General features: G+C 57.5%; 63 protein-coding genes and 1 pseudogene (1 of these 64 only partly in view). 21 read left to right on the top strand and 43 right to left on the bottom strand.

The window, feature by feature from the left end; translation table 11 throughout:
* The 5 genes from LIX91_RS14035 to LIX91_RS14015 form a co-directional block, all read left to right on the top strand.
* Window positions 1–180: the end of a DUF2796 domain-containing protein gene (locus LIX91_RS14035; protein WP_003419556.1), read on the top strand. It extends 408 nt beyond the left edge of the window; only the last 180 of its 588 coding nucleotides appear in the window; its start codon lies off the left edge, out of view; its stop codon occupies window positions 178–180.
* A gap of 69 nt (window positions 181–249) precedes the next feature.
* Window positions 250–960 (top strand): ABC transporter ATP-binding protein, encoded by a 711-nt coding sequence (locus LIX91_RS14030; RefSeq protein ID WP_103696514.1) that lies wholly within the window; start codon window positions 250–252, stop codon window positions 958–960.
* Window position 961: 1 nt separating this feature from the next.
* On the top strand, window positions 962–2,227 hold the full coding sequence (locus tag LIX91_RS14025) for an ABC transporter permease (RefSeq protein ID WP_003317058.1): 1,266 nt from the start codon (window positions 962–964) through the stop codon (window positions 2,225–2,227).
* Window positions 2,228–2,235: 8 nt separating this feature from the next.
* Entirely contained in the window at window positions 2,236–2,760 is a 525-nt protein-coding gene (locus tag LIX91_RS14020) for a DUF3299 domain-containing protein (RefSeq protein WP_004412093.1), read from the top strand.
* A 103-nt stretch (window positions 2,761–2,863) separates the two neighbouring features.
* Window positions 2,864–3,550, top strand: a complete 687-nt coding sequence (locus LIX91_RS14015; protein ID WP_226488646.1) for an OmpW/AlkL family protein — start codon at window positions 2,864–2,866, stop codon at window positions 3,548–3,550.
* A 910-nt stretch (window positions 3,551–4,460) separates the two neighbouring features.
* Here the strand turns inward: LIX91_RS14015 and LIX91_RS14010 are convergent.
* From LIX91_RS14010 to LIX91_RS14000, 3 genes are all read right to left on the bottom strand, one after another.
* Window positions 4,461–5,390 carry an NAD-dependent epimerase/dehydratase family protein gene (locus LIX91_RS14010; RefSeq protein WP_226488645.1) on the bottom strand — a complete coding sequence of 310 codons (930 nt, stop codon included), beginning with the start codon at window positions 5,388–5,390 and terminating at the stop codon, window positions 4,461–4,463.
* Entirely contained in the window at window positions 5,383–6,267 is an 885-nt protein-coding gene (locus tag LIX91_RS14005; protein ID WP_003426665.1) for a sugar nucleotide-binding protein, read from the bottom strand. The genes LIX91_RS14010 and LIX91_RS14005 overlap by 8 nt, the downstream gene beginning before the upstream one ends.
* A gap of 153 nt (window positions 6,268–6,420) precedes the next feature.
* On the bottom strand, window positions 6,421–8,739 hold the full coding sequence (locus tag LIX91_RS14000) for a mechanosensitive ion channel family protein (protein ID WP_226488644.1): 2,319 nt from the start codon (window positions 8,737–8,739) through the stop codon (window positions 6,421–6,423).
* A 291-nt stretch (window positions 8,740–9,030) separates the two neighbouring features.
* Between LIX91_RS14000 and LIX91_RS13995 the strand changes: the two genes are divergently transcribed.
* Entirely contained in the window at window positions 9,031–9,849 is an 819-nt protein-coding gene (locus LIX91_RS13995; protein WP_103364752.1) for an alpha/beta fold hydrolase, read from the top strand.
* A gap of 48 nt (window positions 9,850–9,897) precedes the next feature.
* On the opposite strand, the gene LIX91_RS13990 is transcribed toward LIX91_RS13995, so the two are convergent.
* Window positions 9,898–10,746: an ureidoglycolate lyase gene (locus tag LIX91_RS13990; protein WP_100073340.1), complete on the bottom strand. Its 849-nt coding sequence runs from the start codon at window positions 10,744–10,746 to the stop codon at window positions 9,898–9,900.
* 320 nt (window positions 10,747–11,066) lie between these two features.
* On the opposite strand from LIX91_RS13990, the gene LIX91_RS13985 reads away from it, so the two are divergent.
* The 6 genes from LIX91_RS13985 to LIX91_RS13960 all read left to right on the top strand — a co-directional run bounded on the left by LIX91_RS13985 (window position 11,067) and on the right by LIX91_RS13960 (window position 16,619).
* Window positions 11,067–11,879 carry an energy transducer TonB gene (locus tag LIX91_RS13985; protein ID WP_100073341.1) on the top strand — a complete coding sequence of 271 codons (813 nt, stop codon included), beginning with the start codon at window positions 11,067–11,069 and terminating at the stop codon, window positions 11,877–11,879.
* A gap of 10 nt (window positions 11,880–11,889) precedes the next feature.
* Window positions 11,890–12,582: a MotA/TolQ/ExbB proton channel family protein gene (locus LIX91_RS13980; RefSeq protein WP_003419567.1), complete on the top strand. Its 693-nt coding sequence runs from the start codon at window positions 11,890–11,892 to the stop codon at window positions 12,580–12,582.
* Between the two features lies 1 nt (window position 12,583).
* Window positions 12,584–12,988 (top strand): ExbD/TolR family protein, encoded by a 405-nt coding sequence (locus LIX91_RS13975; RefSeq protein WP_226488643.1) that lies wholly within the window; start codon window positions 12,584–12,586, stop codon window positions 12,986–12,988.
* Between the two features lie 72 nt (window positions 12,989–13,060).
* Window positions 13,061–15,367: a TonB-dependent receptor gene (locus tag LIX91_RS13970; RefSeq protein WP_226488642.1), complete on the top strand. Its 2,307-nt coding sequence runs from the start codon at window positions 13,061–13,063 to the stop codon at window positions 15,365–15,367.
* A gap of 264 nt (window positions 15,368–15,631) precedes the next feature.
* Window positions 15,632–15,871, top strand: a complete 240-nt coding sequence (locus LIX91_RS13965) for a hypothetical protein (protein WP_003317071.1) — start codon at window positions 15,632–15,634, stop codon at window positions 15,869–15,871.
* A gap of 97 nt (window positions 15,872–15,968) precedes the next feature.
* Entirely contained in the window at window positions 15,969–16,619 is a 651-nt protein-coding gene (locus tag LIX91_RS13960; protein WP_103690077.1) for an FMN-dependent NADH-azoreductase, read from the top strand.
* Here LIX91_RS13960 and LIX91_RS13955 read toward each other — a convergent pair.
* The 3 genes from LIX91_RS13955 to LIX91_RS13945 form a co-directional block, all read right to left on the bottom strand.
* Window positions 16,612–18,123 carry a Fic family protein gene (locus tag LIX91_RS13955; protein WP_226488641.1) on the bottom strand — a complete coding sequence of 504 codons (1,512 nt, stop codon included), beginning with the start codon at window positions 18,121–18,123 and terminating at the stop codon, window positions 16,612–16,614. The genes LIX91_RS13960 and LIX91_RS13955 overlap by 8 nt on opposite strands.
* A 271-nt stretch (window positions 18,124–18,394) precedes the next feature.
* On the bottom strand, window positions 18,395–21,313 hold the full coding sequence (locus LIX91_RS13950) for a putative bifunctional diguanylate cyclase/phosphodiesterase (RefSeq protein ID WP_226488640.1): 2,919 nt from the start codon (window positions 21,311–21,313) through the stop codon (window positions 18,395–18,397).
* Between the two features lie 31 nt (window positions 21,314–21,344).
* A complete protein-coding gene (locus LIX91_RS13945; RefSeq protein WP_003419586.1) occupies window positions 21,345–22,166 on the bottom strand; it encodes a phosphate/phosphite/phosphonate ABC transporter substrate-binding protein in 822 nt (273 codons plus the stop codon).
* Between the two features lie 312 nt (window positions 22,167–22,478).
* Between LIX91_RS13945 and LIX91_RS13940 the strand changes: the two genes are divergently transcribed.
* Window positions 22,479–23,366 carry a serine hydrolase domain-containing protein gene (locus LIX91_RS13940; RefSeq protein WP_226488639.1) on the top strand — a complete coding sequence of 296 codons (888 nt, stop codon included), beginning with the start codon at window positions 22,479–22,481 and terminating at the stop codon, window positions 23,364–23,366.
* A gap of 73 nt (window positions 23,367–23,439) precedes the next feature.
* On the opposite strand, the gene LIX91_RS13935 is transcribed toward LIX91_RS13940, so the two are convergent.
* Window positions 23,440–24,570, bottom strand: coding sequence for an ROK family transcriptional regulator (locus LIX91_RS13935; RefSeq protein ID WP_226488638.1), 1,131 nt, complete (start codon window positions 24,568–24,570; stop codon window positions 23,440–23,442).
* Between the two features lie 165 nt (window positions 24,571–24,735).
* Here LIX91_RS13935 and LIX91_RS13930 point away from each other — a divergent pair, with 165 nt between their 5' ends.
* The 7 genes from LIX91_RS13930 to LIX91_RS13900 are packed head-to-tail and all read left to right on the top strand — an operon-like array spanning window position 24,736 to window position 31,555.
* Window positions 24,736–26,052 carry an extracellular solute-binding protein gene (locus tag LIX91_RS13930; RefSeq protein ID WP_226488637.1) on the top strand — a complete coding sequence of 439 codons (1,317 nt, stop codon included), beginning with the start codon at window positions 24,736–24,738 and terminating at the stop codon, window positions 26,050–26,052.
* On the top strand, window positions 26,049–26,942 hold the full coding sequence (locus LIX91_RS13925) for a carbohydrate ABC transporter permease (RefSeq protein ID WP_003419592.1): 894 nt from the start codon (window positions 26,049–26,051) through the stop codon (window positions 26,940–26,942). Before LIX91_RS13930 ends, LIX91_RS13925 begins: the two co-directional genes overlap by 4 nt.
* Window positions 26,939–27,832, top strand: a complete 894-nt coding sequence (locus tag LIX91_RS13920) for an ABC transporter permease subunit (protein WP_057406092.1) — start codon at window positions 26,939–26,941, stop codon at window positions 27,830–27,832. The genes LIX91_RS13925 and LIX91_RS13920 overlap by 4 nt, the downstream gene beginning before the upstream one ends.
* Complete coding sequence (locus tag LIX91_RS13915; protein ID WP_226488636.1) at window positions 27,829–28,935, top strand: ABC transporter ATP-binding protein; 1,107 nt, start codon at window positions 27,829–27,831, stop codon at window positions 28,933–28,935. The genes LIX91_RS13920 and LIX91_RS13915 overlap by 4 nt, the downstream gene beginning before the upstream one ends.
* Before the next feature lie 6 nt (window positions 28,936–28,941).
* Window positions 28,942–29,703, top strand: coding sequence for a glycerophosphoryl diester phosphodiesterase (locus LIX91_RS13910; RefSeq protein WP_046235107.1), 762 nt, complete (start codon window positions 28,942–28,944; stop codon window positions 29,701–29,703).
* Window positions 29,700–30,443, top strand: coding sequence for an inositol monophosphatase family protein (locus LIX91_RS13905; protein WP_003317091.1), 744 nt, complete (start codon window positions 29,700–29,702; stop codon window positions 30,441–30,443). Before LIX91_RS13910 ends, LIX91_RS13905 begins: the two co-directional genes overlap by 4 nt.
* Window positions 30,443–31,555, top strand: coding sequence for an endo-1,4-beta-xylanase (locus LIX91_RS13900; RefSeq protein ID WP_226488635.1), 1,113 nt, complete (start codon window positions 30,443–30,445; stop codon window positions 31,553–31,555). The genes LIX91_RS13905 and LIX91_RS13900 overlap by 1 nt, the downstream gene beginning before the upstream one ends.
* A gap of 128 nt (window positions 31,556–31,683) precedes the next feature.
* Here LIX91_RS13900 and LIX91_RS13895 read toward each other — a convergent pair whose 3' ends face one another.
* Window positions 31,684–32,253: a single-stranded DNA-binding protein gene (locus LIX91_RS13895; protein WP_003426596.1), complete on the bottom strand. Its 570-nt coding sequence runs from the start codon at window positions 32,251–32,253 to the stop codon at window positions 31,684–31,686.
* A gap of 9 nt (window positions 32,254–32,262) precedes the next feature.
* Window positions 32,263–33,657 (bottom strand): MFS transporter, encoded by a 1,395-nt coding sequence (locus LIX91_RS13890; RefSeq protein WP_103690068.1) that lies wholly within the window; start codon window positions 33,655–33,657, stop codon window positions 32,263–32,265.
* A 129-nt stretch (window positions 33,658–33,786) separates the two neighbouring features.
* Here LIX91_RS13890 and uvrA point away from each other — a divergent pair, with 129 nt between their 5' ends.
* Complete coding sequence (gene uvrA, locus LIX91_RS13885; protein ID WP_003317094.1) at window positions 33,787–36,621, top strand: excinuclease ABC subunit UvrA; 2,835 nt, start codon at window positions 33,787–33,789, stop codon at window positions 36,619–36,621.
* A 94-nt stretch (window positions 36,622–36,715) separates the two neighbouring features.
* Here the strand turns inward: uvrA and bfr are convergent, their stop codons facing one another.
* From bfr to rpsL, 33 genes and pseudogenes are all read right to left on the bottom strand, one after another.
* Window positions 36,716–37,180: a bacterioferritin gene (gene bfr / locus LIX91_RS13880; protein ID WP_003317095.1), complete on the bottom strand. Its 465-nt coding sequence runs from the start codon at window positions 37,178–37,180 to the stop codon at window positions 36,716–36,718.
* 263 nt (window positions 37,181–37,443) lie between these two features.
* Window positions 37,444–37,830: a 50S ribosomal protein L17 gene (gene rplQ / locus LIX91_RS13875; protein ID WP_003317096.1), complete on the bottom strand. Its 387-nt coding sequence runs from the start codon at window positions 37,828–37,830 to the stop codon at window positions 37,444–37,446.
* A gap of 41 nt (window positions 37,831–37,871) precedes the next feature.
* Window positions 37,872–38,873: a DNA-directed RNA polymerase subunit alpha gene (locus tag LIX91_RS13870; protein ID WP_002555464.1), complete on the bottom strand. Its 1,002-nt coding sequence runs from the start codon at window positions 38,871–38,873 to the stop codon at window positions 37,872–37,874.
* Window positions 38,874–38,895: 22 nt separating this feature from the next.
* On the bottom strand, window positions 38,896–39,516 hold the full coding sequence (gene rpsD / locus LIX91_RS13865; RefSeq protein ID WP_002555465.1) for a 30S ribosomal protein S4: 621 nt from the start codon (window positions 39,514–39,516) through the stop codon (window positions 38,896–38,898).
* An 18-nt stretch (window positions 39,517–39,534) separates the two neighbouring features.
* Window positions 39,535–39,924 carry a 30S ribosomal protein S11 gene (rpsK, locus tag LIX91_RS13860; protein ID WP_002555466.1) on the bottom strand — a complete coding sequence of 130 codons (390 nt, stop codon included), beginning with the start codon at window positions 39,922–39,924 and terminating at the stop codon, window positions 39,535–39,537.
* 30 nt (window positions 39,925–39,954) lie between these two features.
* On the bottom strand, window positions 39,955–40,311 hold the full coding sequence (gene rpsM / locus LIX91_RS13855; RefSeq protein ID WP_002555467.1) for a 30S ribosomal protein S13: 357 nt from the start codon (window positions 40,309–40,311) through the stop codon (window positions 39,955–39,957).
* Window positions 40,312–40,441: 130 nt separating this feature from the next.
* Window positions 40,442–40,558 (bottom strand): 50S ribosomal protein L36, encoded by a 117-nt coding sequence (gene rpmJ / locus LIX91_RS13850; protein WP_002555468.1) that lies wholly within the window; start codon window positions 40,556–40,558, stop codon window positions 40,442–40,444.
* Window positions 40,559–40,586: 28 nt separating this feature from the next.
* Window positions 40,587–41,921: a preprotein translocase subunit SecY gene (gene secY / locus LIX91_RS13845; RefSeq protein ID WP_002555469.1), complete on the bottom strand. Its 1,335-nt coding sequence runs from the start codon at window positions 41,919–41,921 to the stop codon at window positions 40,587–40,589.
* The gene (gene rplO, locus LIX91_RS13840; protein WP_002555470.1) at window positions 41,922–42,356 is read right to left on the bottom strand and encodes a 50S ribosomal protein L15; all 435 of its coding nucleotides are present in this window, start codon (window positions 42,354–42,356) and stop codon (window positions 41,922–41,924) included.
* 3 nt (window positions 42,357–42,359) lie between these two features.
* A complete protein-coding gene (gene rpmD / locus LIX91_RS13835; protein WP_002555471.1) occupies window positions 42,360–42,536 on the bottom strand; it encodes a 50S ribosomal protein L30 in 177 nt (58 codons plus the stop codon).
* 2 nt (window positions 42,537–42,538) lie between these two features.
* Complete coding sequence (gene rpsE / locus LIX91_RS13830) at window positions 42,539–43,039, bottom strand: 30S ribosomal protein S5 (protein ID WP_003317099.1); 501 nt, start codon at window positions 43,037–43,039, stop codon at window positions 42,539–42,541.
* A 3-nt stretch (window positions 43,040–43,042) separates the two neighbouring features.
* A complete protein-coding gene (gene rplR, locus LIX91_RS13825) occupies window positions 43,043–43,393 on the bottom strand; it encodes a 50S ribosomal protein L18 (protein WP_002555473.1) in 351 nt (116 codons plus the stop codon).
* 10 nt (window positions 43,394–43,403) lie between these two features.
* Window positions 43,404–43,937 carry a 50S ribosomal protein L6 gene (gene rplF / locus LIX91_RS13820; RefSeq protein WP_002555474.1) on the bottom strand — a complete coding sequence of 178 codons (534 nt, stop codon included), beginning with the start codon at window positions 43,935–43,937 and terminating at the stop codon, window positions 43,404–43,406.
* Window positions 43,938–43,949: 12 nt separating this feature from the next.
* Window positions 43,950–44,342 (bottom strand): 30S ribosomal protein S8, encoded by a 393-nt coding sequence (gene rpsH, locus LIX91_RS13815; RefSeq protein ID WP_002555475.1) that lies wholly within the window; start codon window positions 44,340–44,342, stop codon window positions 43,950–43,952.
* A gap of 214 nt (window positions 44,343–44,556) precedes the next feature.
* A complete protein-coding gene (gene rpsN / locus LIX91_RS13810; RefSeq protein WP_002555476.1) occupies window positions 44,557–44,862 on the bottom strand; it encodes a 30S ribosomal protein S14 in 306 nt (101 codons plus the stop codon).
* A 13-nt stretch (window positions 44,863–44,875) separates the two neighbouring features.
* The gene (gene rplE / locus LIX91_RS13805; RefSeq protein WP_002555477.1) at window positions 44,876–45,415 is read right to left on the bottom strand and encodes a 50S ribosomal protein L5; all 540 of its coding nucleotides are present in this window, start codon (window positions 45,413–45,415) and stop codon (window positions 44,876–44,878) included.
* Window positions 45,416–45,435: 20 nt separating this feature from the next.
* Complete coding sequence (gene rplX, locus LIX91_RS13800) at window positions 45,436–45,750, bottom strand: 50S ribosomal protein L24 (RefSeq protein ID WP_003317102.1); 315 nt, start codon at window positions 45,748–45,750, stop codon at window positions 45,436–45,438.
* Window positions 45,751–45,761: 11 nt separating this feature from the next.
* Window positions 45,762–46,130 (bottom strand): 50S ribosomal protein L14, encoded by a 369-nt coding sequence (gene rplN / locus LIX91_RS13795; RefSeq protein ID WP_002555479.1) that lies wholly within the window; start codon window positions 46,128–46,130, stop codon window positions 45,762–45,764.
* A 23-nt stretch (window positions 46,131–46,153) separates the two neighbouring features.
* A complete protein-coding gene (rpsQ, locus tag LIX91_RS13790) occupies window positions 46,154–46,420 on the bottom strand; it encodes a 30S ribosomal protein S17 (RefSeq protein ID WP_002555480.1) in 267 nt (88 codons plus the stop codon).
* A 2-nt stretch (window positions 46,421–46,422) separates the two neighbouring features.
* A complete protein-coding gene (rpmC, locus tag LIX91_RS13785; RefSeq protein WP_002555481.1) occupies window positions 46,423–46,614 on the bottom strand; it encodes a 50S ribosomal protein L29 in 192 nt (63 codons plus the stop codon).
* Window positions 46,614–47,027, bottom strand: a complete 414-nt coding sequence (gene rplP, locus LIX91_RS13780) for a 50S ribosomal protein L16 (RefSeq protein ID WP_002555482.1) — start codon at window positions 47,025–47,027, stop codon at window positions 46,614–46,616. The genes rpmC and rplP overlap by 1 nt, the downstream gene beginning before the upstream one ends.
* 12 nt (window positions 47,028–47,039) lie before the next feature.
* Window positions 47,040–47,726, bottom strand: coding sequence for a 30S ribosomal protein S3 (rpsC, locus tag LIX91_RS13775; protein WP_003176422.1), 687 nt, complete (start codon window positions 47,724–47,726; stop codon window positions 47,040–47,042).
* 13 nt (window positions 47,727–47,739) lie between these two features.
* Window positions 47,740–48,072 (bottom strand): 50S ribosomal protein L22, encoded by a 333-nt coding sequence (gene rplV, locus LIX91_RS13770; RefSeq protein ID WP_002555485.1) that lies wholly within the window; start codon window positions 48,070–48,072, stop codon window positions 47,740–47,742.
* Window positions 48,073–48,085: 13 nt separating this feature from the next.
* Window positions 48,086–48,361 carry a 30S ribosomal protein S19 gene (gene rpsS / locus LIX91_RS13765; RefSeq protein ID WP_002555486.1) on the bottom strand — a complete coding sequence of 92 codons (276 nt, stop codon included), beginning with the start codon at window positions 48,359–48,361 and terminating at the stop codon, window positions 48,086–48,088.
* A gap of 16 nt (window positions 48,362–48,377) precedes the next feature.
* Window positions 48,378–49,202, bottom strand: coding sequence for a 50S ribosomal protein L2 (rplB, locus tag LIX91_RS13760; RefSeq protein ID WP_003317104.1), 825 nt, complete (start codon window positions 49,200–49,202; stop codon window positions 48,378–48,380).
* 14 nt (window positions 49,203–49,216) lie between these two features.
* Entirely contained in the window at window positions 49,217–49,516 is a 300-nt protein-coding gene (gene rplW, locus LIX91_RS13755; RefSeq protein WP_002555488.1) for a 50S ribosomal protein L23, read from the bottom strand.
* Window positions 49,513–50,115 (bottom strand): 50S ribosomal protein L4, encoded by a 603-nt coding sequence (gene rplD, locus LIX91_RS13750; RefSeq protein WP_002555489.1) that lies wholly within the window; start codon window positions 50,113–50,115, stop codon window positions 49,513–49,515. Before rplD ends, rplW begins: the two co-directional genes overlap by 4 nt.
* Before the next feature lie 12 nt (window positions 50,116–50,127).
* A complete protein-coding gene (rplC, locus tag LIX91_RS13745; RefSeq protein WP_002555490.1) occupies window positions 50,128–50,763 on the bottom strand; it encodes a 50S ribosomal protein L3 in 636 nt (211 codons plus the stop codon).
* Window positions 50,764–50,844: 81 nt separating this feature from the next.
* Entirely contained in the window at window positions 50,845–51,156 is a 312-nt protein-coding gene (gene rpsJ / locus LIX91_RS13740; protein ID WP_002555491.1) for a 30S ribosomal protein S10, read from the bottom strand.
* A 141-nt stretch (window positions 51,157–51,297) separates the two neighbouring features.
* Window positions 51,298–52,491 (bottom strand): elongation factor Tu, encoded by a 1,194-nt coding sequence (gene tuf, locus LIX91_RS13735; RefSeq protein ID WP_003344210.1) that lies wholly within the window; start codon window positions 52,489–52,491, stop codon window positions 51,298–51,300.
* Between the two features lie 31 nt (window positions 52,492–52,522).
* Window positions 52,523–54,628 carry an elongation factor G gene (gene fusA, locus LIX91_RS13730; RefSeq protein ID WP_003317109.1) on the bottom strand — a complete coding sequence of 702 codons (2,106 nt, stop codon included), beginning with the start codon at window positions 54,626–54,628 and terminating at the stop codon, window positions 52,523–52,525.
* Between the two features lie 30 nt (window positions 54,629–54,658).
* Complete coding sequence (gene rpsG, locus LIX91_RS13725; RefSeq protein WP_002555493.1) at window positions 54,659–55,129, bottom strand: 30S ribosomal protein S7; 471 nt, start codon at window positions 55,127–55,129, stop codon at window positions 54,659–54,661.
* A gap of 122 nt (window positions 55,130–55,251) precedes the next feature.
* A pseudogene (gene rpsL, locus LIX91_RS13720) lies at window positions 55,252–55,323 on the bottom strand (30S ribosomal protein S12); the annotation flags it as partial.

Here is a 55,323-nt window from a genome sequence, read left to right as displayed (position 1 = left end):
AGCGAAATTCACGGTCATTACAAGTTCGTCTGTGACGCACCGGCCATTCTGAAGAAGCTCGACCTGTCGCAAATCTTCACAACCTTTCCCGACACCAAGAAGCTTCAGGTACAACTGATTTCGCCAGGCGGCCAGTCAGGCGCAGAAGTGATCGCAGCCAACCCGACGCTGAAATTCTGATCGCACCCTGCAGTACAACGACCGGGCCTGGCCCGGTCTTTTAATTTCCAACCGAGCGTGAGTCAGCCCATGACCCAAGCACTGATCGAACTGTCGGACCTGCGCTTCAACTGGCCCGGCCATCCGCAACTGCTGGACATCCCCGAGTTCCGCCTGCAAAGCGGCGAAACCCTGTTCCTCAAAGGCCCGAGTGGCAGCGGTAAAACCACGCTGCTGGGCCTGCTGGGCGGTGTACAAAAACCGGGCAGCGGCAGCATTCGCCTGTTGAACCAGGACCTGTCGGCCCTCTCTTCGGCCGCGCGTGATCGCTTTCGCGTCGATCACACTGGCTACATCTTCCAGCAGTTCAACCTGCTGCCGTTTTTGTCGGTGCGGGAAAACATCGAACTGCCCTGTCACTTTTCAAAGGTCCGCGCCGAGCGTGCCAGGCAACGCCATGGCAGCGTCGAGAAAGCCACCACCACCCTGCTCGCCCACCTGGGTTTGAAAGACCCGGCGATGCTGACACGCCGCGCCGACTCGCTGTCCATCGGCCAGCAACAGCGAGTCGCTGCCGCCCGGGCGCTGATCGGTCAACCGGAGCTGGTGATTGCCGACGAGCCAACGTCTGCGCTGGACGCGGACTCGCGCGAGGCGTTCATTCGTCTGTTGTTCGCCGAGTGCCGCGAGGCCGGGGCCAGCCTGCTGTTTGTCAGTCATGACCAGAGCCTGGCACCGCTGTTTGATCGCAATCTGTCGCTGAGCGACCTGAATCGCGCCGCCGTTGCCGTGGAGATTTGAGATGTATCTGTTTCGTCTGGCCATGGCCAGCCTGGCCAACCGCCGTTTCACCGCGTTTCTCACTGCCTTCGCCATTGCGCTGTCGGTTTGCCTGTTGCTGGCCGTCGAGCGGGTGCGCACCGAAGCGCGCTCCAGCTTCGCCAGCACCATCAGCGGCACCGACCTGATCGTCGGTGCGCGCTCCGGCTCGATCAACCTGTTGCTGTACTCGGTGTTCCGCATCGGCAATGCCACCAACAACATTCGCTGGGACAGCTTCGAGCACTTCGCCAACAGCAAGCAGGTCAAGTGGGCGATCCCGGTTTCGCTGGGCGACTCCCATCGCGGCTACCGGGTGATGGGCACCAATGAAGCGTATTTCGAGCATTATCAGTTCGGTCGCCAACAGCACCTGGAAATGGCCGAAGGACGCGAGTTCAAGACCGATCCCTTTGAAGTGGTGCTGGGTTCGGAGGTCGCCAAGGCGCTGCATTACAAGCTGGGCGACAAGCTGGTACTGGCGCACGGTGTCGCCGCGATCAGCCTGGTCAAGCATGACGACAAACCGTTCACAGTGGTCGGCATCCTCAAGCCGACCGGCACGCCGGTGGACCGCACGCTGCATATCAGCCTGGGCGGCATGGAAGCCATTCATATCGACTGGCACAACGGCGCTCCGGCACGCGGCAACGAGCGCATCTCAGCCGATCAGGCGCGCAATATGGACCTGACGCCGACGGCGATCACTGCCTTCATGCTGGGCTTGAACAGCAAGATTTCCACCTTCAGCCTGCAACGCGAGATCAACGAATACCGTGGCGAGCCCATGCTGGCGATTCTGCCCGGCGTGGCACTGCAGGAGCTGTGGAGCCTGATGGGCACGGCGGAAAAAGCGCTGTTCGTTATTTCGCTGTTCGTGGTGCTGACCGGACTGATCGGCATGCTGACTGCAATTCTCACCAGCCTCAATGAACGGCGCAGGGAAATGGCCATCCTGCGCTCGGTCGGCGCGCGCCCCTGGCATATCGCAAGTCTGCTTATACTCGAAGCCTTCGCCCTGGCGCTGGCGGGTGTCATCAGCGGCCTTGCGCTGCTCTATATCGGCATCTTCGTGGCCCGCGACTACGTGCTCGACAATTACGGTCTGTACCTGTCGTCTATGCCACCTGGCCAATATGAATGGACATTACTCGGTGCCATTCTCGGCTGCGCGCTGTTGATGGGAACCGTGCCAGCCTGGCGAGCCTACAGGCAGTCACTGGCCGATGGACTGTCGATTCGTTTATGAGGACCTTCATGATGCGGCGCATGCTACTCACTCTGCTGTTCTCGGTTACCACTCAAGTGTGGGCCGCCGAGCCGCGTGAGCTGACCTGGAATGACATGATTCCACCCGATGCACCTGTGGTGAAGCCGGTAACAGCTCCGCTGCACGATATGTCCAAGCTGTCCGATGCACTGGCCATGGAGGCAGCGCCTGCGGCCCACCAACTGGCGCCGCATGCGCCGGTGGTCAAGGCACTGGATGGCAAACTGGTGCGTTTACCGGGCTACATCGTGCCGCTTGAGGTCAGTGAGGAAGGCCGGGTGACGGAGTTTCTGCTGGTGCCGTATTTCGGCGCCTGCATCCATGTGCCGCCGCCACCGGCGAACCAGATCGTGCATGTCACGAGCGAGCTGGGTGTGAAGGTCGATGAGCTGTATCAGCCGTACTGGATCGAAGGACCGATGCAGGCCAAGTCGTCTTCCAGCGAACTGGCAGAAGCGGGTTATCAGATGCAGGCAGACAAGATTCTTGTCTACGAGTTGCCGGATTCATAAGGATCACGAGGTTCCCAGCGATTTCATTGAGCTGAGTCAAAGTCGCCGCTCGACAGCGCTTTAACATTACGCCCATAAATTTTGACTGATCTCTGGAGCCTCCATGCACAAGCATCTGCTACGCGCGTCCCTTGTCGCGCTTGCCCTCACCGCCCCGGTCGCGGCACACGCCTACCAGCCTGGCGACTTCATCGTTCGCGCCGGTGTCGCACACGTCCAGCCCAATGAAGACAGCGGCGAAGTGCGCCTCGACGGTGCCAAGGTTTCCGGCACCAAAGCGACTGTCGACGGCGAAAACCAGCTGGGCCTGACCTTCGCCTACATGCTGAGCCAGCACGTCGGCATCGAGCTGCTGGCCGCTACGCCGTTCAGCCACACCGTGTCGGTCAAAGGCCTCGGGCCTGGCCTGGATGGCAAGCTGGCCGATATCAAACAACTGCCGCCGACGCTGTCGTTGCAGTACTACCCGATGGAACCGTCGTCGAGATTCCAGCCGTACGCTGGCGTGGGCATCAACTACACCACGTTCTTCGATACCGACCTGACCGGCAACCGCAAGGATCAGGGTTTCAGCAACCTCAAGCTCAAGGACTCGGTCGGCCTGGCCGGACAGTTGGGCATGGATTACATGATCACCGACAACGTACTGCTCAACGCCTCGGTCTGGTACGTCGACATCGACACCAAAGCAACCGTGGACGGCCCGTCAGCCCTGGCCGTCGGCAAGACCAAGGTCGACGTGGACATCGACCCGTGGGTGTACATGGTGGGCGTGGGTTACAAGTTCTGACCTGAACGTCTCAAGCGCCACAAACACAAAGGCACCCTCAGCGGGTGCCTTTGTGTTTTGTAGACCTGATGATCTCGTACCAACTCCATGACGAAGTAATGCCGCGTTTTTTGCAGGAGCGGGCTGGTCCGAAGGCAGTTACATTCGATGCACTTTCTGCGCCTGCAATATCGGCTTCGCGAACAAGTTCGCTCCTACAGGTGCTCACAGGCTTTTGTAGGAGCGAACTTGTTCGCGAATAGGCAGTTACATTCGATGCACTTTCTGCGTCTGCAATATCGGTTTCGCGAACAAGTTCGCTCCTACAGGTGCTCACAGGCTTTTGTAGGAGCAACTTGTTCGCGAATAGGCAGTTACATTCGGTGTAATTTCTGCGTCTGCAATATCGGTTTCGCGAACAAGTTCGCTCCTACAGGTGCTCACAGGCTTTTGTAGGAGCGAACTTGTTCGCGAATAGGCAGTTACATTCGATGCACTTTCTGCGCCTGCAATATCGGCTTCGCGAACAAGTTCGTTCCTACAGGTGCTCATAGGCTTTTGTAGGAGCGAACTTGTTCGCGAATAGGCAGTTACATTCGATGCACTTTCTGCGCCTGTAATATCGGCTTCGCGAACAAGTTCGCTCCTACAGGTGCTCACAGGCTTTTGTAGGAGCAACTTGTTCGCGAATAGGCAGTTACACTCGATGCACTTTCTGCGCCTGTAATATCGGCTTCGCGAACAAGTTCGCTCCTACAGGTGCTCACAGGCTTTTGTAGGAGCGAACTTGTTCGCGAATAGGCAGTTACATTCGATGCACTTTCTGCGCCTGTAATATCGGCTTCGCGAACAAGTTCGCTCCTACAGGTGCTCACAGGCCTTTGTAGGAGCGAACTTGTTCGCGAATAGGCAGTTACATTCGATGTAGGGCTCACTGCCCCATCAACAACTCAAGCCCGCGCACCAGTGGCGTTGGCTCATCGAGGGTGAAGTGTTCCAGCAGGCGCTGGTTGCTGGCGCGGGAGTGTTTGATGTCGCCCGAGCGCGGCGCCTGGTAGCTGACTTCCGGCTGCTTGCCGACGACCTGCGAAAGCGCAGCCAGCAGTTCGTTGAGCGACGTGGTCTTGTTCAGGCCGACGTTGATCGCGCCTTCGATAGCGCTTTCCCGTGACAAGGCCTGCAGCAGCAGCTTGAGCAGATCCCCGACGTAGTAGAAATCCCGCGTCTGCTCGCCATCGCCAAACACGCTGATCGGCAGGCCTTTGCGGATGCGCTCGGCAAAGATGCTGATCACGCCCGAGTAAGGCGACGATGGGTCCTGGCGTGGCCCGAAAATGTTGAAGAAGCGGAAGATCACCGGTTCCAGGCCATGCTGGCGACGGTAGAAATCCAGGTAATGCTCGCTGGCCAGCTTGTCCGAGGCATAAGGGGTCAGCGGTGCTTTGGTGGTGTCCTCGGTGATCGCTTCGCCCTCACCGTTGTTGCCGTACACCGCCGCGCTGGAAGCGAAGATCACCCGTTTGACGCCCGCTTCGCGCATGGCCTCGCAGACATTCAACGTGCCGATGAAGTTGCTCTGGTGAGTACGCACCGGGTCATCGACCGACGCTTGCACCGAGGCCACTGCCGCCAGGTGCACGACGGCCTTGCAGCCCTGCGCCGCGCGCTTGACCAGGTCGGCATCGGCCACGTCCCCTTCGATCAGTTCGACCCGCGGGTTATCGAGCGGCAGGTTGCTGCGCTTGCCTGCCGAGAGGTTGTCGAGGATACGCACGGCCTGCCCGCTGGCAAGCAATGCGTCGGTCAGGTGCGAGCCAATGAAACCCGCACCTCCAGTGATCAGAACAGGAGCGTCAGACATGTCGATAATACCGATCCAGCAGGCTTGGCAGGCCGGCCCGCCAGGCGCGGGGCTTAATGCCGAAAGTGTGGAGAATTTTCTTGCAGGCCAGTACCGCGTGCTGCGGTTCTTCGGCTGCATCGGGACGCGCGGCATGAGCCTGCGCAGTGGGCGATTCGATGGCCAGCGCGTGCAGCAGACGCGCTTCGGTGAGCACTGCCTGCCCCAGCGCCAGTGGCGTGGTCGCCTCGTGTCCGGCGTAGTGGTAAGTGCCCCACAGCGGCGCTTCGCAGTCGAGTTGCTTGATGACCGAAATGATCACCCGTGCCGCATCATCGACCGGCGTCGGGTTGCCGCGGCGATCGTCGGCGAGCAGCAGCTCTCCGGGTTCCTTGGCACGCGAGAGAAAGCGGCCCAGCACACCATCGGTGCTGTCATCCAGCAACCAGCCGAAACGCACCAGCACATGTTGTGGGCAGGTCGCACGAACGCTCTGCTCGATACGCCACAGGGCCTGGCCGCGCAGGCCCAGAGGTACAGGCTCGTCTTTTTCGCTGTAGGCCGTCGCGCGGGAGCCATCGAACACACGATAGCTGGACGGCTGAACCAGCGTGATGTTGTGGTGCTGACACAGTTCGGCAAGACGCTCGACAGAGCGCTCCTGATGGGTCAGGCGCGCTTCACTCACGGTCTCCGCCTGAAACCAGTCGAAGTAGTAAGCAAGGTTGATCAGGGCATCGGGACGGGTGTCATCAAGCAGTTGCGTGAGGCTCGCCACGTCCCAGCCGTCTTGCGGTGGACGTGGTGCGAGGAAACCAATGTCTTCCTCGGCACCCAGACGAATCAGCGCCTGCCCGAGGGCATTCCCGCCGCCCAACAGCATAAGGCGCATTCGCATAGAGTCAGCAGGCTCGGTATCAGGTAATCAAACGAACAATTGAAAAACGCCTGCAAACATAACACGTTGCCTGCCAACCCCCAACAGTTGCGCAGCCTGGCGGGTTAATGACGCCGGGACAAAGCGTTTCAGCGTCCCCGCGTGTCGGTTGAGTTACTGAGCTGCCGGGCCGGGCGTGCTGTTGCCTTTGGACAGACTGAGCGGCGCGGGCGCAGGCGCAGAAGGTGTCGCCATGGCAGGGTCCGAGGGCGCGGGTGGCCCTTCGGCTTCGACGCCAGCCTGCGGGTTATTGAAGCCCGGCCCCATGACCATCTGTGGATAAGTCTGCGCAAAACGCACGTTCGGGTTCTTGTCCACAAGACGCTTGAGACGCTCGTTGAACGCGCGCCCCACCGCGTACTGACCGCCCGAAGAGGTACGAAATTGCGCGGTCAGCACCACGCCGTTGAGGTCCATGCGGTCGACGCCGAAGACCTCCAGCGGCCCCTGCAGGTTGTGCTTGAGCAGGATGTCTTCGCTGATCGACTGGCCGGTCTCGCGGATCAGCGCCAGCGCGTCATCGATGTCCGAGTCATAGGTGAACTGCACCGAGAAGAACGCGTACGCGAATTGCCGCGACTGGTTGGTGACGGCCTTGATCTGCCCGAACGGCACCGAGTGGACGAACCCCTTGCCGTCACGCAGGCGCACGGTACGAATGGTCAGGCTTTCCACCGACCCGGAATGCCCGGTACTGAGCACCACCCAGTCGCCCACCGAAAAGGTGTCCTCGATGATGATGAACAGGCCGGTGATCACGTCCTGCACCAGTTGCTGCGAACCGAAACCGATGGCCAGACCGACCACCCCGGCACCCGCCAGCAGCGGTGCCACGTTGATGCCCAGGTTGGCCATGGTGGTGATCGCGCAAATCACCACCAGAATGATTTTCACCGCGTTGCGCAGCAGCGGCAGAATGGTTTTGATCCGAGTACTCGGCTGGCGTCCGCTGCGATGATTGACCGGCGGTTTCAGGGCTTCCTGAATGGCGGTGTCGAGCACTACCCACAACAGCCAGGTGACGACGAAGATCAGACCGATGCTGCTCAGCGAATCACTGATCACCCGGCCCAAGGTATTGCGTTGGGCAAACTCGAACATCGAGAAGCCCCAGATCCGCCCCAGTATCTCGATGAACCCGATAGCCAGTGCGATACGCAACACCGCGTACACCAGGCTCAACAGACGCGCCTTGTACACATGCCCGCCGCGGCCCAGGGTCTCGGTCGGTTTGAACAGGTGCTGGAACACGGTGCTGAGGAACACCGTGGCAATCAGCAGAATGGTGGTGAACAACGCACACCGCAGCGCTTGCTGACTGTCCTCACCGGCTCCGATGAGGTTGATCGCCGAGACCAGAATCATCAACAGGATCGGCAGGTGCCACAGTTTGGAGAATATTTTCAACGACTGTTGCAGCGCGGGCCGCTGCAGACGACTGCTCAATGAGCGGTTACGGATCAGGTGGGCCACCGGGCGACGCACCTTGATGATCAGCATGCAGAACACCACCGAGGCAAACAGCCCGGTAAACACCGCAACACTGGTGGTGACGTTACTGCCCAGCTGGCGGGCGATCTGCGGACTGGTCAGCGCGTCACTCAGCGCCGCCAGGAAGCCGACCACGAATAGAGGCCTCGGCGCGTAGCGGCGGATCATGCGCACGCCGGCACGCTTGTGGCCGAAGTTGAACATCACGATCACGCAGAGCAGCACCGAAGTCGAGACGATGCCGCTGCTGGTTGCATACGCGAAACACAGCGCCAGCGCACGGCCTACCGAAGACGGCATGAAGTGGCTGACGTAAAGGGTCAACGGCAGGCAGACGATGGCTGGCAGGGTAAATGGCAACACGTACTTGAGCAGCGCCTGACTGCGCGCGCGCACCCGCATGAACGGTGTGCGGCACAAGCGTACGGCCAGAAAACGACCCAGCGTGGTCAGAACCGCAAACGATGCGATCCAGACAAAAGACAGGGCGAGGAAGTCCCCGGCGACACTCCATGGGGAGCGTGTGGTGCGTTTGTTGACCAGCTTTTCCAGCTCGTCGGCGGCGCGATCGGCGCGCAGTTGCCAGGCGTCGAACAGGTTGTCATCCAGATTGAGCTTTTCCTGGACGTCATCGATGCTGGTACTGATGGCACCGAGCAACCCGCCCTGCACCAACAACTCTGGGGCCTCGGCCGCAGGCTCTGCGCCATCGGCGGGTTTCGCATCGGCCTTGTCCTTGTCCGCCGCCTTGTCATCCGCTTTCGCGGCGGGTTTGTCAGCGGCCTTGGGGTCGGCTTTGGGGTCAGCCTTTTCAGCGGCCTTGTCGTCTGCCGGCACCGCGGCGCCCATCGGTAATGCAGGTACATCGGCCGCCTGGAGATTGAAACTGCCTGCGAATAACAGCAGACCCGAAAGGATCAAGATTTTCAGCTGAGACGCCACGCAGTTCTCTCCTTCAATGGGCAAGTCAAACCATGGACAGGGCAAGGCAAGCCTCGACCCCAATGAACTGATTCCCGTATGCGCGGCAAGTTCGGTTTCGGCAGGGAAATACGATGAGGCAATGTTTCAGAAACCCGCGGTTGGGCAGTACGCTCAGTCTTATCGACTGAACTATGCAAAACCCCCAGTGCCGGAATTATCGGGAGCTGCTGAAGGCGTTCACCCGCCTGCGCAGCACGGCGTTCTCCCGATCAACCTGACATCGAGAACCTGACATCAAGAGGAATCTGCATGAGCACGTTCAACACCAAAGATGGCACCGAGATCTATTACAAGGATTGGGGCACGGGCAAACCGGTCCTGTTCAGCCACGGCTGGCCGCTGGATGCGGACATGTGGGAATACCAGATGGAATACCTGAGCAGCCGGGGCTATCGCACCATCGCCTTCGACCGCCGCGGTTTCGGTCGTTCCGGCCAGCCGTGGACCGGCTATGACTATGACACCTTCGCTGACGACATCGCCGAGCTGATCGAACACCTCGATCTGCGCGACGTGACACTGGTGGGCTTCTCCATGGGCGGCGGTGATGTCACGCGCTATATCGCCAAATATGGCAGCGAGCGGGTGGCCAAACTGGCCTTGCTGGGCTCGGTCACACCGTTCTTCCTCAAGACCGCTGACAACCCGGAAGGCGTCGAACAGTCCGTATTCGATGGCATCACGGCAGGCCTGCTCAAGGACCGTGCTCAGTTCATCAGCGACTTCGCCAGCACGTTCTACGGCATCAACCACGGCCAGAAAGTCTCCGAAGGCGTACAGACGCAGACGCTGAACATCGCCCTGCTCGCCTCGCTCAAGGGCACACTGGATTGCGTGACGGCGTTCTCCGCAACCGACTTCCGCCCGGACATGGCAAAAATCGATGTGCCGACCCTGGTGATTCATGGTGACGACGATCAGGTAGTGCCGTTTGAAGCCTCGGGCAAACGGGCTGCCGCGATGATCAAGGGGGCCGAACTTAAGGTGTATCCAGGCGCGCCGCACGGGTTTGCAGTGACCCATGCAGAGACGCTCAACAAAGACCTGCTGGCGTTTGTGCAGGGCTGATGGTTCGTGTGACAGGGAGCCGATTGCCGGCCCCCTGCTGGTAGCGGGTCAGTCGGCCGGAACGGTCAACTGATTCTGCTCGCCCAGCCCCGCGATCCCCAGACGTATGCGTTGCCCTGCACGCAAGAAGACAGGTTGCGGCTTCACGCCCTGCCCCACACCCGGTGGCGTCCCCGTCGAGATGACATCGCCTGGTTGCAGGCTCATGCAACGGCTCAGGTAGGCGATCAGTTGCGGCACGCTGAAGATCATCGTGCGCGTATTGCCATTCTGATAGCGGTGGCCGTCCACTTCCAGCCACAGGTCGAGCGAGTGAGGATCGGCAACTTCGTCGCGGGTCACCAGCCATGGACCTAACGGGCCGAAGGTATCGAAGCCTTTACCCTTGTCCCAGGTCCCGCCGCGCTCGAGCTGCCATTCGCGCTCGGACACATCGTTGATCACGCAATACCCGGCCACGTGCTCCATGGCATCGGCTTCGTCGATGTAACGTCCGCCCTTGCCGATGATCACGCCCAGCTCGACCTCCCAGTCAGTCTTGAGCGAACCACGGGGGATCTGGACATCATCGTTGGGGCCGCAAATAGCACTGGTCCACTTGTTGAAGATGATCGGTTCCTTCGGCACTTCCATCTGCGACTCGGCCGCGTGGTCAGCGTAGTTCAAGCCTATGCAGATGAACTTGCCGACCTGCCCGACACACGCTCCGATGCGTGGTTGGCCCGGAACCAGCGGCAGGCTGGCAGGATCAATTGCCGCCAGGCTCGCCAGACTGGCCGGGCTCAGTGCCTCGCCCGCGATATCCCTGATGTGCGCAGACAGGTCGCGGATCTGGTTGTTGGCATCCAGCAGCCCGGGTTTCTCCAAGCCTTTTTCACCGTAACGTAGCAATTTCATCGAGTTCTCCCGTTTCTGTCCAAGGTTTGAACCGCGGATCAAGAGGGTGACGCCCCGTTGCCCAGCCTGCGCGGCAATACGTTTTCGTGTAGGTACGAACATGGCACGTCTGGACAGATAGCATTGCAGCCGATGCCTCGCCTAATGAAATTTACGAACAGTTGCGCGGCAAGCCGGGTTCACGTTTAACAACAGAAAACCACGATCACACGGCGGCGGTCATAATTAATACACACAACGAGTATTAATATCAGCTCCAGTTGAAACGAGCCTTTCGCCAACACGACGGGCTCGTATTCTTTCACGGGTGAGCTGAACTCATGTCAACGCTGATACTGTCCCGCCGCTTACCGCCGCGCCAGCTACGCCACTGGCCCCATCAGCCTGTGGGTAACTGCAACGTTGCCCCGTCGTCGCTTGCGGTCCAGCAGCACAGCGACAACGCACCACGCATATGGCCGCACGCCGCATTGGCGATTGCACTGGCGATCGGGTTGCATGCCGCGCTGGCCGCGTGGCTGATGGCCGATCACCCGCAAGCGCCCGAGCCGACCCCGCCGATGCCGATCACCGTGCAGTGGGTGCCGCCGCCCGTTGCGCCGCCGGTAGCCCAACCGACACCGCCAGAGCCAACGCCTCAGCCAGCACCGGAGCCGCCTGCGCCAGCCCCCAAACCTGCGCCACCTGAGCCCAAACCTGCCGAGCTACCCAAGCCCAAGGCGCAGCCCAGAACCGCACCGAGCAAACCTGTCGCCAGACCTGTTGCGCCGGCGCCTTCCGTCGCGGCGCCCACACCGGCGCCTGCTGCAGCGCCAGCGCCAAGACCTGCACCAGCGGCACCACAGACCACCACCGCGCCGATAGGCCGGGCCGGTTACCTGAACAATCCGCCGCCGGTCTACCCGCCGGCCGCCGCGCGCCGCCATCAGGAAGGCACGACGATGCTGCGCGTGCATGTGCTGCCCAACGGACGTACCGACCAGGTGCAAGTGCTGCAAAGCAGCGGCGTCCCGGCGCTGGACGAAGCCGCACAGGCAGCTGTCCGGCAATGGACCTTTATTCCCGCCAAACGCGGCGACACCCCGGTAGAAGGCTGGGTCAACGTCCCCATGGCTTTCAAACTCGCACCCTGAGGCTCACGTCATGAACACTGCTTATTCCGTACTCATTACCCAATCCTCAATGGCCCTGCTGGTGATTTTCTCGCTGGTGACCTGGGCGCTGTTGCTCGGCAAGACCTTTCAGCACTGGCGACTGACCCGGCAGAACCGACGCTACGCCACGCAATTCTGGGCCGCCCGCGACCTGAAAAATGCGCTGCACCTGCCGAACAGTGAAGGCAGCCTGGCACGCCTGACCGATGCCGGCGCGCAGGCCCTCGCCGCGCCCCACGACTCGCCGGACCTGGGCCACAGCTGGAACCGCCAGGACTTGCTCGAGCGCAGCCTGCGTCAACAGATCCACAAGGAACGTCGTCGCCTGGAGAGCGGCATGATCCTGCTGGCATCGATCGGCAGCACCGCGCCCTTCATCGGCCTGTTCGGTACGGTGTTCGGGATCATTCATGCACTCACTGCGATCAGCGAGGCCAGGTCGGCGAGCATTGCGGTGGTCGCCGGGCCGATTGGCGAAGCGCTGGTAGCGACCGGCGTAGGCATCGCCGTCGCGGTGCCTGCGGTGCTGGCTTACAACTTTTTCGGGCGGCGTCTGAAGCTGGTGATCGCGGACCTTGAGGAGTTCGCCGTGGATTTCCTCAACCTCTCGCAACGCAACGCCTTCCGGCTGCAACCCGACCACCGCGACAAGACGGCCCCGAGCCTGAAAGGAGTGAGCTGACATGTCCTTCTCCACGTCCAACGATGACGATGCAATCAGCGACATCAACATCACGCCGTTGGTGGATGTGATGCTGGTATTGCTGGTGACCTTCATCGTCACCGCGCCGCTGCTCAATAACGCCATACCGCTGGACCTGCCGCAGACCGTCGCCACCACCTCACTGGATCAGGCCGACCCGGTGGTGGTGAGTGTCGACGCCAGCGGCGGCGTGTTCATCGACAGCGAAGCTGTAGAGCTGGAGCGACTCCCGGAGGCGCTGCAAACCCTGCACAGCAAAGACCCGGACGTCGCCGTCAGCCTGCGCGCCGATCAGGCGACGGGTTACGGCCGCGTGGCGCAGGTACTGGCCGATGTGCAGAAAGCCGGCATCAGTCGCCTGTCGGTGATTACCGAAAGCCCCTGAAACAAGAACCTGTCGTTAACCACATGACCTGCCGCAAGCGCGGCGCCCTGACGCCCCCAGGAAAACCTTTCCATGAACAATCGATCGATACCGCGTGCCCCTCGATTCCCGGTAACGCGCCTCGCGCTGCTGGTTTCATTGAACTCACTGTGCCTGATCAGCCCGTTCATTCAGGCCGATGACGAGGTGCCCACCTCGGCAACGGCGCCCGCCAGCGACAACAGCGCCGCCATGACGCTGGGCACGGTGTCGGTGATTGGTCAGGGCGAGACGCGCCAGGTGCAGCGCGTGACGCAAAAGGATGTGAAGGCTTACTCGGCAGGCACCAGCCCGATGAAGGTTCTGCAACGCCTGCCGGGGGTCAACTTCCAGTCCGGTGATCCGCTGGGCCGTGAGGAAGGCAGCCAGCGCATCAGCCTGCGCGGCTTTGATATGCACCACCTGGGCTACACGCTGGACGGCGTCACCCTCGGCAACATGAGCTTCGGCAACTTCAACGGGCTGAGCATCACCCGCGCGATCATCGCGGAAAACATCGCCTCCAGCGAAGTGGCACCCGGCATCGGCTCACTGGGCACGGCATCGAACAGTGATCTGGGCGGCACCATCCAGTTCACCAGTTCCAACCCTGATAAAGAGTTCGGCGCGCGTCTGTCGCAAACCCTGGGCAGCTACGACACCTCACGCACTTTCATGCGGGTCGACACCGGCGAATACAACGGACTTTCAGCCTACGTGTCGGGCGAGAAGTACGACGCCGACGCCTGGAAAGGCCACAACAACCCGCAAAAGTCTGACGCGGTGAACGCCAAGGTCAACTACAACTTCGGCGACAATCGGGTGAGCTTCTTCCACAGCACCTCGTCCCATGACGAAGCCAACCTGCCGAACCTGTCGAAGAGCATCATCCAGCGTCTGGGCTACAACTGGAGCTACTACACGCCGGACTGGACCCGCGCAGTCAATGCAGCCAACGGCATTTATAGCGGCGGGGTCACCAGCGCGAACGATGCGACCTACAACGCCAGCAGCCTGCGCGACGACGAACTGGACATCCTCAACGGCAACTTCTCGCTGACCGATGATCTGGTTCTGGACGCGACCGTCTATCACCACCATGACTCGGGCCGGGGCAATTCGTATTACCCGTTCGTCTACACCAGCGGCTCGACGACAGTGCCGAGCAATTCGATTCGCAGCACAAAATACGGCATCGATCGAACCGGCTTCCAGAGCTCGCTGACCTACTACCTCGGCCAGCATGAAATTCAGGGCGGGTTCTGGATTCAGTCCAACAAGAACGACATCTCGCGTTACCTGTTCGATACCACCAATGCGACGCCGCAGAACCACATCGTCAAAACCGATGGCCTGCCCCTGGCGGCCACCGTGCTGGATCAGAGTTACAACGACCTGACCCGGCAGTTCTACCTGCGCGACACCTACACCCTGCTCGATGACCGCCTCAAACTTGAGTTCGGCGCGAAAAATACCGTGACGACCTCGACAGCCGAGGGCAAAGGTGGCGGTTATGCCAGTGGTTCGCTGCAAGCGCGGGACAGGTTTCTGCCGCAAGTAGGCGCAACCTACAAACTCGACGAAGACGACGAAGTCTTCACCTCTTACTCGGAAAACATGGCCGCATTCCCGAGTGGCGGTTACAGCGCGTTCTTCACGACGCAGAGCGCCGTCGATGCGCAGAACGGCTTCAAGGACCTGAAGCCGGAAACCTCGAAAACCGTCGAATTGGGCGTGCGCCGCAGCACCAAACTGTATTCGGCCTCGGCGGCGATCTACAACACCAAATTCGATAACCGCCTGGTCGCCATCACCAACTGCACCGGCATCGTCATCTGCCAGAACGGCGTCGCCAACGTCGGCTCGGTCACCAGCCGAGGCCTGGAGCTGTCGTTCGGCCTGACGCCCAATGAGAACTGGCGCTGGTCCAACTCCATGTCCTATAACCACAGCACTTACGACGATGACTACGCCAGCGGCGGCAACACCGTTCATGTAAAAGGCAAGACCGTCGTCGATACACCGAAACTGATGTATTCGAGCAACCTGGACTGGAATTGGGAACACTGGAACGCCGGCTTGCAAGGCAGCTACATCAGCAAGCGCTATTACACCTACACCAATGACTCCAGTGTCAGCGGCTACTGGCTGGCAAACGCCAACCTCGGCTATGACTTCGGCAAACTCGGCGCCCTCAAGGACACCACACTGTCGCTGAACATGGTCAACCTGTTCGACAAACGCTACATCTCCACCCTCAACACCGACGCCAGCGCAGCCACCGACCCAGCGGGCAACTTGCAGATTCTTCAAGTGGGCACACCGCGCAGCGCGTTTGTAACACTCGGCGTGAAACTCTGATCGTTGCTGAATGAGGACGGGCGAAGGATCGCCCCACCCGCCACTTGCATTGAATGACGCTGCGCGGTTTGCTGCTGGAGACAAGATCCTGCGGGAGTGCGCTTGCTCGCGAAGACAGGCTTCTGTGGGAGCGAGCTTGCTCGCGAAGGCAATCTGCCAGTCGCTGCATAATATATGTCGGTTGCCAGCCCCACGGCGACGAACAGCGCACGGTGCTGCATACTCCCCCGCATCTATAGCGCCTGACCTCTATCTGGACACACCATGACACCCAACGCAGAACTCTATAACCCCTCCACCGAATATGCCGACAAACTGATCTCGCGCATCGGCCAAACCCCTTCGTGGATTGCCAAGCGCATCGGTGTGACCGACAAACGCATTCGCTACATCCTTGATGGCGAGCGGACCGTCAAGGGCGAGACCACGCCGATTCAGATGACCTATACCGAGCAGTTTGCGCTGGAGTGCCTTGTGGCAGAGGCTATAGCGCTGAGGATGTAGACTCAGCTCTCAAGCCGATAAGCCAGAAGGAACATCGGCGTCAACTCATAGACTAAATTGGATAACTTCTGCGGGTGTACCCAACAGGAATGATTCCATGCATATTCTTCATATCGCCAGCTCCCCCCGCGCCGAGCGCTCCGTTTCCCTGAAACTGGCCTCGCGCTACCTTGAGACTTTTACCTCACTTCATCCGGAATCCACTGTGGACGTTCTGGACGTGTGGACGATAGATCTTTTGCCCTTCGACGGTCCTGCCTTGAACGCCAAGTACGCAGACCTTCAGGGTGTGCAAATGAGCGCGGAGCAGCAGGCAGTGTGGAAGCAGATCCACGCATTGGGCGAGCGTTTCCACCGAGCCGACGTCATCCTCTTCAGTGTGCCAATGTGGAATTTCGGTATTCCCTACCGCCTTAAGCACTTGATTGACGCCGTATCGCAGCGCGGTGTGCTGTTCGAGTTCGATGCCCAAGGCATGCGTGGTCTGCTCAAAGGCAAGAAAGTGGTGGTGTTCGCCTCACGTGGGGTAGCGCTTGGGGAAGACTTCCCCACCGAAGCCTACGACCATCAGGTCGCGTACCTCAGAACCTGGGCACGGATGGTGGGCATCCCGGCCATCGATGCAGTGCTATCGGAAGCAACGCTCGCGGATCCCGCAACGGCAGAGGCCAATTTTAACGCAGCGCTGGCTGAAGCGTCGAAGCTCGCCACGGACCACTCTGACCCACAAGGTGCCAGGGTCACTTAGACCCCGTCGCTTGAGGCGCATGCAGATCGGCGTAAATACTCTCCGCCAGAGCAATGTCTTCATCCGTCAGGTGCTGGAACAACCCGGTCCGCTTGCGCTTGGAGACATGTCCGCTGTTCTCGTAGATCACCGCGATTAGAAGCTCAAGGTCTCGGTTGGACAGATCAAGTTCGCGATTCATTTGCTCTTTGAATCTGTCACGGCGAACGAGATGGTTAACTTCGTCGCGCATGAGCCCGTCCAGAACCCGCGCAGCGCTCTTGTTGACCTCGCCCTGCAAATCAGTGAAATCCAGATGAGCGAACAGATGATCGTGCGCCTCATCCAGCTCAGGGTCGCTGGCCAGGTCCGTCCTGTGGTACTGCGTAGCACCGAGTATCCGCCGTGACAGGGCATCAAGCGCGCCGATATAAGTCTCGATATTGACCAGAAGGCCAGCAGATATTGGCATGATAATGCCTTGCAGCTTGACACCTTCATTAGCCAGGATGTCCTGCATGATGAAGCGGGACAAACGGCCGTTGCCGTCCATGAAAGGGTGGATATAGATAAAGCTGTGCGCAATCGCATTCAATTTAACCAGCGCTGGCGCGTTACTGCGCATAACGCGCTCACGCATCAGGAACCACTCCTCCATCATCTCTGGAACGTTCTCCGGCGCTGGCGGGATGAGGTGGATCAGATCCCCACGGCCAAGCCAGTTCTGCATATACCTGTAAGCACCAATGGAAGGGTCAGGACGCCCCGTAGCGAGAGCTATCCGATGGACGTCGAACAGGAACTCCTCATCAAGCGAGCGCTGGCCTGCCTGTTCCAGCACTCGCACAAAGCGCAGGATTCGATCAGGCGCCGGGCGTTCGTGCTCAATCTCGTATGAACTGCGGGTCTCGGTCGTCAGCAGGTACTGCGCTGCTCTAGCAATCTCGCTGACTGAGAAGTCGACCATCTGGCCATGCATACGCTCGACTATTTGTGCATTCAGAAGATTGTCGTCTGCCAGACTCTGGCGTGTAACAAGAGCCGAAAGCTTCGGTGTCCCCAACAGATTCATCCGCACACGGTGTCTGCGCGACATTACCTCTGGGCCGGTGAAATATTTATCCGGTGGAAGCAGGTGCTCATAGGGGATGTTCTGAGCCGCGTCGGGCAGAGGCAACAGGTGGCCTGCAATGTGTTCACAGATGTACCAGAGTCGGCGCAGATAGCCGCTGGCTGGTTTCTCGGCGATTGCAGCAGTCAGGTCATTACGAACACCCGGATTCTGAAAGGCGCGCTCCAGAACGCCTATATTTACCCCTTCGTATGAGAGCGCAAAAAGCATCTGGTCAACGGGGCGATGCTCTCTGGCATAGCCCTTGGTGAAGACCTCTATCTTCACGCCACCAGCGGGCAGTGAGCGCGCAGGCCGCGAGCCAATGACACACTCATGATCAAGCGCCACGCAGCGAAGATCCAGTGCATTGATCAGCCAGCTATACCCGGCTCGCTCAATGGGTTGCTGCATGGAGAATTTCCTATACGAGTCACGAGAAAATTATAATTTACACGCTTTTCGAGGAAAAAATTATAGCTCGCTGTGCATACCATGAACGAGTGGGTGATTTTTTGTGAAGACTGCTTCGTTTCGACTCAGGTAGCAGTGGGTCGGAAATGTTTCGTCTGATGCGTATCGCTGATCAAATGCAGCTACCTGCCAATACGTGCTTTCGACCAAAAGCAGCCGCTGCGTACAGCGGCCTGCCATGACCGCTGTCGCAGGCGCGATCAATACTACGTTACGCTACACCACTTTCAGAAAAGCCTATATCCAGACTACGTGACGATTTAATCATGGCGGCACACTCATCACTGATGACAGGCTTACTGAAAAGATAACCCTGCATTTGATCGCAGCCATACGTCACGAGCAGTTCTAACTGGTCGATTGTTTCGACGCCTTCTGCAATAACTTTAAGACCCAATTCGTGCGCCAATACGATTACCGCCCTGGTGATCGCGGCGTCCTCATGATTGCTGGTGATATCTTTGATGAACGCCCTGTCGATTTTGAGGGCATCAAGAGGAAATCGCTTCAGGTAGGCCAAACTGGAATAGCCCGTTCCGAAATCGTCGACCGAAAGGCTTATGCCATACGATTTTATATCTCGAAGTATCTCAACCGCCGACTCGGGATCGATCATCAGCATCGACTCGGTCAGTTCGAACTCTAAAAGAGCGGGGTTGATACCGTATGCTTCAACGACATGCTTGACGGTTTCAGCCAGGCCTTTTACCTGAAGCTGTCTGACGGACAGATTGATGGCGATCGGCACCATCCTGACATTACTCTCTTCCCAGCTTTTCAGGGTTTCACAGACTTTCTGGATCACCCACACGCCGACAGGAATGATCAGGCCAGTGTCCTCAAGAATAGGAATAAAATCGGCCGGAGAAATCATTCCTTGCTCCGGGTGATTCCAGCGCAATAAGGCCTCCAGACCACTTATCCTGCCATCGGTGAGGCTGACCTTTGGCTGAAAATGCAGAATAAACTCATCGCGCTCAAGCGCACCCCGCAACAGCGTTTCAGTTTGCAAGCGCCTGGTTAAACTTTCGTTCATCCGGGCATTGTAGAACTTGTAATTATTACGACCACTTTTCTTCGCGTGGTACATGGCGGTATCTGCATTCTTCAAGATAACGCCCGTGTCACGCCCGTCAAACGGATAATTAGCGATGCCCACACTCGCTGAAACAAATATATCCTGGCCGCTCAGGTTGAACGGTTTACCCAACGCATCAACAACCTGGGTCGCCAGCGATTTGATGAGGCTCTCGGAATAGACGTTGTGTGTGACGACGATCGAAAACTCATCGCCTCCCAACCGCGCAACCACACTGTTCTCATCAATGCAGTCTTTCAAGCGTCGACCTGCCTGGATAAGCAATTGATCGCCTACCGAATGCCCCATGGTGTCATTCACGGCTTTGAATCTATCCAAATCTATGAATATGACGCTTACTGCATCTGGCGCTGACGTGGTCCGACTGATTATCTCGCGCAGATAATTGCTGAGAAACCAGCGATTAGGCAGACGGGTGAGCGAGTCATTTTCGGCCAGGTAGGTTAGCTTGTTCTTTGCGTCATACCTTTCGAGCGCGGCTGCCAAGAGGTTGGCAAGTGTCTGAAGGTAGCTGACATCTTCACGCGTAAAGCGGTAATTCCTGCTGGCATACACCCCAAGAACGCCCGTGAAAACCTCCCTGCAAGAGATATCAACCTCAAGGCCACTCCTGATACTGCACGCCTCCACTGCTTCATCAGGAAGCAGCGTGTACCTGTTATCAGGCGCATCAGCATTAATGACAAACCCGGCAGAAGCAGCAGTGCCGTTCAAAAAATCATTGTGATAACCACTGCGGATTTCAACGTCGGTGAAACCAACCTCTGCGGTGAGGATGAGCTCATGACTCACTCGATCAACGACCCGTAAAGCGGCCTTGCGCAATTTCAGTCCTTGCGCCGCAGTCAGCGCTGCCAGCTCACCCAGAGCACTGACGTTTTCCTCGGTCAATGCCTGCTGACCAAACAAGGCGATCAGGTTTTGCCTTCTGGAGTTATCCAGAATCGCCACCTCAAACTCTTTTCGATCGGTGATATCGATATCGATGCAGATATATTTTTCAACGCCGCCCAGGTCATCGAGAATAGGTATGACGGTGCGTCGATGCCATGCAACCTTGCCGGTACGACCTGAGAGCCTGACCTCACCGTTCCACACCTCATTTTCAGGTGCCCATTGCCAAGGTTCATTGGCTGAAGACATGCCGGTCCAGACTTCATCGATCGTCAACTCTAAAAGCTCGGCTCGCGAGTGCTGTGAGCTTGTTACGAATCGTTCGTTAACGTAGGTGATACGTCCGGAGGCCGACACTTCGCAAACGATCGACACCTCATCCAGGGCATTTTTATGCTGCACCAAGGTGTTCATCAACGATTCGATACGCAGGCCAAAGTGATTGCGCATACTCGCGGCGGTACGGTTTACCGCTTTTATAGCCTCCTGTATTTCCATGGGAGCATCAGCGACCAACATCGCTTCTGCTGCCACTGCGCCTGAAGCGATTTCTGCCTCATAAGAGTGAAGCTTGCCCAGGTGGGCAAGCGAACGCTTGATCATGAACCCCATCAACATTAAACTTATCAGCAGGAAAAATACTGCAAAGAGTGTCGCCTGGATCACCAGACTGTAGAGCTCAGCAGCAATTCTCTCGGCATTAAAAGACAGACGCATCACGCCATAATCTTTCCCGCCAATAGTGATCGGACGATTGACATCGAATAATCGTGCAGCGACTTCAGACTCTATCCATGCAGGCGCTCTTCCAAGCGGCGCACTGGCGGCCTCAAGGCGAATGACGCCACCCGACAGATCAATAAACATGGCCGACTTGAACGGCGAGCGAGCCAGGGTTTTTTCGAGGGTTCTTTTGATGGTGTCGTAATCGCCGATGACGACACTCTCCTCTACCGCTTGCGCGGCAACCTCGATCAGCATGTTAGCGGTGTCTTGAATCTCTTCAATATGCTGAAGCAGCTGATTTTTATAAAACAGGCCCAGGCCCGTCGTCAAAAAAGTCAGAATCAGAACAGATAACATCGCCAGTATTCGCGACGTCAGTGATTTGGGCAGCAGGCTTTTAAAGAAATTCATTAACAGCCTCTCCAGCTAAAGTTGAAATTATTTACTTGAGGTTTGCTGGCAAACTATTATAAAAATCACGATAGGACGCATAATCCGCTTCCGTCGCAGGAATGAAGGTAATCGGTGCCGGCGCATGGACCAGCTCGGTCGCCTCACGAAGAACCCTGCTACCGTCGGGATCGTTTTGCATGTTAAAAAATGCGTTGGCGACCGCATCACGTTCTTTTTTGGAAACCCGAGGGGATGCCATGAGGGCCAAATCGTTGAACGAGGCCGAACTCCACAGGACGCGGAACGACTTCCCTTCTCTCTCCGTGTAGCCGCTTACCAGCTGTGAATTGGCTCCCATCGCTTGAGCCTTACCACTGAGGAGTTGGCTGAAAGCACCGTCCATGTTTCCTGCGAACACAGTAGACGTATTGATCTTCTTCTTGACCAATTCCGAACTTGTGACTTTATAAGCAATGAACGCTTCCGGTCCCGGATACACGACTTCCTTGCCCTCCAGCTCCGAAAGGCTTTGAATTGGCGAGTCGGCAGGCACCACGATTTGCCCCTCAAGCGCAGGCGCGTCACGGCGACCAAACACCTTCCAGCCCATCTTGTCGCGTTCCGGACTAAAAAGATGATTGGTAAAAGCGAAATCAACTTCTTGTGCGAGCACATAACTCGTTGTATCAGAGGACGTTCGCCCTAATTTCAGCGTGAGATTCACGCCGCTTTTTTCAGACACATACTTTATGATTGGATTCCAAAAACTGGCTGAAAGATTAAGATTGTACTGATTGACAGGCGAAAAGTTGTACACTTTAAGCTCTTCAGAAACCGCCACATTCGACAAGGCAAACGACAGGGCGATCATGATAGCTTTGCAGCTTAGGCGTAACTTCACTTGTCAACTCCGACTGTACAATAACGGCTTACCCAACGATGATTAGAGCCAACTTAATCTCAGCAATATCGTATAATCGGCCGCACCCCTTGAATCTTAAGCACCGATTGCATGAATAAATGTTAATGGCCAGCCCACACACCTGCCTGCCCCCGCCACAGGCAGCTCTCTGTCAAAAACAGTCGCTCAGCACAGCACAAACGGCTGACGTTACCCCGGCGAAGAAGAGTAATTGAGATATCTTGTCGGGCTGTCGATCCGCTCAACATTCCAGGGAAGCCAATGCTCATTTCACTCTTGTCAAATGGTCAGCCACAAACGCCAGACCGATTGGAGCTGATGGCCCCTTGGTGGAGCTTTACGAAAACGGTCCTGGCTGCGACAGCTCTCTCGTTGGTACAGGATGGACTGATCGGGTTGGACGACCCCATTTCCGATCAGCCTTTCACGTTACGCCAGTTGCTGCGGCATGAAGCAGGGCTGGCTGACTACGGAGAGCTTGCGGAGTATCGCACCGCCGTTGCTAACGGTGAGCCCGCCTGGCCGGCAGATGAAATGATGCGACGTCTTGACGGTACCCGACTTCGATACAGCCCCGGAACCGGATGGCGTTACTCGAACGTCGGCTACTTATTCATCGGCAGGCTCATTGAACGGCTGACCAATCTGACGCTTGATGATGCAGTGATTCAACGTGCGCTAGCCCCTTTGGGCATCTCGAACGTTCGCTTTGCTAGAACGCGAGCCGACATGCAAACGACCCATCTGGGAAGTACCTCGAATTATGACCCCGCCTGGGTTTACCACGGCTTGTTGATCGGTCCGATTTCACAAGCAGCGCTGTTTCTGGATCGACTTCTCAGTGCAGAGCTCCTCTGCGCGGGCTTGCTCAAGGAAATGCAGACCGCACGAACACTAGGCGGCCCGATTCCAGGGCGCCCATGGATCACGCCGGGCTATAGCCTCGGCTTGATGCAAGGTTCGATTGACGGTGGGCATTCTCTATCCGGGCACACAGGCTGTGGGCCGGGCAGCGTCATTGCTGTCTACCGCATCGGCGACGGTGAAGCATCGGCTTGCTGCGCTGCTTTTGAGGCGGACTCCTCTGAAGGTGCCGTTGAAGCCATCGTCGTTGAGCAACTGATGCAAGCTCTACGACAGAATGGCTGAAGGCGTCAAAATGCTTTGGGCGTAGATGTCATCATGCGTTGAATGCCTGCTTCGACTCGATACTGACGACCGATCAAACAAAAAACCGCTCTTTCAACGGCACCAACGCCGCCCCCAGAGCCGCCGCATCGCCATTCGTCTCGCTCAGCAATAACTGCGGCCGAGGCGGCGGGGAGTTGTAGCGATGGGTGCCCCAGAAGGTCGTCGCGTCGATCAGGCGTTTTCCCAATTCGGGCGGTAATTGCCCGCCAAACACCACGGCCTGCGGATCGAACAACCCGGCCAGTGCGTTGACCAGGCGATCCAGTGTGGGCTTGACGCGTGTCAGCCAGGTATCCACACCGGGCCAGTCGGGGTCGAAGCGCAGGCGCAGGTCTTCGATTGAGTCGACCTGCACGCCGTTCTGATGCAGGTCTTCGAGCAAGTAACGCAAAGCCGGACGGTTTATCGATTCTTCGTCGTTGTAGAGGGTGATCTCGCCTGCGTTGCCGTGGCTGCCGAAATACGGTTTGCCGTTGATGACGACGCCCGCGCCGAAACCGAAGTTGAACGACAGGTAGATGAAGTTGCTGGCCCAGGCACCCACGCCCACCAGGCTTTCGCCGATGGCTGCGGTGGTGGCATTGTTTTCCAGCCAGACCGGCATGCCGAAGCGTTCCTCCAGCACCGGTTGCAGGTCCATCAATGACCAGTCGCGCAGCGGTTCAGGCGCATTGATCTGGCGGTTCTCGAGAAAAAAACCGGCAATCGCGAAGCCCATGCCGACAACACGTTGCGCTTCGATGCCGTTGCGCTGAAGCATGCCTTCGATGGTCTTTTCCAGCGAATCCAGGGTGCTGTTGCGGCTTAACGGCGGCGTGCGCAGGGTGACTTGTTCCAGCACATTGCAGCCCAGATCGGCGACGCAGACTACTGCCGAGTCGGTGTTGATCGATACACCAATGGCATACACCGCTTCGTTGACCAGTTCGATGCGCGGGCTGGGTTGGCCGCGACCGTTTTTGACGCGCTCGCCACTGCGCAGCAGGCCACGACTGATCAGTTCTTCGATGAGCCGGTGCACCGACTGCTGAGCCAGGTCCATCTCGGTCGAAACCGTGGCACGGGTGATCGCGCCTCGACGACGAAGGATGTCCAGCAACTTGCGTTCATTGAGGCTCAACGGTTGGTGCGAATGAAGTGGCGTGTCGAGGTCGAGAGGCATGGAATCTTCAAATCATAGGAGGATTAAAACAGTCGGCGTGTGAAGCAGTGTATCGCCCACCATCCATTGCACACTTCAATCATGAAAATTTAATAAAAGTGGCGCAGGTCACAAATACTACACACAACCTGTATTAAATGGCATTGAGTTCTTGTGAGTGTCCTCATGCCTTCCATCCGTAAGACGTTTTCCGTGCTGGCCCTGCTGTCGCTCGCTGCACACGCCTTCGCTGCACCGGCCGAGTTCTGGTACAGCCACAGTGGTGCGGCCGGGAGTGCCATCGCGGATTTGTGCAGAAGCTTCAATGCGCAACGCGAGGAAAGTGATCGCCTGCACTGTATTCGCCAGGGCAGCTATGAGCAGACGCTGCAGAAAACCGTCGCCGCTTACCGGGCGGGCATAGGTCCGGCACTGGTGGAGATTTACGACGTCGCCACGCCTGACATGCTCTTGGGCGGTGCCACCCGACCTGTCGAGGCGGTCATGGCCGATCATCACAGGGCCTATCCCGACGACACCTTTCTGCCAGCCTTGCGGCGCTACTACGCCGACGAACACGGCACCCTCGCGGCGCAGCCTTTTGCGGCGTCAACAGCCGTGCTTTACACGCACCGGAATGCGCTGGCCGCTGCCGGGATCAGCGAGCCACCCGCCACGTGGGAAGCCTTCGCGGATGCCTTGCGGGCCCTGAAGAAAAACGGTCAGAAATGCCCCGTCGTCAGCGCGTTTGCGCCCTGGATCTGGCTGGAGCAGACCAGCGCAGCGCAAGGCACCGCCGTTGCTGTTCGCTCCGCAGGCAGTGACCGTTATCAATTCGACGAAGGCCTCCATCTGCGTCTTATGAAAGACCTCGCGCAATGGACCCGTGAAGGTCTGGTGGCCCATGAGGATGCAACCCGCAGCGGCCAGCAGGCACTGGCGTTTGCCACCGACGACTGCGCCATGCTGATCGACTCCACCGGGGCGTGGAATGTTGTGCACAGCACGTCCGAATCCGATATCCAGGTCACGGCACTGCCAATTTACGCGGGTACCCAGCGACGCGCCAACGTCCCCGGAGGTTCCTCGCTGTGGGTGATGCGCGGGCATTCCGTGAGGGATTATCGGCTGGTTTCGGAATTCCTGGCGTTCGTGCTGCAACCGGACAACCAGTTGATGTTCAGCGCACGGACAGGCTATCTGCCCGTCACTCAGGCTGGCGCTGCACGTTTGCAATCTGCTGCCAGCGAGCCATCGGCGATCACGGTCGGACTGACAGTGCTGAACGATATCGACGGTCACTCCTCCGCGCCTTTGCGCTGCGGTTTTATCACGCTGATGCGCCTGATCTGGTCACAGGAAATGGAGAACGCGCTCGCGGGTCGCCAGAGCATCGATCTGGCCCTGCGCCAGACGACGCTGCGGGCCAACCAGCTGCTGGACCTGTTTCAGCAGATGCACCAGGCCCAGGCCAGCAATGAGTCAAACGAGGCAACGCCATGAAACCGCGTGCGCATTTCCCACAGCCACGTCTGGCGCTGCTGTTCGCGCTGCCGCAACTGCTGGCGCTCGGACTGTTTTTTTATTGGCCTGCGGTCCAGGCCATCTGGTGGTCGTTTCATCTGGTGCCGCCCTTCGGCGGTAATGAAATCTTCGTTGGCCTGAGCAACTATTGGCGTGTGCTGAAAGACCCCGGCGTGCTGGCGTCGCTGGGCTCGACGCTGGTGTTCAGCTTATCGAGCGTCGTGCTTTCGATCCTCATCGCGCTGGTGCTTGCGCTGTGCCTGGAACTGAAACTGCGCGGCAACGCCGTGTTTCGCAACCTGCTGATCTGGCCCTACGCGGTATCGGGCGCGACCATCGGTATCGTCTTTCATGTGCTGGCCAATCCGGTGATGGGCATCTTCGCATGGCTCAACGCGATTGCACCCGGCACCTGGGCGCCCTACTCCAGCCCGATACAGAGCATGCTGTTGCTGATCGTGGCGTATGCCTGGTGCCTGGTGCCGTTCAACTTCGTGATGCTGGTCGCCAGCCTGAAATCGGTGCCCGACGACTACCTCGCCGCTGCTGCACTGGATGGCGCAGGTCCCTTGCGGCGCATGCTCGACATACAACTGCCCCTGATCGCGCCCTATCTGCTGTTCGTGTTTGTCATCGACCTGCTGGAAAGCCTGTCGAACAGTTTCGGCCTGGTCGACACCCTCACCCAAGGCGGACCTGGCGACACCACCAATGTGCTGGCCTACAAGATTTACACCGACGGTTTCATGGGCCTGGATCTGGCAGGCTCATCAACCCTGTCAGTGCTCATGCTGCTGGCGGTGGTGGCGCTGAGCGTCGCTCAATTCAAACTCCTGTCGCGCTTCCAGCGCCGCGGGGTGAAAGCATGATCGAGCATAACCGGCTGTTCAACGCAGGCGCTTATCTGTTGCTGATCCTGGGGCTGTTGTTCGCGCTGGGCCCGCTGTACATGGCGGTCTGCTCGGCGACCGTCAGCAATCCACAACTGTTCGCCCACGGTCTGGCGGTGATTCCCGGCGACCAACTGCTGGAGAATCTGCAGCAGGTCACCCGGCGTCTCGATCTGCTGCGCCTGCTGGGCAACAGCCTGCTGGTCGCCACGCTGGTGGTGATCGGCAAGCTCACGCTCTCGGCGCTGACGGCCTTTGCCGTGGTGTACTTTCGCAGCCGCTACAGTTCGGTGATTTTCTTCGCCGTGCTGGGCGCGCTGCTGCTGCCGCTGGAAGTAAGGATCATCCCCACGTATTCGGTGGCCAGCGATCTGCTCGCCCCCGTACGCAGCCTGTTGCACTGGCTGGGCATTCAATGGCTGCCGCTGCCGACCATCAATTTGCTGGACAGTTACCCCGGCCTCGCCCTGCCGCTGATTGCTTCGGCCACCGGCACCTTCCTGTTTCGGCAGTTCTACCAGACGCTGCCCGCTGAACTGGTCGAGGCCGCACGCATGGACGGTGCCGGGCCCTGGCGGTTTTTCATCGACATCCTGCTACCACTGTCGAAGACCAACTTTGCAGCGCTCGGCACGCTGGTGTTCATCGGCGCCTGGAAGGACTACCTGTGGCCGCTGGTGGCAACCAACCGCGAGGACATGCGCACGCTGGTGCTGGGCGTCGCCAGCTTCCTGCCAACCGATGCAACCCAGGTCCCCGAGTGGAACCTGCTGATGGCCGCTGCTGTGGTCAGCATGCTGCCGCCCATCCTCGTCATTGCGCTCATGCAGCGATGGTTTGTCAAAGGCCTGATTGGAGTCGGTAAATGAACGCGCTCACCCCTATGATCTGCGCGCCGGATATTGTCCTCAAGGGCCTGCATAAAACCTACGGCACAGAGCCCATCCTTCACGGGCTCGATCTGGTTTTCAAGGCGGGCGAGCTCAACGTCATCCTTGGCCCGTCCGGGTGTGGCAAGTCCACGCTGCTGCGCATGGTGGCCGGGCTGGAAGAGGCAAGCCAAGGGCAGATTCTCATGGGTGGCCGCGACGTTACGCGCCTGCCGCCCAAGGAGCGCGGTTGCGCCATGGTGTTTCAGAACTACGCGCTCTACCCGCACATGAGCGTGGCTGACAACATCGGCTACGCGCTCAAACTGGCGCGGGTTGCACGCAAGGAGCGCGAGCAGCGCATCCGCGAGTGCGCAGCGTCACTGGGCCTGGAGGACCTGCTGCAACGCAAGCCCGGAGAGCTTTCCGGCGGCCAGCGCCAGCGCGTCGCCATCGGTCGGGCGTTGATCCGCAAACCGCCGGTGCTGCTGTTCGATGAGCCGCTGTGCAATCTGGACAGCGCGCTGCGTCATGAAATGCGTCTGTTGATTCGCAGCCTGCACCGGCAGACCGGCGCGACGATCCTGTATGTCACCCACGATCAGACCGAAGCCATGACCCTCGCCGAGCGCGTGGTAATTCTCGACAAAGGCCGTGTCGAGCAGATCGGCACGCCCGCCGATATCTACGATCAACCCGCCAGCACCTTCGTCGCCAGCTTCATCGGCACGCCGCCCATGAACCTGCTGCCGGTGCATTGCCTCGACGACAGGGTTTTGATGCTGGCCGACGGTCAACGCCTGCCCATTGAGCTCGGCATTGCCAGCAACCGGACCGGCAAATGGCTGATGGGCCTGCGCCCCGAAACCTTCCTGCTCGACCAGGAAGGCGTCACTGCCACGGTCGAGTCATCGGAGAATCTGGGTAGCCACACGCTGCTGTATTGCCAACTGGCTGGAACTCGCTGCGTTGTCAGCGTGGCCGGACGACAACATCAGATACCCGGCACCCAGGTTCGACTCGCGATCAATTCCACGCCTTTGCTGTTCGATATCGAGACCGGCCAACGCCAGCTCGTGACTTTCTCCCACACCACCAAGTGACCCGCCATGCTCAAACCTGCTCCCCTCGTCCGCTCGTCCCTGATTGCCCATCGCGGTGCCAAGGCTTACGTGCCGGAAAACACTCTGCTGGCCCTGGAAAAAGCTGCCGCATGCGGCGCCGAGTGGGTCGAGATCGACGTGAAGCTGACCCGTGATGGCCAGCCGGTCGTGATTCATGACGACTTGCTGGACCGCACCACCAACGGACGTGGCGCCGTGGTGCTGCATGAGCTGCAAGCTATCCGCATGTTGGACGCGGGCAGTTGGTTCGCGCCTGAATTCGCCGGCCTGCAGGTCCCGACTTTTGAAGAGATCGTGGCCTGTGCGCTGCGCCTGAACCTGGGTTTGCAGGTCGAACTCAAGCCGACCATTGGCGACGATGTCGAGACGGCGGAAGTGGTGATGCCGATCCTCAAAAATCTGTGGCCTGCCGACAACGATCGGTTGTTCGTCTCCAGCTTTTCGGTGCGCTCGCTAACGGCCGCCCGCCGCTTGTGGAACGACGTACCACTGGCTATCGCCTCCGTGGTGGCGCCTGCCGACCCGGTCGCGCTGTTGGCCGAATATGACTGCCGGATACTCCACGTACTTGACGATATGCTCGATGACCATCACCTTGTTCGCCTGAAAAGCAGCGGCGTCGAATTCGCCGTGGCTACCATCAACAGCCCGAAGCGTGCGCACTACCTGCTGGAACATGGCGCACAGTCGATTCTCAGTGATTACCCGGACTTGTTGAACCTGCCGAACGGAGGCTGTCTGCAATGAACAACCGACTCAGCGTCGCGATGCAAGCCGTAGAAAAGGCCACTGGCCTGGCCATGGCGTATTTTAACGACCGCCACACCCTCGACATCACCACCAAAAGCGCGCAAGACCTCGTCTCCCGCGCCGACTTTGAAGTGGAACAACTACTGCGTGCAGAACTGAGCAAACACTTCCCCGACGATACAATCCTCGGCGAAGAAATGGGCGGCGAATTCATCACCGATGGCTGGGTCATCGACCCCATCGACGGCACCGGCAACTACCTGCGCGGCACCCCATTGTGGGGAATCGCGGTGGCGTACATGTCGGCAGGCGAACCCGAAATCGGCGTCGTCGCCTACCCTGCACTGGGCTACACCCTGGCAGCCCGTACGGGCGATGGCTTGCTGCGCAACGGCGTCCCCTTTGTCCGCCCTCAACCACCCGAGCACCTGCGCATCGCTGGCGTCGGCGAAAACACCCGCTGGGATGCCGAAGAGATGGGCAAACTGCACCTGAGCCTGCGCCGACAGGGCTGGGGCCTTGCTGGTTATCGCTGCGCCACCATCGGCCTGGCGTTCGCCGCTTTGGGGCAGACGGATGGCTACATGGAGAAATTCACCAGCCTGTGGGACATCGCAGCGGGCGCTGTGATCTGCCGGGAGGCCGGGTTGTTGTGCACGATTGAGGGCGAGCAGAAACAAGGCTCGATGACGGTGATGGTAGGCCGTGAGGAGTTGATGGGGATTTTTGGTGCGTAATGCGCCGGGCTAGTCGACGCAGTTTTCTGACTGCGTTTGTCCGACTGCTGGCGTGCCTGCCCTTCGTCAACAGCAGGCTGCTGGCGGCAGAACCCTTTACCGCATTGCGCCAGCATGCAGCCGAGAAAGGCATACGGTTCGGCTTTGCAGTTGATCCGACAAAGCTGAATGGCGATGAGGCCTATCGGCAACTGGTCGCCCTTCAGGCCAGCATCCTGGTCCCGGAAAATGCCTTGAAGTGGCAGACCGTCCACCCCGAACCAGAGCGTTACAACTTCGCGCCCACCGACGCAATCGCGGCGTTTGCCAAAGCGCATGACCAGCGTATGCGCGGGCACACCTTCTGCTGGCATCGCTCTTTACCCGACTGGGTTCACCACACCGTCACCCCGATGAACGCCGAAGCAGTGCTGACGGCGCACATCAGTACCGTCGCCAGCCATTATCGTGGCCTCATCAGCGCATGGGACGTCGTCAACGAAGCCATCCAGTTGGAGGACGGCCAGCCTGACGGGCTGCGCAATTCATTCTGGTATCAGATGCTCGGGCCTCGCTATCTGGACATAGCCTTCAAGGCTGCGCACAAGGCCGACCCGGACGCCCTGCTCTGCTACAACGATTACGGCCTGGAAAAGGATACCCATTACGGCGAAAGCCGACGCACTGCCGTGCTCGCCCTGCTGCGTGGGCTCAAGCAGCGGGACATTCCGATAAACGGCCTCGGCATTCAGTCCCACCTGCGTGCAGCCGACACATTTGGTCCGGGCCTGTCTCGCTTTATTCTGGCAGTGCGTGATATGGGATTGTCGATCCACATCACGGAACTCGACGTCGACGACATCCATTTGACTGGGTCCATCGCAGATCGTGATGGATCAGTTGCAGCGACTTATAAGCGGTATCTCGACGTGGTGCTTGCCACGCGCTCGGTGTCTACCGTTATTACGTGGGGCGTTTGGGACAGCCCGCATGTTGCCGGCGCCACGGTCAGCAACGAGCCGTTGGCACAACGGGCATTGGTTTTCGGGCAGCGGGGTGAGGTGAAGCCTGCGAGTTGGGTGGTTGAGCATTGTTTCGAAAACGCGCAAATGCAGAAGGATACGCGGCTTTAGAGGCTCAGCGGCTTCACGTCAGCCGTGCAGCCGGAGTGGTTCAGCGCTTTCTGACGCCTGAAAACGACGAAGCCCCCGATAAACGGGGGCTCCGGTTCTGGAACTGAACAGCAGGTTCCAGCTATATCTTAGAACGGAATATCATCATCAAAGCTATCAAAGTCAGCAGCTGGCTGCGGCGCTTGTTGTTGCGGCGCTGGGCGCGAGTCGCGCTGTTGTGGCGGCTGCTGGTTGTAGTTCTGCTGAGGTGCAGATTGCTGCGGCGCCGACTGTTGTGGGCGCGACTGCTGTGGACGAGGTGCGGACTGGTTGTAGTTGCCACCACCGCCCTGACCTTGTTGAGCGTCGCCCTGTGGACGGCCGCCCAGCAGTTGCATGGTGCCCTGCATGTCGACGACGATTTCAGTGGTGTAGCGCTTGATGCCGTCTTTTTCCCACTCGCGGGTCTGCAGCTTGCCTTCGATGTACACCTGCGAACCCTTGCGCAGGTATTCGCCGGCGATTTCGGCGACTTTGCCGAACATCGATACACGGTGCCATTCGGTCTTTTCGACTTTCTGACCGGACTGCTTGTCAGTCCACTGTTCGCTGGTTGCCAGACTCAGGTTGGTCACGGCGTTACCGTTAGGCAAGTAGCGAACTTCGGGATCCTGGCCGCATGTACCGACCAATATGACTTTGTTAACCCCACGGGCCATAACGTTCTCCTAGGCTTCGCACGCTTCTGAAGCTGGATTGACCAGCTTTTCAAGAGAGGCACGATCCAATAATTTTGTGTCGAGTTTTATGTAGATGGCTGCCTCTTCCGCAACCACCACTGCATCTGTCACGCCTGTTACGGACATCAAACGCTCTGCCAGGCCTGCTTCACGCTGCGCCTGCGGCGACAACGGCAGACGTAGGCTGGTCACGTAAGGCGGTTCTCGCATGGTCACTGCGAAGGCGAGCCAGACGGCGGCCATGGCTGCACCACCCAGGAACACCACATCGAGCCCACCGTGCTGGAACAACCAGCCGCCCAGTATCCCACCTGCGGCCGATCCAAGAAACTGGCTGGTGGAATAAACTCCCATTGCCGTGCCTTTTCCGCCGGCCGGTGAAACCTTGCTGATCAGCGACGGCAACGACGCTTCCAGCAGGTTGAACGCGGTGAAGAATACCACTGTCCCGATGACCAGTGCCCGCAACGTGTCCCCGTATGCCCAGAAGAATAGCTCAGCCAGCATCAAAACTGTGACGGCGCCCAGCAGAACGCGCTTCATTTGACGTTTCTTCTCGCCATAGATGATGAACGGGATCATCGCGAAGAAAGAAACCAGCAAGGCGGTCAGGTAGACCCACCAGTGTTGTTCCTTGGGCAAACCGGCTTTTTCGACCAGCGCCAGCGGCAAGGCCACGAAGCTGGACATGAGCATCGCATGCAACACGAAGATACCCAAATCCAGGCGCAGCAGGTCCGGATGACGCAACGTCGCCCCCAGTGCCTGTTTGGCGACGCCGGACTCGCGGTGCATTAATGCCCCGCTGGCCTTGGGCACCACGTAGGCGACGATGAGAACGCCTATCAAGGCCATGCCGCCGGTGGCCAGGAACAATCCGGAAAGCCCGAACATGCCAGTAATCACCGGGCCGACGACCATGGCGATGGCGAACGACAGGCCGATGGTCATGCCGATCATGGCCATGGCCTTGGTGCGGTGTTGTTCGCGGGTCAGGTCGGAGAGCAGCGCCATGACTGCCGCGGAAATAGCGCCAGCCCCCTGCAGGATGCGTCCGGCAATGATTCCCCAGATCGAATCCGCGTTCGCCGCCACCACGCTGCCGATCGCAAAGATGATCAGGCCGAAATAAATGACCGGTCGCCGGCCGATACGGTCGGAAATGACCCCGAACGGTATCTGCAACACCGCCTGGGTCAGGCCGTAGGCGCCAATCGCCAGACCGATCAGTGCAGGGCTCGCGCCTGCCAGGTCCATGCCGTAGGTTGCCAGAACCGGCAAGACCATGAACATGCCAAGCATGCGGAACGCGAACACCAGGGCCAGACCGCCTGCTGCGCGGGTCTCGCCGCTACTCATACGCTCGCTGTGGGTATCGTGCATGGAATAACCTCGTGTGAACCGGCGGCGATTCTACCAGTCCCATCGTTGTACAGCACATACGCGACGCTTTGCCGCGTGATGGCTCGGAGCCGTATACTCCGTCGTTTATGCCCGCCAAGCGAGGCCGCAGTGGACAAGATCCTGATACGTGGGGCACGAACCCACAACCTGAAAAATATTGACCTGACACTTCCCCGCGACAAACTGATCGTTATCACCGGACTCTCCGGCTCAGGCAAGTCTTCGCTGGCTTTCGATACGCTGTACGCCGAAGGGCAACGCCGCTATGTCGAATCGCTGTCGGCCTATGCCCGCCAGTTCCTGTCGATGATGGAAAAACCGGACGTCGACACGATCGAAGGTCTGTCGCCGGCGATTTCCATCGAGCAGAAGTCTACTTCACATAACCCGCGCTCGACCGTGGGTACGATCACCGAAATTTACGATTACCTGCGTCTTTTATATGCGCGTGTCGGCCAGCCTCGCTGCCCGGACCACGACATCCCGCTGGAAGCCCAGACGGTCAGCCAGATGGTCGACTTGGTGCTGACCCAGCCGGAGGGCAGCAAATTGATGCTGCTTGCGCCGGTCATCCGCGAGCGCAAGGGTGAGCATCTTTCGGTTTTTGAAGAGCTGCGCGCGCAGGGCTTTGTCCGGGCGCGAGTCAACGGCAAGCTGTGCGAGCTGGATGAGCTGCCGAAGCTGGACAAGCAGAAGAAGCACTCGATCGATGTGGTCGTGGACCGTTTCAAGGTCCGCGCCGACCTGCAGCAGCGTCTGGCCGAGTCCTTCGAGACCGCCCTGAAGCTGGCCGACGGTATCGCCCTGGTTGCGCCGATGGACGACGAGCCGGGCGAGGAAGTGATTTTCTCCGCCCGCTTCGCTTGCCCGATCTGTGGCCATGCGATCAGCGAGCTGGAGCCGAAGCTGTTCTCCTTCAACAACCCGGCTGGCGCCTGCCCGACCTGTGACGGCCTGGGCGTGAAGCAGTTCTTTGATATCAAGCGGCTGGTGAACGCTGAACTGACGCTTGCCGAAGGCGCGATACGAGGCTGGGACAGGCGTAACGTCTATTACTTCCAGATGCTCGGCTCGCTTTCCAAGCACTATGGCTTCAGCCTGGAAATGCCGTTCAAGCAGATCCCGGCCGACATGCAGAAGATTCTGCTCAACGGCAGTGGCTCGCAGAGTGTCGACTTCCGCTACCTGAATGACCGCGGCGATATCGTCAAGCGCGCGCACCCGTTCGAAGGCATCGTGCCGAATCTGGAGCGTCGCTATCGGGAAACCGAATCGGCCACAGTCCGCGAAGAGCTCGCCAAGTTCCTGGGCACGCAGCCCTGCCCTGACTGCCGAGGCACTCGTCTGCGTCGTGAAGCGCGCCACGTGTGGGTGGGTGAAAAGACTCTGCCTGCAGTCACCAATCTGCCGATTGGCGACGCGACGCATTACTTCGAAACGCTCAAGCTGACCGGACGACGTGGCGAGATCGCCGACAAGATTCTCAAGGAAATTCGTGAGCGTCTGCAGTTTCTGGTCAACGTGGGCCTGGACTACCTGACCCTGGATCGTAGCGCGGACACCCTGTCCGGCGGCGAAGCACAGCGTATCCGTCTGGCCAGCCAGATCGGTGCGGGCCTGGTCGGGGTGATGTACATCCTCGATGAGCCGTCCATCGGTCTGCACCAGCGCGACAACGATCGTTTACTGGGCACACTCAAGCACCTGCGCGACATCGGCAATACAGTGATTGTGGTCGAGCACGATGAAGATGCGATTCGCCTGGCCGACTACGTGGTCGACATTGGCCCGGGTGCCGGCGTGCATGGTGGTCATATCGTTGCCGAAGGTACGCCGGACGAAGTGATGTCGCACCCCGACTCGCTGACCGGCAAATACCTGTCGGGGCGCGTGAAGATTGCCGTTCCTGCCAAGCGCACCCCGCGTAACAAAAAGCTTTCGCTGACCCTCAAGGGCGCGCGTGGCAATAACCTGCAAAACGTCAACCTGGAAATCCCGATCGGTCTGCTGACCTGCGTGACGGGTGTGTCCGGATCGGGCAAGTCGACGCTGATCAACAACACGCTGTTCCCGCTGAGCGCTACGGCACTGAACGGCGCCACGACGCTGGAAGCGGCTACGCACGACAGCATCAATGGCCTGCAGCACCTGGATAAGGTGGTGGACATCGACCAGAGCCCTATCGGTCGTACGCCGCGCTCCAATCCGGCGACCTATACCGGGCTGTTCACGCCGATTCGCGAGCTGTTCGCCGGGGTTCCGGAATCACGCTCGCGGGGCTACGGTCCGGGGCGGTTCTCGTTCAACGTCAAAGGCGGCCGCTGCGAGGCGTGCCAGGGTGACGGGCTGATCAAGGTCGAGATGCACTTTTTGCCAGACATCTACGTGCCATGCGATGTGTGCAAGAGCAAGCGTTACAACCGTGAAACGCTTGAGGTCAAGTACAAGGGCAAGAACATCCACGAAGTACTGGAAATGACCATCGAGGAAGCGCGTGAGTTCTTCGACGCCGTTCCGGCACTGGCGCGCAAGCTGCAAACCCTGATGGATGTAGGGCTTTCCTATATCAAGCTGGGGCAATCGGCAACGACCTTGTCAGGCGGTGAAGCGCAGCGGGTCAAGCTGTCGCGTGAGCTGTCCAAGCGCGACACTGGCAAGACGCTGTACATCCTCGATGAGCCGACTACCGGTCTGCACTTCGCGGATATTCAGCAGTTGCTGGACGTATTGCATCGCCTACGCGACCACGGTAATACCGTGGTGGTGATCGAGCACAACCTGGATGTGATCAAGACGGCCGACTGGCTGGTGGATCTGGGTCCGGAAGGCGGGTCGAGAGGTGGGCAGATCATTGCGACGGGCACACCTGAACAGGTCGCCGAGATGGAACAGTCCTACACCGGTCATTACCTGAAACCTCTGTTGACCAGAGACAAAGCCTGACACGTGTGATGAAAACGGGTTCGGCATCAGTCGAACCCGGATACAAAAAAGCTCCTGTCACGCAAGTGCAGGAGCTTTTTTATGAGCGGCTGAATCAGAACTGCGATTGCAGGTAGTTCTGCAAGCCGATGGACTTGATCAGCCCCATCTGCTGTTCGAGCCAGTAGGTATGGTCTTCTTCCGTATCAGCCAACTGTACGCGCAGGATTTCGCGGGTCACGTAGTCGCTGTGCAGCTCACAGAGCTCGATACCCTTGCACAGGGCAGCACGTACCTTGTATTCGAGACGCAGGTCGCTGGCGAGCATCTCAGGCACTGTGGTGCCGACATCGAGGTCGTCCGGGCGCATGCGCGGCGTGCCTTCGAGCATGAGGATACGGCGCATCAGCGCATCAGCGTGTTGCGCCTCTTCTTCCATCTCATGATTGATACGTTCATAGAGCTTCGAAAAGCCCCAGTCTTCGTACATGCGTGAGTGAACGAAATATTGGTCACGAGCTGCCAGTTCGCCCGTGAGCAACGTGTTGAGATAATCGATTACTTCCGGGTGGCCTTGCATCGCACCAGACTCCTGCTTCAAAGCCGATAGTTTGAACCAAGCGCCGCGCGAGGTCACTGAGAAAAACGCAATAAACCGACGAAAAGTGGCGAAATTACGCCGTTAAGAAGCGAAAAACCGCCCAAATGAGGGCGGTTCTGTTTCTCACTTCGAGTCAGCCCGACAATTCAACGTATGCTGATTAACACCCTGGTTTAGCCTGCCAGAATCGCGAGCAACAAAAAACCGGGCACTAGGCCCGGTTTCATGTTCAAACTGATGTCTTATTCAGCAGCTTCTACAGAGCCACCGATAGGACGATCAACCAGCTCGACGTACGCCATTGGCGCGTTGTCGCCAGCGCGGAAACCGCACTTGAGGATGCGCAGGTAGCCGCCCTGACGGGTTGCATAGCGCTTGCCCAGATCGTTGAACAGTTTGCCGACGATTTCTTTCGAACGAGTACGGTCGAAAGCCAGACGACGGTTGGCAACGCTGTCTTCCTTGGCCAGGGTGATCAGCGGCTCGGCAACGCGGCGCAGTTCCTTGGCTTTCGGCAGGGTAGTTTTGATCAGCTCGTGCTCGAACAGCGACACCGCCATGTTTTGAAACATGGCTTTGCGGTGAGAGCTGGTACGGCTCAGGTGACGTCCACTTTTACGATGACGCATGGTTCATTCCTTACCAAACTCGCGTTCGGTGATTACGACGATCAGGCCGTAGCCTTGTCGTCCTTCTTAAGACTTGCCGGCGGCCAGTTGTCGAGGCGCATGCCGAGGGAGAGACCACGAGAAGCCAGAACGTCCTTGATCTCGGTCAAGGATTTCTTGCCCAGGTTCGGAGTCTTCAACAGCTCTACTTCGGTGCGCTGAATCAGATCGCCGATGTAGTAGATGTTCTCCGCCTTAAGGCAGTTGGCCGAACGCACGGTCAGTTCCAAATCGTCAACCGGACGAAGCAGGATCGGATCGATCTCGTCTTCCTGTTCGATTACCACTGGTTCGCTGTCGCCTTTGAGGTCCACGAACGCAGCCAACTGCTGTTGCAGGATGGTTGCAGCGCGACGGATAGCCTCTTCAGGGTCCAGAGTACCGTTGGTTTCCAGATCAATAACCAGCTTGTCCAGGTTAGTACGCTGTTCGACACGGGCGTTTTCCACCACGTATGCGATACGGCGAACCGGGCTGAACGAAGAGTCAAGCTGCAAGCGACCAATGCTGCGGCTTTCGTCTTCATCGCTTTGACGCGAGTCTGCCGGCTCATAACCACGACCACGAGCTACGGTGAGCTTCATGTTCAAGACGCCGTTAGACGCCAGGTTAGCGATTACGTGATCGGGGTTAACGATCTCGACATCATGATCCAGCTGAATATCGGCAGCGGTAACCACCCCCGAACCCTTCTTCGACAAGGTCAGCGTAACTTCGTCTCGACCGTGCAGCTTGATAGCCAGACCTTTAAGGTTCAACAGGATTTCAATGACGTCTTCCTGTACACCTTCGATGGCGCTGTACTCATGGAGTACACCGTCAATCTCGGCCTCGACTACTGCACAGCCGGGCATGGAGGACAACAAAATGCGGCGAAGCGCGTTGCCCAGGGTATGGCCGAAACCACGCTCGAGAGGCTCGAGAGTGATTTTGGCGCGGGTTGGACTGACAACCTGCACATCAATGTGGCGGGGTGTCAGGAACTCATTTACCGAAATCTGCATGGATGCACCTATTTTCTAGCCCTTACTTGGAGTAGAGCTCGACAATCAGGCTTTCGTTGATGTCGGCGGATAGATCACTGCGAGCTGGAACGTTCTTGAAAACGCCCGATTTCTTCTCAGTGTCTACTTCTACCCATTCTACGCGGCCACGTTGGGCACACAGATCGAGAGCCTGGACAATACGCAGCTGATTCTTAGCTTTTTCGCGGATAGCAACAACGTCGCCAGCACGAACCTGATAAGAAGGAACGTTAACGGTTTTGCCGTTTACGCTGACCGACTTGTGCGAAACCAATTGACGGGATTCGGCACGCGTCGAGCCGAAGCCCATGCGGTATACAACGTTGTCCAGACGGCATTCGAGCAGTTGCAGCAGGTTCTCGCCTGTTGCACCTTTCTTGCCGGCGGCTTCTTTGTAGTAGCCGCTGAACTGACGCTCGAGAACGCCGTAGATACGACGGACTTTTTGCTTTTCACGCAGCTGAGTACCGTAATCGGACTGGCGACCACGACGTTGGCCGTGGATACCTGGAGCTGCTTCGATGTTGCACTTGGATTCGATAGCGCGAACGCCGCTCTTCAGAAAGAGATCGGTGCCTTCACGACGAGCAAGTTTGCATTTTGGACCAATGTAACGAGCCATTTCTTACAGTCTCCTGGATTACACGCGGCGCTTCTTCGGCGGACGGCACCCGTTGTGCGGGATTGGCGTCACGTCGGTGATGCTGGCGATCTTATAGCCACAACCGTTCAATGCACGGACAGCGGATTCACGACCTGGGCCTGGACCCTTGACATTGACGTCGAGGTTCTTCAGACCGTACTCCAGCGCAGCTTGACCAGCACGTTCAGCAGCTACTTGAGCAGCGAACGGGGTGGACTTGCGCGAACCACGGAAACCCGAACCGCCGGAGGTAGCCCACGAAAGAGCGTTACCTTGACGATCGGTAATGGTGACGATTGTGTTGTTAAACGACGCGTGGATGTGGGCGATGCCATCAACCACTGTCTTTTTAACTTTTTTACGAGGACGAGCAGCAGGTTTTGCCATGACTAAATTCCTGTCGTTGCGCTGGTGCGATTACTTGCGGATCGGCTTACGCGGACCTTTGCGAGTACGCGCGTTGGTCTTGGTACGCTGACCGCGCACTGGAAGACCACGACGATGACGCAGACCGCGGTAGCAGCCCAGGTCCATCAAGCGCTTGATTTTCATGTTGATTTCGCGACGCAGGTCACCTTCAGTGGTGAACTTCGCCACTTCGCCACGCAGCTGTTCAATCTGCTCGTCGCTCAGATCTTTGATTTTCACCGCCGGGTTTACGCCGGTGGTTGCACAAATTTTCTGTGCGGTGGTGCGACCAACACCATAGATGTAGGTCAACGAGATAACAGTATGCTTGTTATCTGGAATGTTAACGCCTGCAATACGGGCCATTCAGTGGGACTCCAATTGACAGCTACCTACGCCCCGGAAGCCAAGAAATAGGGCGCGAGATAATATCGCTGTAGTAACAAATAATCAACCCAGCAGCGCACTAGCTGCTGGGCTTAAGCACAAATCACAATCAGCCTTGGCGCTGCTTATGACGTGGTTCCGCGCTGCAAATTACTCGAACCACACCTTCGCGGCGGATAATCTTGCAGTTACGGCACAGCTTTTTCACCGATGCACGAACTTTCATCACCAACTCCTCGAACCTTAGGGGTGCTTCAGCGCAGCATACCGCCGCTGCCACCGTAGCCCTTCAGGTTGGCTTTCTTCATCAGGGATTCATACTGGTGCGAAACGAGGTGAGATTGCACTTGCGACATAAAGTCCATCACAACCACGACCACGATCAGCAACGAGGTCCCGCCAAGGTAGAACGGTACGTTTGCCGCGACCACCAGGAACTGGGGAAGCAGACACACGGCCGTCATATATAGAGCACCGAACATGGTCAAGCGAGTCAAAACGCCATCAATATAGCGTGCCGACTGCTCGCCTGGACGAATACCCGGAATAAAGGCACCGGACTTCTTCAGGTTTTCCGCTACGTCTTTCGGATTGAACATCAACGCCGTATAGAAGAAGCAGAAGAAAATAATCCCTGCACTAAACAGCAGAATATTCAACGGCTGACCAGGAGCGATCGACTGCGAGATGTCCTGCAACCAGCCCAGACCTTCAGACTGACCGAACCAGGACCCCAACGAAGCCGGGAACAGCAAAATGCTGCTCGCGAAAATGGCCGGTATGACACCAGCCATGTTCACTTTCAGCGGCAAGTGGCTGGTCTGCGCAGCGAAGACCTTGCGGCCCTGCTGACGCTTGGCGTAGTGAACAGCGATACGACGCTGACCACGCTCAATGAACACCACAAAACCGATGATCGCTACCGCCAGCAAACCGATTGCAACCAGAGCGAAGATATTGATATCACCCTGACGTGCAGACTCGAAAGACTGCCCTATTGCTCTCGGAAGACCGGCGACGATACCTGCGAAAATCAACATCGAGATACCGTTGCCGACACCGCGTTCGGTGATCTGCTCGCCCAGCCACATCATGAACATCGCACCTGCCACGAAGGTAGTTACGGCCACAAAGTGGAAACCCAGGTCCCCAGAAAACGCGACGCCCTGACTCGCCAGACCAACGGACATGCCGATAGCTTGGACCAGAGCCAGGACAACGGTGCCATAGCGGGTGTACTGGCTTATCTTGCGACGGCCAGCTTCACCTTCCTTCTTCAACTGCTCCAGCTGCGGGCTGACGGCGGTCATCAACTGCATGATGATCGATGCCGAAATGTACGGCATGATCCCCAGTGCAAAGATGCTCATCCGTTCCAGCGCGCCGCCGGAAAACATGTTGAACAAGCTAAGAATGGTCCCCTCATTCTGTCGAAACAGTTCTGCGAGTCGGTCCGGGTTGATACCTGGAACCGGGATGTGTGCGCCTATTCGGTAGACGATAATCGCCAGGAACAGAAAACGCAGACGAGCCCAGAGTTCAGACATACCGCCTTTGCCGAGCGCTGAGAGAGCACCTTGCTTAGCCATTTATTCCTCGAACTTGCCGCCAGCTGCTTCGATAGCCGCACGCGCACCTTTGGTGGCGGCGATACCCTTGATAGTGACAGCGCGAGTAACTTCGCCCGACAGCATGATTTTCACACGCTGAACGTTCTGGTTAATCACGTTGGCATCTTTCAGGGACTGCACAGTTACGATGTCGCCTTCCACTTTAGCCAGCTCGGACAGACGCACTTCTGCGCGGTCCATGGCCTTCAGGGAAACGAAACCGAATTTTGGCAGGCGACGATGCAGCGGCTGTTGGCCGCCCTCAAAGCCCGGAGCAATAGTGCCACCGGAGCGGGAGCTTTGACCTTTGTGGCCACGGCCACCGGTCTTGCCCAAACCACTACCGATACCACGGCCCGGACGATGCTTTTCGCGACGGGAACCCGGCGCTGGACTCAGATCATTGAGTTTCATCGATTAACCCTCGACTCGCAGCATGTAGTAAGCCTTGTTGATCATCCCGCGATTTTCGGGAGTATCCAGGACTTCTACAGTGTGACCGATGCGACGCAGACCCAAACCCTTAATGCACAATCTGTGATTAGGGATGCGGCCGGTCATGCTTTTGATCAGCGTTACTTTAACGGTAGCCATGATCAGATGATCTCCTCAACACGCTTGCCACGTTTGGCAGCGATCGACTCAGGAGACTGCATGCCCTTCAAACCCTTGAACGTAGCGTGAACCACGTTTACCGGGTTAGTCGAACCGTAGCACTTGGCCAATACGTTCTGGACACCAGCAACTTCCAGCACTGCGCGCATTGCGCCGCCAGCGATGATACCGGTACCTTCAGAAGCAGGCTGCATGTACACCTTGGAGGCGCCATGAGCAGACTTCATTGCGTACTGCAGGGTAGTGCCGTTCAGATCAACCTGAATCATGTTGCGACGAGCAGCTTCCATCGCTTTCTGGATTGCAGCAGGCACTTCACGTGACTTGCCACGGCCGAAGCCAACGCGCCCTTTACCATCACCCACTACGGTCAACGCAGTGAAAGTGAAGATACGGCCGCCTTTTACGGTTTTGGCCACGCGGTTAACTTGAACCAGCTTCTCGATGTAGCCTTCGTCGCGTTTTTGGTCGTGATTTGACATAACTTAGAACTCCAGCCCGCCTTCACGAGCAGCATCAGCCAGCGCTTTGACACGGCCGTGGTACTTGAAGCCAGAACGGTCGAAAGCGACTTGCGATACACCCGCGGCTTTCGCGCGCTCGGCGACCAGCTTGCCAACCTTAGTGGCCGCGTCGATGTTGCCAGTGGCGCCATCACGCAGTTCTTTGTCCAAAGTCGAGGCGCTTGCCAGGACTTTGCTGCCGTCGGCCGAGATGACCTGGGCATAAATGTGCTGCGAAGAGCGGTGCACGCAGAGACGCACGACTTCTAGCTCGTGCATTTTCAGGCGTGCTTTGCGAGCGCGACGCAGTCGGGTAACTTTTTTGACGGTCATTTGCTATGCCCTACTTCTTCTTGGCTTCTTTACGGCGGACGACTTCGTCTGCGTAACGCACACCTTTGCCTTTGTAAGGCTCAGGACGGCGGAAGTCGCGGATCTCAGCGGCCACTTGACCAACCAACTGCTTATCGATACCGCGAATCAGGATATCGGTCTGGCTGGGGGTCTCAGCGGTGATGCCATTCGGCAATTCGTAGTCCACTGGGTGCGAGAAGCCAAGTGCAAGGTTCAGTACCGTGCCTTTTGCTTGCGCCTTGTAACCAACACCGACCAGCTGGAGCTTGCGCTCGAAGCCTTGGCTTACGCCTTGGACCATGTTGTTTACCAGTGCACGAGTGGTGCCTGCCATTGCGCGGGTTTGTTGATCGCCATTGCGAGCAGCGAAACGCAGCTCACCAGCTTCTTCAACAATCTCAACGGACGAATGGATGTTCAGTTCTAGAGTGCCCTTGGCACCCTTCACCGAAAGCAGCTGGCCGACGAGTTTGACTTCGACGCCGGATGGCAGCTTAACGGGGTTCTTAGCGACGCGTGACATGCTTATCCCCCCTTAGAACACAGTGCAAAGCACTTCGCCACCGACACCGGCAGCGCGCGCAGCACGATCCGTCATCACACCTTTACTGGTGGAGACGATAGACACACCAAGACCGCCACGAACTTTCGGCAGATCATCGGAGGACTTGTACTGACGCAAGCCTGGGCGGCTGACGCGCTTAACCTCTTCGATGACCGGACGGCCTTCGAAGTACTTAAGCTCGATGGACAGCGAGGATTTAACTTCGCTGCTGATCTGATAACCCGCAATGTAGCCTTCGTCCTTCAGGACTTTTGCTACAGCAACCTTCAACGTGGAAGATGGCATGCTTACGACGGGCTTTTCAGCCATCTGGGCATTACGGATACGAGTTAGCATGTCCGCTAACGGGTCCTGCATACTCATGGGCTAGACGCTCCTAAAACAAAATAATTAGCCTTGCGGCTACAGCTTGATCGCCGAGAACTTCCGGGCAAGTAAAAACACGGGCTCAGGCGAGCCGGTAATTCTAGTCCTACCCCAGAAATGAATCAAGCCCCAAAAGGGGCTTGATTCAAATTCAGGCTCCATCCCGACCGGTGACTTGCGTAACCGGCGGGAGGGCGCGAGAGGTGTCGCCTTACCAGCTGGCTTTGACCAGACCTGGAACGTCGCCACGCATAGCTGCTTCACGCAGCTTGTTACGGCCAAGGCCGAACTTGCGGTAAACGCCGTGTGGACGACCAGTGATGCGGCAACGGTTACGCATGCGCGCAGCGCTTGCGTCACGTGGTTGCTTCTGCAGGGCTACGGTAGCTTCCCAACGCGCTTCTGGACTTGCGTTCAGATCAACGATGATTGCTTTCAGCTCTGCACGCTTCTTGGCGTACTTGGCAACGGTGAGCTGACGCTTCAGCTCACGGTTTTTCATGCTCTTCTTGGCCATTTTCCTACTCCAATCAGTTGCGGAACGGGAATTTGAAAGCACGCAGCAATGCGCGACCTTCATCATCGTTCTTGGCAGTGGTGGTCAGGGTAATGTCCAGACCGCGGAGAGCATCGATCTTGTCGTAGTCGATTTCCGGGAAGATGATCTGCTCTTTTACGCCCATGCTGTAGTTACCACGACCATCGAAGGACTTGGCATTCAGGCCGCGGAAGTCGCGAACCCGAGGCAGGGAGATCGACAGCAGACGATCCAGGAATTCATACATACGATCGCGGCGCAGGGTCACTTTGACGCCGATCGGCCAACCTTCACGGACTTTAAAGCCAGCGATGGATTTCCGAGCGTAAGTCACAACGACCTTTTGACCGGTGATCTTTTCCAGGTCAGCAACAGCGTGCTCGATGACTTTTTTGTCGCCGATCGCTTCGCCCAGACCCATGTTCAGGGTGATTTTGGTAACGCGCGGAACTTCCATCACGTTCGAAAGCTTAAGTTCTTCCTTAAGTTTCGGAGCGATTTCCTTCCGGTAAATCTCTTTTAGTCGTGCCATGGTCTTCTACCTAGCAGTGTTCAAGCATCAACCGCTTTTTGGGTCGACTTGAAGACACGAATTTTCTTGCCGTCTTCAACTTTGAAACCAACGCGGTCAGCCTTGTTGGTTGCGCCGTTGAAAATGGCGACGTTAGAAGCGTGCATTGGCGCTTCTTTCTCGACGATACCGCCCTGTACGCCCGACATCGGGTTTGGCTTGGTATGACGCTTCACCAGGTTGATCCCACCAACGACCAAACGGTCGTCAGCGAGAACCTTGAGCACCTTACCGCGCTTACCTTTGTCTTTGCCGGCGATCACGATGATCTCGTCGTCACGACGAATCTTTTGCATGTCGGATCTCCTTAGAGCACTTCTGGGGCGAGCGAGACGATCTTCATGAACTTCTCAGTACGAAGTTCACGGGTCACTGGCCCAAAGATACGGGTACCGATCGGCTCTTGCTTGTTGTTCAACAGAACAGCAGCGTTGCCATCGAAGCGGATGATGGAGCCGTCTGCACGACGAACACCGTGGCGAGTGCGGACTACAACTGCAGTCATCACCTGGCCTTTCTTCACCTTGCCGCGAGGAATTGCTTCCTTGACGGTTACTTTGATGATGTCACCGATACCAGCGTAACGACGATGGGAGCCACCCAGCACCTTGATGCACATAACGCGGCGTGCGCCGCTGTTATCGGCCACATCGAGCATGGATTGAGTCTGAATCATATAATTTCTCCGACCCCTAGCCCTTAGACTTCCACAGCGCGTTCGAGGATATCAACCAACGCCCAAGACTTGGTCTTGGCTACCGGACGAGTTTCACGAATAGTGACCTTGTCGCCGATATGGCATTGATTGGTTTCGTCGTGTGCGTGCAGCTTAGTCGAACGCTTAACGTATTTACCGTAGATCGGGTGCTTTACGCGACGCTCGATCAGAACGGTGATGGTCTTGTCCATCTTGTCGCTGACAACACGGCCAGTCAGCGTACGGACAGTTTTTTCGGCTTCAGCCATGATTACTTACCTGCCTGCTGGTTGAGCACAGTTTTCACGCGAGCGATGTCACGCTTAACTTGCGAGAGCAGATGAGACTGCCCCAACTGGCCAGTTGCTTTCTGCATACGCAGATTGAACTGGTCGCGCAGCAGGCCGAGCAGTTGCTCGTTCAGCTGCTGTGCTGATTTTTCACGAAGTTCATTCGCTTTCATCACATCACCGTCCGCTTAACAAAGGAGGTGGCGAGCGGCAGCTTTGCAGCAGCCAGGGCGAAAGCCTCACGCGCCAGCTCTTCAGTAACACCCTCGATTTCATACAGGACTTTGCCTGGCTGAATCTGGGCAACCCAGTACTCCACGTTACCCTTACCTTTACCCATCCGAACTTCGAGTGGCTTTTTGGTTACAGGCTTGTCCGGGAACACACGGATCCAGATCTTGCCGCCACGTTTAACGTGACGGGTCAGAGCACGACGCGCTGACTCGATCTGACGAGCGGTGAGACGACCACGAGCAACAGACTTCAGCGCGAACTCGCCGAAGCTGACTTTGCTACCGCGCAGTGCCAGACCACGGTTGTGGCCGGTCATCTGCTTGCGGAACTTCGTACGCTTTGGTTGCAACATTTGGCGTACCCCTTACTTAGCAGCTTTTTTACGAGGCGCTGGTGCTTGTGGTTTCAGTTCTTCTTGGCGACCACCAATTACTTCGCCTTTGAAGATCCAAACCTTTACACCGATCACACCGTAAGTGGTGTGAGCTTCGTAGTTGGCATAGTCGATGTCGGCACGCAGGGTGTGCAGTGGCACACGACCTTCGCGATACCATTCAGTACGTGCGATTTCAGCACCGCCGAGACGACCGCTCACTTGGATTTTGATGCCTTTGGCACCAATGCGCATGGCGTTCTGAACAGCGCGCTTCATAGCGCGACGGAACATTACGCGACGCTCCAGCTGCTGAGCTACGCTCTGCGCAACCAGCATACCGTCGAGCTCCGGCTTACGGATCTCTTCGATATTGATGTGCACAGGCACACCCATTTGCTTGGTCAGGTCCTGACGCAGTTTCTCAACATCTTCACCTTTCTTCCCGATAACGATACCTGGACGAGCGGTGTGGATGGTGATACGTGCTGTCTGAGCCGGACGATGGATATCGATACGGCTGACGGACGCGCTTTTTAATTTGTCTTGGAGGTACTCACGCACTTTCAGATCAGCGAACAAATAGTCCGCATAAGTCCGACCGTCTGCGTACCAGACGGAGGTGTGCTCCTTGACGATTCCCAGGCGAATGCCAATGGGATGTACTTTCTGACCCATCTCTTCGACTCCGTTACTTGTCAGCAACCTTGACAGTGATATGGCAAGACCGCTTGACGATGCGATCAGCACGGCCTTTAGCACGTGGCATGATGCGCTTCAGCGAACGCCCTTCGTTGACGAAAACGGTGGAGACCTTGAGGTCATCAACGTCTGCGCCTTCGTTATGCTCGGCGTTGGCTACAGCCGACTCCAGCACTTTCTTCAGGATCTCGGCGGCTTTCTTACTGCTGAAAGCCAACAGGTTGAGCGCTTCGCCCACCTTCTTCCCGCGGATCTGGTCGGCGACCAAGCGGGCTTTCTGGGCGGAGATTCGAGCGCCCGACAACTTAGCGGCTACTTCCATCGTTCCTTACCCCTTAACGCTTGGCTTTCTTGTCTGCCACGTGCCCACGATATGTGCGGGTACCGGCAAACTCGCCTAGTTTATGGCCGACCATGTCTTCGTTCACGAGAACTGGAACATGCTGGCGACCGTTATGCACTGCAATGGTCAAACCGACCATTTGTGGCAGGATCATCGAACGACGCGACCAGGTCTTAACTGGTTTGCGATCGTTCTTTTCCGCCGCCACTTCGATCTTCTTCAGTAGGTGAAGATCAATAAAAGGACCTTTTTTCAGAGAACGTGGCACTGTCGTATCCCTCTATTTACTTGCGACGACGGACGATCATTTTGTCGGTACGCTTATTACCACGAGTCTTCGCGCCCTTAGTCGGGAAGCCCCACGGCGATACCGGATGACGACCACCAGAGGTACGACCTTCACCACCACCATGTGGGTGGTCAACCGGGTTCATGGCAACACCACGAACGGTTGGGCGAACGCCACGCCAGCGTTTGGCACCCGCTTTACCCAGCGAACGAAGGCTATGCTCGGAGTTCGAGACTTCGCCCAGCGTTGCACGGCACTCAGACAGTACTTTACGCATTTCACCGGAGCGAAGACGCAGGGTTACGTATACACCTTCACGAGCGATCAGCTGTGCCGAGGCACCAGCGGAACGAGCGATCTGTGCGCCTTTACCTGGCTTCAGTTCGATGCCGTGTACGGTGCTACCAACTGGAATGTTGCGCAGTTGAAGAGCGTTGCCCGGCTTGATTGGTGCCAGAGCACCTGCAATCAGCTGGTCGCCAGCACTCACGCCTTTAGGGGCGATGATGTAGCGGCGCTCGCCGTCTGCGTAAAGCAGCAGAGCAATGTGAGCAGTACGGTTTGGATCGTATTCGATACGCTCGACGGTGGCAGCAATGCCATCCTTGTCGTTGCGACGGAAGTCGACCAGACGATAATGCTGTTTATGGCCACCACCGATATGACGGGTAGTAATACGACCATTGTTGTTACGACCACCAGACTTCGATTTTTTCTCGAGCAGCGGTGCGTGAGGAGCGCCTTTATGCAGCTCCTGGTTGACCACCTTGACCACAAAACGGCGGCCAGGGGAAGTCGGTTTGCATTTAACGATTGCCATGATGCACCCCTTCCTTACTCAGCACTGCTGCTGAAATCGAGATCTTGGCCTGGCTGAAGGGAGATAACTGCCTTCTTCCAGTCATTACGCTTGCCCAGACCGCGAGCAGTGCGCTTGCTCTTACCCAGAACATTCAGGGTAGTAACACGCTCTACTTTCACGCTGAACAGGCTTTCGACGGCCTTCTTGATTTCCAGCTTGGTTGCGTCAGTAGCAACCTTGAAAACGAACTGACCTTTTTTGTCTGCAAGAACCGTAGCCTTCTCGGAAACGTGCGGGCCAAGCAGAACTTTAAATACGCGTTCCTGGTTCATCCCAGCAGCTCCTCGAATTTCTTCACGGCCGACACAGTGATCAACACTTTGTCGTATGCGATCAGACTAACTGGATCGGAACCTTGAACGTCACGTACATCAACGTGCGGCAGGTTACGAGCAGCCAGGTACAGATTCTGGTCAACAGCGTCAGACACGATCAGGACGTCAGTCAGGCCCATGCCAGTCAGCTTGTTCAGCAAATCTTTGGTTTTCGGTGCTTCAACAGCGAAGTCCTGAACCACGACCAAACGATCAGTACGAACCAGTTCAGCAAGGATGGAGCGCAGAGCAGCGCGATACATCTTCTTGTTGAGCTTCTGAGTGTGATCCTGAGGACGAGCTGCGAAAGTGGTACCGCCGCCACGCCAGATTGGGCTACGGATAGTACCGGCACGAGCACGGCCAGTACCTTTCTGACGCCAAGGGCGCTTACCGCCACCACGAACGTCGGAACGGGTCTTTTGCTGCTTGCTACCCTGACGACCGCCAGCCATGTAGGCCACGACTGCCTGGTGAACCAGCGTCTCGTTGAATTCGCCGCCAAATGTCAGTTCGGAAACTTCGATTGCCTGAGCGTCATTTACATTTAATTGCATGTCAGCTTCCCCTTAACCGCGAGCCTTGGCTGCCGGACGTACAACCAGGTTGCCGCCAGTAGCGCCAGGAACAGCACCCTTGACCAACAACAGATTGCGTTCAGCGTCCACGCGCACTACTTCCAGGGACTGCACGGTCACGCGCTCAGCGCCCATATGACCGGACATTTTTTTGCCCTTGAATACACGACCAGGAGTCTGGCACTGGCCGATAGAGCCTGGGACGCGGTGGGAGACGGAGTTACCGTGGGTATTGTCTTGACCACGGAAATTCCAACGCTTGATCGTACCCTGGAAGCCTTTACCCTTGGACTGACCGGTTACATCAACCAGCTGACCAGCGGCGAAGATTTCAGCGTTGATCTGATCGCCAGCCTGGTAGTCGCCTTCTTCAAGACGGAATTCCATGACGGTACGACCGGCGGCAACGTTCGCTTTAGCGAAGTGGCCAGCCTGAGCGGCTGTGACACGCGAAGCGCGACGCTCGCCGACAGTGACTTGCACTGCACGATAGCCATCGGTTTCTTCGGTTTTGAACTGAGTGACGCGATTCGGCTCGATCTCAATGACCGTGACCGGAATGGAGACACCTTCTTCGGTGAAAATACGGGTCATACCGCATTTACGACCGACTACACCAATAGTCATGTTGTAAACCTCATGAGTGTACGGGGCTTTCACCCGCTATGGCCGCCCATTTCAGAGCGTTACACGACTAAGACCCAAGTCTTAGCCGAGGCTGATCTGAACTTCCACACCGGCCGCAAGATCAAGCTTCATAAGCGCATCAACGGTTTTTTCCGTTGGCTGGACAATGTCCAGAACACGCTTGTGAGTACGGATCTCATACTGGTCGCGCGCGTCTTTGTTGACGTGCGGAGAAACCAGAACGGTGAACCGCTCTTTACGAGTCGGCAGTGGAATCGGACCACGCACCTGTGCACCAGTACGTTTCGCGGTTTCCACGATTTCCTGGGTTGATTGGTCGATCAGGCGATGGTCAAAAGCCTTCAACCTGATACGGATTTGCTGGTTTTGCATTGGATTCAGACTCCAGATTGCTGTTCCCACCGAGCGCAATACGCCCGTTAAAAGGAGGCGCAATTCTATAGACGACCTAACAAGGTGTCAACCCAATAAAAAAGCCCCCGCAGTGCGGGGGCTCTTTTTGGGACTCAACGCTTAAGCGATGATTTTGGCTACGACGCCAGCGCCGACGGTACGACCGCCTTCACGGATTGCGAAACGCAGACCATCTTCCATTGCGATTGGCTTGATCAGGGTAACGGAAACTTTAACGTTATCACCTGGCATAACCATTTCTACGCCTTCCGGCAGTTCGCAGCTACCAGTTACGTCGGTAGTACGGAAGTAGAACTGTGGACGGTAGCCTTTGAAGAACGGAGTGTGACGACCGCCTTCTTCCTTGCTCAGAACGTAGATTTCAGCTTCGAACTGAGTGTGCGGCTTGACGCTGCCTGGCTTGACCAGAACCTGGCCACGCTCAACGTCGTCACGCTTGGTGCCGCGCAGCAGCACGCCGCAGTTCTCGCCAGCACGACCTTCGTCGAGCAGTTTGCGGAACATTTCAACACCGGTGCAGGTGGTGACGGTAGTGTCACGCAGACCAACGATTTCCAGTGGATCCTGAACCTTGACGATACCGCGCTCAATACGACCAGTCACAACAGTACCGCGACCGGAGATCGAGAACACGTCTTCGATCGGCATCAGGAACGGCTTGTCGGTAACACGAACTGGTTCTGGAATGTACGAGTCCAGTGTTTCAACCAGTTTACGAACGGCAGTGGTGCCCATTTCGTTGTCGTCTTTACCTTCCAGAGCCATACGAGCAGAACCGATGATGATCGGAGTGTCGTCGCCCGGGAAGTCGTAAGTGCTCAGCAGATCGCGCACTTCCATCTCAACCAGTTCCAGCAGCTCAGCGTCGTCTACCAGGTCAGCCTTGTTCAGGAAGACCACGATGTACGGAACGCCAACCTGACGGGACAGCAGGATGTGCTCACGGGTTTGTGGCATCGGACCATCAGCGGCCGAACAAACCAGAATCGCGCCGTCCATCTGGGCAGCACCAGTGATCATGTTCTTCACGTAGTCAGCGTGACCTGGGCAGTCAACGTGAGCGTAGTGACGGATCAACGATTTGTATTCGACGTGCGCGGTATTGATGGTAATACCACGAGCTTTTTCTTCCGGTGCGCTGTCGATCTTGTCGAATTCAACAGCAGCCGAACCGAAAACTTCGGAGCAGACGCGAGTCAGAGCAGCGGTCAGCGTGGTTTTACCGTGGTCAACGTGACCAATGGTGCCAACGTTGACGTGCGGGAGGGAACGATCAAATTTTTCTTTAGCCACGACAAATAACTCCTAGCCTAAAGGCGCTGAATCAGCCTTGTTTTTTGGTTACAGTTTCGACGATGTGCGACGGAGCTGTATTGTATTTTTTGAATTCCATAGAGTAGCTTGCGCGACCCTGAGACATGGAGCGAACGTCGGTCGCATAACCGAACATCTCACCCAACGGAACCTCGGCACGAATTACTTTGCCGGAAACCGTATCTTCCATACCCAGAATCATGCCGCGACGGCGGTTAAGGTCGCCCATCACGTCACCCATATAGTCTTCAGGCGTAACAACCTCTACCGCCATGATCGGCTCAAGCAGCTCACCACCGCCCTTCTGGGCCAGTTGCTTGGTCGCCATGGAAGCAGCCACCTTAAACGCCATCTCGTTCGAGTCGACGTCATGGTAGGAACCATCAAACACGGTAGCCTTCAGGCCGATCAGCGGATAACCGGCAACAACGCCGTTCTTCATCTGCTCTTCGATACCCTTCTGGATAGCCGGGATGTATTCCTTGGGAACAACACCACCTACCACTTCGTTTACGAATTGCAGACCTTCCTGACCTTCGTCAGCAGGTGCAAAACGGATCCAGCAGTGACCGAACTGGCCACGACCGCCGGATTGACGAACGAACTTGCCTTCGATTTCACAGTTCTTCGTGATGCGCTCACGATAGGAAACCTGAGGCTTGCCGATGTTGGCTTCGACGTTGAACTCACGGCGCATCCGGTCAACCAGGATGTCCAGGTGCAGCTCGCCCATGCCAGAGATGATCGTTTGACCAGTCTCTTCATCAGTCTTGACGCGGAAAGACGGGTCTTCCTGAGCAAGTTTGCCCAGTGCGATACCCATTTTTTCCTGGTCATCCTTGGTTTTAGGCTCAACGGCAACCGAAATAACCGGCTCCGGGAAGTCCATACGAACCAGGATGATTGGCTTGTCAGCGTTGCACAAGGTCTCACCAGTGGTGACGTCCTTCATGCCGATCAAGGCCGCGATGTCACCAGCGCGCACTTCCTTGATCTCTTCGCGGGCGTTTGCGTGCATCTGCACCATACGACCCACACGCTCTTTCTTGCCCTTGACCGAGTTGATCACGCCGTCGCCGGATGCCAACACGCCCGAGTAAACACGGACGAAAGTCAAGGTACCCACGAATGGGTCGGTAGCGATCTTGAACGCCAGAGCCGAGAACGGCTCGTTGTCGTCTGCATGACGCTCCATCAGGATTTCTTCGTTATCAGGATCGGAACCCTTGATAGCTGGAATATCGATTGGAGCCGGCAGGTAGTCGATCACGGCGTCGAGAACCAGGGGAACACCCTTGTTCTTGAAGGAAGAACCGCAAACAGCAAGAACGATCTCACCAGCGATAGTACGCTGACGCAGAGCGGCCTTGATTTCCTCGTTGGTGAGTTCTTCACCCTCAAGGTACTTGTTCATCAGCTCTTCGCTGGCTTCGGCCGCAGCCTCGACCATGTTGCTGCGCCACTCGTCAGCCAGTTCCTGCAGTTCAGCAGGGATAGGCTCACGACGTGGAACCATACCCTTGTCGGCATCGTTCCAGTAAACAGCTTCCATGGACATCAGATCGATCTGACCCTGGAAGTTGTCTTCGGCACCAATGGCCAGCTGGATCGGCACCGGGGTGTGACCCAGACGCTGCTTGATCTGAGCGATTACGCGCAGAAAGTTCGCACCAGCACGGTCCATCTTGTTCACGTAAACGATACGTGGAACGCCGTACTTGTTGGCTTGACGCCATACGGTTTCGGACTGCGGCTCTACGCCAGAAGTACCACAGAACACAACGACCGCGCCGTCGAGCACACGCAGGGAACGCTCAACTTCAATGGTGAAGTCAACGTGGCCCGGGGTGTCAATAACGTTGAAACGGTATTGGTCTTTGTGTTGCTTCTCGGAACCCTGCCAGAAGGCAGTAATAGCAGCAGAAGTAATGGTAATACCACGCTCCTGCTCCTGAACCATCCAGTCCGTGGTCGCGGCGCCGTCATGCACCTCGCCCATTTTGTGGCTTTTGCCGGTGTAAAAAAGGACGCGCTCGGTGGTGGTGGTTTTACCAGCATCCACGTGAGCGACGATACCAATGTTACGGTAGCGGCCAATCGGAGTAGTACGAGCCATAAAGCCCTCGCAAAATTAGTGACGCTGAAATTAGAAGCGGTAGTGCGAGAAAGCCTTGTTGGCCTCAGCCATACGGTGCACGTCTTCACGCTTCTTGACCGCAGCACCTTTACCTTCGGCAGCGTCCAGCAGTTCGCCAGCCAAACGCAGTGCCATTGACTTCTCACCGCGCTTGCGCGCGAAGTCTACCAGCCAACGCATTGCCAGAGCATTACGACGGGACGGACGAACTTCGACAGGAACCTGGTAAGTAGCACCGCCTACACGGCGCGACTTTACTTCGACCAGCGGAGCGATGGCGTCGAGAGCTTTCTCGAAGATTTCCAGGGGGTCGCTGTTCTTACGTTCTTTAACCTTTTCCAGCGCGCCATAAACGATACGCTCGGCAACGGCTTTCTTGCCGCTTTCCATTACGTGGTTCATGAACTTGGCCAGAATCTGGCTGCCGTATTTTGGATCGTCAAGCACTTCGCGCTTGGCTGCTACGCGTCTTCTTGGCATGGATAAGCCCTCAAACGGTCTTCAGGTTAGCTCGGGACCACCATCCTGCGAGGGATGCGCCCGACCTTACTCTTATCGACTCAGAAAAATAGAAATCTGCAATTTCAAACAGAAGCCAAAAACTACTTAGGCTTCTTGGTACCGTATTTCGAGCGACCCTGGTTACGACCTTTAACGCCGGAAGTATCCAAAGA

This window comes from Pseudomonas sp. B20 (assembly GCF_020515755.1).
GTDB lineage: Bacteria > Pseudomonadota > Gammaproteobacteria > Pseudomonadales > Pseudomonadaceae > Aquipseudomonas > Aquipseudomonas syringae.
The sequence above is the reverse complement of the archived record's forward strand: the minus strand, read 5'-3'. Positions and strand labels throughout refer to the sequence as shown.

Bases quoted from the DNA above. Each gene is read 5' to 3' on its own strand.
- LIX91_RS14030 (WP_103696514.1), top strand. From the start codon at position 250: ATGACCCAAGCACTGATCGAACTGTCGGACCTGCGCTTCAACTGGCCC.
- LIX91_RS14025 (WP_003317058.1), top strand. From the start codon at position 962: ATGTATCTGTTTCGTCTGGCCATGGCCAGCCTGGCCAACCGCCGTTTC.
- LIX91_RS14020 (WP_004412093.1), top strand. From the start codon at position 2,236: ATGATGCGGCGCATGCTACTCACTCTGCTGTTCTCGGTTACCACTCAA.
- LIX91_RS14015 (WP_226488646.1), top strand. From the start codon at position 2,864: ATGCACAAGCATCTGCTACGCGCGTCCCTTGTCGCGCTTGCCCTCACC.
- LIX91_RS14010 (WP_226488645.1), bottom strand. From the start codon at position 5,390: ATGTCTGACGCTCCTGTTCTGATCACTGGAGGTGCGGGTTTCATTGGC.
- LIX91_RS14005 (WP_003426665.1), bottom strand. From the start codon at position 6,267: ATGCGAATGCGCCTTATGCTGTTGGGCGGCGGGAATGCCCTCGGGCAG.
- LIX91_RS13995 (WP_103364752.1), top strand. From the start codon at position 9,031: ATGAGCACGTTCAACACCAAAGATGGCACCGAGATCTATTACAAGGAT.
- LIX91_RS13990 (WP_100073340.1), bottom strand. From the start codon at position 10,746: ATGAAATTGCTACGTTACGGTGAAAAAGGCTTGGAGAAACCCGGGCTG.
- LIX91_RS13985 (WP_100073341.1), top strand. From the start codon at position 11,067: ATGTCAACGCTGATACTGTCCCGCCGCTTACCGCCGCGCCAGCTACGC.
- LIX91_RS13980 (WP_003419567.1), top strand. From the start codon at position 11,890: ATGAACACTGCTTATTCCGTACTCATTACCCAATCCTCAATGGCCCTG.
- LIX91_RS13975 (WP_226488643.1), top strand. From the start codon at position 12,584: ATGTCCTTCTCCACGTCCAACGATGACGATGCAATCAGCGACATCAAC.
- LIX91_RS13970 (WP_226488642.1), top strand. From the start codon at position 13,061: ATGAACAATCGATCGATACCGCGTGCCCCTCGATTCCCGGTAACGCGC.
- LIX91_RS13965 (WP_003317071.1), top strand. From the start codon at position 15,632: ATGACACCCAACGCAGAACTCTATAACCCCTCCACCGAATATGCCGAC.
- LIX91_RS13960 (WP_103690077.1), top strand. From the start codon at position 15,969: ATGCATATTCTTCATATCGCCAGCTCCCCCCGCGCCGAGCGCTCCGTT.
- LIX91_RS13955 (WP_226488641.1), bottom strand. From the start codon at position 18,123: ATGCAGCAACCCATTGAGCGAGCCGGGTATAGCTGGCTGATCAATGCA.
- LIX91_RS13950 (WP_226488640.1), bottom strand. From the start codon at position 21,313: ATGAATTTCTTTAAAAGCCTGCTGCCCAAATCACTGACGTCGCGAATA.
- LIX91_RS13945 (WP_003419586.1), bottom strand. From the start codon at position 22,166: ATGATCGCCCTGTCGTTTGCCTTGTCGAATGTGGCGGTTTCTGAAGAG.
- LIX91_RS13940 (WP_226488639.1), top strand. From the start codon at position 22,479: ATGCTCATTTCACTCTTGTCAAATGGTCAGCCACAAACGCCAGACCGA.
- LIX91_RS13935 (WP_226488638.1), bottom strand. From the start codon at position 24,570: ATGCCTCTCGACCTCGACACGCCACTTCATTCGCACCAACCGTTGAGC.
- LIX91_RS13930 (WP_226488637.1), top strand. From the start codon at position 24,736: ATGCCTTCCATCCGTAAGACGTTTTCCGTGCTGGCCCTGCTGTCGCTC.
- LIX91_RS13925 (WP_003419592.1), top strand. From the start codon at position 26,049: ATGAAACCGCGTGCGCATTTCCCACAGCCACGTCTGGCGCTGCTGTTC.
- LIX91_RS13920 (WP_057406092.1), top strand. From the start codon at position 26,939: ATGATCGAGCATAACCGGCTGTTCAACGCAGGCGCTTATCTGTTGCTG.
- LIX91_RS13915 (WP_226488636.1), top strand. From the start codon at position 27,829: ATGAACGCGCTCACCCCTATGATCTGCGCGCCGGATATTGTCCTCAAG.
- LIX91_RS13910 (WP_046235107.1), top strand. From the start codon at position 28,942: ATGCTCAAACCTGCTCCCCTCGTCCGCTCGTCCCTGATTGCCCATCGC.
- LIX91_RS13905 (WP_003317091.1), top strand. From the start codon at position 29,700: ATGAACAACCGACTCAGCGTCGCGATGCAAGCCGTAGAAAAGGCCACT.
- LIX91_RS13900 (WP_226488635.1), top strand. From the start codon at position 30,443: ATGCGCCGGGCTAGTCGACGCAGTTTTCTGACTGCGTTTGTCCGACTG.
- LIX91_RS13895 (WP_003426596.1), bottom strand. From the start codon at position 32,253: ATGGCCCGTGGGGTTAACAAAGTCATATTGGTCGGTACATGCGGCCAG.
- LIX91_RS13890 (WP_103690068.1), bottom strand. From the start codon at position 33,657: ATGCACGATACCCACAGCGAGCGTATGAGTAGCGGCGAGACCCGCGCA.
- bfr (WP_003317095.1), bottom strand. From the start codon at position 37,180: ATGCAAGGCCACCCGGAAGTAATCGATTATCTCAACACGTTGCTCACG.
- rplQ (WP_003317096.1), bottom strand. From the start codon at position 37,830: ATGCGTCATCGTAAAAGTGGACGTCACCTGAGCCGTACCAGCTCTCAC.
- LIX91_RS13870 (WP_002555464.1), bottom strand. From the start codon at position 38,873: ATGCAGATTTCGGTAAATGAGTTCCTGACACCCCGCCACATTGATGTG.
- rpsD (WP_002555465.1), bottom strand. From the start codon at position 39,516: ATGGCTCGTTACATTGGTCCAAAATGCAAACTTGCTCGTCGTGAAGGC.
- rpsK (WP_002555466.1), bottom strand. From the start codon at position 39,924: ATGGCAAAACCTGCTGCTCGTCCTCGTAAAAAAGTTAAAAAGACAGTG.
- rpsM (WP_002555467.1), bottom strand. From the start codon at position 40,311: ATGGCCCGTATTGCAGGCGTTAACATTCCAGATAACAAGCATACTGTT.
- rpmJ (WP_002555468.1), bottom strand. From the start codon at position 40,558: ATGAAAGTTCGTGCATCGGTGAAAAAGCTGTGCCGTAACTGCAAGATT.
- secY (WP_002555469.1), bottom strand. From the start codon at position 41,921: ATGGCTAAGCAAGGTGCTCTCTCAGCGCTCGGCAAAGGCGGTATGTCT.
- rplO (WP_002555470.1), bottom strand. From the start codon at position 42,356: ATGAAACTCAATGATCTGAGTCCAGCGCCGGGTTCCCGTCGCGAAAAG.
- rpmD (WP_002555471.1), bottom strand. From the start codon at position 42,536: ATGGCTACCGTTAAAGTAACGCTGATCAAAAGCATGACCGGCCGCATC.
- rpsE (WP_003317099.1), bottom strand. From the start codon at position 43,039: ATGTCAAATCACGACCAAAAACGCGACGAAGGCTACATCGAGAAGCTG.
- rplR (WP_002555473.1), bottom strand. From the start codon at position 43,393: ATGACCGTCAAAAAAGTTACCCGACTGCGTCGCGCTCGCAAAGCACGC.
- rplF (WP_002555474.1), bottom strand. From the start codon at position 43,937: ATGTCACGCGTCGCTAAGAACCCCGTTAAGCTGCCATCCGGCGTCGAA.
- rpsH (WP_002555475.1), bottom strand. From the start codon at position 44,342: ATGAGTATGCAGGACCCGTTAGCGGACATGCTAACTCGTATCCGTAAT.
- rpsN (WP_002555476.1), bottom strand. From the start codon at position 44,862: ATGGCCAAGAAGAGCATGAAAAACCGTGAGCTGAAGCGTCAGCTCACC.
- rplE (WP_002555477.1), bottom strand. From the start codon at position 45,415: ATGGCACGACTAAAAGAGATTTACCGGAAGGAAATCGCTCCGAAACTT.
- rplX (WP_003317102.1), bottom strand. From the start codon at position 45,750: ATGCAAAAGATTCGTCGTGACGACGAGATCATCGTGATCGCCGGCAAA.
- rplN (WP_002555479.1), bottom strand. From the start codon at position 46,130: ATGATTCAGACTCAATCCATGCTCGATGTGGCCGATAACAGCGGCGCA.
- rpsQ (WP_002555480.1), bottom strand. From the start codon at position 46,420: ATGGCTGAAGCCGAAAAAACTGTCCGTACGCTGACTGGCCGTGTTGTC.
- rpmC (WP_002555481.1), bottom strand. From the start codon at position 46,614: ATGAAAGCGAATGAACTTCGTGAAAAATCAGCACAGCAGCTGAACGAG.
- rplP (WP_002555482.1), bottom strand. From the start codon at position 47,027: ATGTTGCAACCAAAGCGTACGAAGTTCCGCAAGCAGATGACCGGCCAC.
- rpsC (WP_003176422.1), bottom strand. From the start codon at position 47,726: ATGGGTCAGAAAGTACATCCCATTGGCATTCGCCTGGGAATCGTCAAG.
- rplV (WP_002555485.1), bottom strand. From the start codon at position 48,072: ATGGAAGTAGCCGCTAAGTTGTCGGGCGCTCGAATCTCCGCCCAGAAA.
- rplB (WP_003317104.1), bottom strand. From the start codon at position 49,202: ATGGCAATCGTTAAATGCAAACCGACTTCCCCTGGCCGCCGTTTTGTG.
- rplW (WP_002555488.1), bottom strand. From the start codon at position 49,516: ATGAACCAGGAACGCGTATTTAAAGTTCTGCTTGGCCCGCACGTTTCC.
- rplD (WP_002555489.1), bottom strand. From the start codon at position 50,115: ATGCAATTAAATGTAAATGACGCTCAGGCAATCGAAGTTTCCGAACTG.
- rplC (WP_002555490.1), bottom strand. From the start codon at position 50,763: ATGACTATTGGTGTAGTCGGTCGTAAATGCGGTATGACCCGTATTTTC.
- rpsJ (WP_002555491.1), bottom strand. From the start codon at position 51,156: ATGCAAAACCAGCAAATCCGTATCAGGTTGAAGGCTTTTGACCATCGC.
- fusA (WP_003317109.1), bottom strand. From the start codon at position 54,628: ATGGCTCGTACTACTCCGATTGGCCGCTACCGTAACATTGGTATCGTC.
- rpsG (WP_002555493.1), bottom strand. From the start codon at position 55,129: ATGCCAAGAAGACGCGTAGCAGCCAAGCGCGAAGTGCTTGACGATCCA.